Below are 55,210 nucleotides of genomic sequence, written 5' to 3'. Positions count from 1 at the left end.
GGCGGGACCGCTGAAGATTTTCACTTCATTCCCTATTCTCCCCGAAGGGCACCTGTTACGGTTATTCAATTATTCTTTCATTTAGCTTACCGCAAAAGCGCGTTTTTGCAAACACAACCAGAGAAGCAATTTATGACTTCCTCATAATAAGCTGACGCAGTTTCAAATTTTCTCCGAAGTGAAGGATGCCTTTCGGATAGACTTTTGCTGCAAAATAACCGAATGCAAAGGTGGTGATCACCAGCAAGCCGATGGATAGAGCGATTTCCCCAAATGATGCAGCGTCTTTCATGATCAGAATAATCATATTGAATGGTGAGGTAAACGGAAATGTTGCCATGAACTTGGATAGCGTTGATGCAGGGTCATCCATGACAAAAAGGATTCCCGAGAAAGCACTGACCATCAAGAGAATAGAAATTGGCATCGTCGTTCCGTTCAGTTCTTCAGGACGGCTGACCATGGAACCGAACACCGCATATAGAGAAGCATATAATAAATACCCCAATAAAAAGAAGATGAAGAAGTACACGCAATGCTCGGCTGTCAGCGCCGATAGATTCAAGTCAAAATTCCCTAAACTTTGTGCGGGTTCCACAAGCCCTGATTTCAAGTACAACGCAACAGATCCAAAGAAAGCGGCGAACTGCATGAGGCTTGCTAAAGCGATTCCGAATATTTTACCGAAAATCATCGCCAGCGGGTTTACTTTTGTCACCATTACTTCCATGACCCGTGAAGCTTTTTCTGAGGCGACGCCGGTTGCAATCGTTGTGCCATACATCATAACTGCCATCAAAATGAACATCAGCATCAAGTAAATCACAAACACCGATACTTCATTCTCTGAAGTGAATTGTCCTTTTTCCATGGCAACCGGAACGAACAAGGACTGTTGATCCGCTTCCGACATACCGTTGCTATCGGCAATTCTTTGCGTATTCTTCGCCTGAAGATACTGGGACAGAGACGAATTTAAAGCGACGTCATTCGATTTGGAAAAATAGGTCACAGAATAATTGCTGGCATTGTCATCAATTAGGTATAAGCCAGCAATTTTTCCTTCCTGCGCTTCTTTTTTCAAAGATTCTATCTGCTGTTGTGCCCCTTCTTTCCACTCCCAATCGGTCAATTGCTTTTCCAGTTCCGAGACAGTTATATCGGCGGCATTGGATACAACCACCATTTCTTCTTTCGGATCCGCAAAATTCTCCAAGATGCTGGGCAATGAAATGGCGAATATGGAAATCAGAATCAACGCAAACGTTGTCGTAAGGTAGGACTTCGAAGTCACTCTTTCCCGAAAAGATTGTTTAAAGACCAGATAAAAATTTCTCAATCTCAATCCCCTGCCTTTTCAATAAAGATTTGGTTTAATGATGGATCGGCGATGCCGATTTTCCGAATCGGAACCAAGCTTTTTATTTTTTCGATGAGGTATAACCCTTGATCCATGGTTTTTACCTGTAATTGATATTCTTTCCCCTTTTTTATAAACTCAGTTTGCAAGCCCATCAAATATTCTTCCAGGGGCTGGGTAGATTCGATATTTACATACTTAAATCCGTATTGGGTCTTGATATCCGAGATGGATCCTGAAAGCACGACCTCGCCTTGCTTCATCAAATAGACCCGATCGCAAAATGATTCAACGCTCTCCATTCGATGGCTTGAGAAGATTAAGGTTTTTTTCTCTTGAATCAGACTTTCTATCACCTGCTCCAACATTTGGGCATTAACAGGATCAAGTCCGCTGAAAGGTTCATCCAAAATAATCAAATCCGGATCATGCATAAGCGCAGCGATCAATTGAATTTTTTGCTGGTTTCCTTTCGATAAATCTCCTGTGTCTTTTTTGATATACTGGCTTATTTCCAATCGTTCAATCCATTTCATCGCCTCCTGCTTTGCAGCACGCTTGCTCATGCCTTCCAATTGGCCAAAATAAACCAGTTGGTCCATCATGTTCATCTTCGGATAAAGCCCTCTTTCCTCAGGCAAATAGCCCAGTTTGACTTCTTTCCGTGAGAATGACTTTCCTCCCCATTCGATGCTTCCGCTTTCCTGCTGCAATAACCCGAGAATCATCCGGATCGTCGTCGTTTTTCCTGCGCCGTTTCGTCCCAGCAGTCCCACGGCTTCGCCTTGGCTTACTGATAAAGACAAGTTCTTTACTGCATGATACGGTCCGAAATGCTTGTTCACATCGTTTATTGTCAGGTTCATCATCTATCTTCCTCTCTTTAGAAAAATGTTTTATACACTACGACTACCAGTACACCCGCAATCGCTAAGAGTCCATATTGCAATAGCTTGTTCATGAAATCATCTCCTTAGTCTGTAATCCATTGAATGGCTGTTTCTTTTGAATCCAGTTGTTTGCTTTCGCGGACAATTGTTAATTCTCCGTGCAGAAGAACCGCCTTTTCGTAGCTTTCAATCACTTGTTCTTCTTCGGCATTCTTTTCATACAAAAGGCCCAATCGAAATCTTTTTTCTTTTGCAAGCTCTGAACTGATTTCCCCTACTTTTTTAAAGTAATTGTGATCAAAATCCATCTCGAATCGACCCGACTGGCTAACCCCTTCTACAGCTTTATCATCGAGAATGACAATTTCAGGCTTTGGCAGACCCGATGCCTGGGAAAAAGCGCGGAAACAGATTTGGGCCAGTGTATTCAAGTGGATCAGCGGCTTGTTGTTCGATAAGTGCATGTCAGTTTCCGTGTCTGTGTAAATGGTAAATGGAAAGGCAATCTCCATTGCGCATCCTCCTTCCTTAAGTTTTTTTAGAATTTTGCTCATTGCGTCAGTTACTTAACAGTTTTCGGGTAAAAAAACCTGTTTAAATCCAAGATTTCATCAAGAATAAAAGAGCGAATTTTACCAATTTTTTTCAACCAGTCTCCCGCCTTATGATGGATATAAGAAAAAAATATCCAACAAAAAGGAGATTATCATTCATGAAAAAATTACTCGTTTCCCTTACACTTTTTGCTTCTCTTGTCACAGCCACTGATTCTGCATCTGCTTTTCAAGCCTCTGATGCACCGCAAACCGAGTCGCCTAAAGTTGCCATCAAAGTAGATGTGAAGGAGATTATCGGGTTATTCGACCGAGAACCTGAAGGTTACTAATATCTCTATTGATCAGAAGTCATTCAGTTTAATTGCTGAATGACTTCTTTTATTTAAAATGCTTTTTGATAAATGGGATCCAATACACCTTTCACTTTATCCTGTTCGTAAAAATGTTCTAAATAGGCACTAGAAGCTCCTTCAACTCCCATCATTTCCTTTTCCGAAAGTTCAGCTGCATGATAATTGGTTTTTGATGCACTTTCTTTTTTGGGCAAAAAGCCAAAGAATTTTTTTCTCATCTTGGTCCCTCCTTTTATTTTTTCTTCTGGCCGATTAATTGGAGTGAATCATGCGCATTCACAATTCCAGCTCCAAACTTTTTGGAGTCTCCCTTCACCGCGCCTTTTTCCAGGATTTTTTCAACTTCACGTACTTTGGGCTTTTTCCCATGTACTTCTTCGTATTCCGCAATTACCAGGGCGGCGGTTGCGGACACTTTAGGCGCCGCCAAGCTCGTACCTGTCATGAATTCATAACCTTTTTCAAACCCGGCGTACTGGCTAGTCACTGACTGCGCCAGATTAGTCGGATAGGTGGTGAGGGTCATATGCCTCACATCATAAAGTCCCTGATCCGCAAGAGGCCCGTAGTCCCCCCCTGGTGCTCCGATTGAGACGTTCTTTCCATAATTGGAGTAGAAAGTTAAAGCATTCTCTTTGTTTGTTGCAGCTACTGTATAGGCATGGCCTAATCCTCCAGGCATATGGAGCTGGGCATCTTTCGAGAAGCCACGGGCAACTGCCAATTTTTTCGCATTAAAAATATCAAATCCTGCATTTTCTGTACCGGAAGAAGCGACTACGAAGCTGTTTTCTTTTTCTGCATATTTCAATGCCCGTTTATAAGCTTCATACACAGCTTTTTCCTCCTTGTTTTTCAAGGACTTATAAACGCCTAAACTTAAGTTGATGACATCCATGTCGTCGTTCGCTGCGGCTACGATCGCTTCGATGACATCGCTGGAATCGGCATTTCCGGTGTGGAACACTTTATAAGGCACGATTCCGATGTCCGGGGCAATTCCTTTTATATGGCCGTTGGCAGCAATCGATCCGGCCACCATCGTGCCATGTCCCATGTAATCCTGCGTATCTGCCACTCCCTCAATAAAAGAGCGGCCTTTCGACACAATATTGGCTTTTAAATCCGGATGATTGAAATCCAGGCCGCTATCTACAATTCCGATTTTCACGCTGTGATTTCCACTTTGCATGGCCCGGCTTGCCCCGTTTCGGGTGACTAAATCAATATCCCATAACCATTTCTGGTACGCGGAGCTTTCCCCGCCCTCCGGGTCCTGATTTGCGGAAGCTGCAGCTTGGCGGCTTACTAGCATCGGTGCCAATGGCGAAATCAGCGGCACGCCATCCGGTTGGACATCGCCGGCATTAACCGTCTGGTCTTCCCCTTTTTCTGCAACGAGTGATCCGTATTTACGCTGGACAAGTTCCACAATCTCCTCACTTTGGGCATGCCCGGAAGCTTGGACGGTCAGGGTGTCAATTTCGTTCATCAGTGCTACGGATGCCTTGGCGTCAACTTCCTGAATATCTTCGGCAACCGCGTCCAGATCAGTCCCTTCCTGAAACAAGTAAATCATGGAGGACTCCCTTTCTTCTGCTTGCCTGAATGGTGCAGAAGGTTCGGAAGCTTGTACAGCCGGCCCTAAGCAGCTCATGCTGACGGCTAAAGAAGCAATCACTAAAAAAGTTTTTGGTGCGTTACGCTGAACGTTCATTTTTCAACTCTCCTATCAAGGTTTGTGCTTTGCATAAATTGTAGTAATAGCCTTTGGCTTTTGTTAATTCTTCATGATTGCCGATTTCCACGATTTGCCCTTCATCCATCACGATGATTTTATCGGCGTTCTGGACTGTGCTTAATCGATGGGCAATAACAACACGCGTACACGACATATAGTTAAGCTCATTATCGATGATGCTTTCTGATAAGGTATCCAAGGCACTGGTCGCTTCATCGAGAACAAGAATAGGCGGATCTGCGACTAACCCCCGCGCGATCAATAACCGCTGCCTTTGCCCTCCGGAAAAGTTTGCGCCAAATTCAGAGACAGTGGTATCAAAGTTCAATGGAAGCTCCATAATCTCTTTATGGATATTGGCTTTTTTGGCAGCCTTGATGATGCTTTCCTTCTCAATGGCTGTTCTTTGGGCAGTGATATTTTCAGCTATCGTTTTATTGAAGAGCCGTGCTTCCTGGAATACGACTCCCATGGATTTGCGCAGCGCTGCGAGATTGATCATCGAACTCTCTCGCCCATCAAATTTGATTTTTCCCGCTGTAGGGGAATAGAGGCCCAAAAGCAGTTTGACGATCGTACTTTTTCCGGATCCGGAAGATCCAACGATAGCCACTTTCTCTCCAGCCGCTATTTTGAAAGACACATCCTTGATAGCCATTTCGCTGAAATGATTATGCCGGAAAAACACATTTTCAAATTCAATGTCTCCCTTGAACGCCAAATTTTGTATTTTCAATGCTTCGCTTTCCGGATCTGCGACTTCTGATTTTGCCTGCATGACATCATATAAGCGTTGGAGATACGAACCTAGGTAAGTCAACTCTCCGTAGCCGCTGCCAATAGAAATGATGGGTGTGATGAAAGCCATCGCCAAAGCATTAAATCCTAGTACAGTGCCTAAAGTCATTGAACCGCTCAAAATGGCGGAGCTGCTGTACCATAAAAGAAAAACCGGCAGGATGAATTGGACAGAGGAAGCGACCGTGTTGACCGACGACACCCAAATCGAGCGCTTTTCTGCAGTTTTCAATTGGTCATGGAAAAGTCCGTTCCATTCAGAGAACACTATATTCTCAAGCCCCATCACTTTAATATCGCTGATGCCATTGATGCTTTCCGATAAGATCCTTTGGACTTTTGATTGCGCTGATACATCTTGATCCGATAACTTTTTCGAAACTTTTGTGCTGGCCACCAGCAAGGTAAAGACGGTAATGCCAATCAGCAGCACTGTTGTGGTCATCCGGACAGAATAGTGGAACATGATGGCTAAATAAGTGAATACCAAAATGCCGTCTATCAGAAAGGAAATAACCTTTGTGGATAGGATTTGCCTAATGTATACATTGGAATTGGCCCGAAACAATAATTCACCGACCGAACGATTTTCGAAAAAATTGTACGGCAATGTCAATAACTTCCCGATGAACGTCTCCATCAATGATTGATCGATGGTCGTCTGAAGTTTAGCGACGAGAAAGCCTCTAAACCACGAAAGAATCTGGAAACTGATGAATAATACAAAGAGGCCAATTCCGATGGAACTCATCGCATTCCCATTCTTCGGTACGATGATATTGTCCGTTATCCAAGTGGTCATCCATGGCACCACCAGAGTGAAAAGCTGCAGCACCAAAGAGCCAAACAGGATCAGAAAAATCAATTTCGGCTTTCCGAGTGCAAACGATAAAAAGAATTTAATGTGCGAAGGCCCTTTGCTTTTCACAAATCGTTCCGTTGGAGTTAAACAAAGGACAAAGCCGGTAAATTTTTCATCAAACTCTTCGTGGCGGATTTTTCTTCTGCCCAAAGCCGGATCCACAACCACAATATGCTTTTTAGAAATGGATTCCAACACAACATAATGCTTGTTTTCCCAATGGATGATGGCCGGGAGTGCCATGTCTTTAAAAGCCTCTTTTTCCACTTTAAACCCTTTTACATTCATGTCGTAATGCTTTCCGATGAGCATCAACTGATACAGCGATGTCCCTCCTTTGGGCACCCCGAAGCTTTCCCGCAATTCGGCCAATGAAACGTATTTCCCATGGAAGGCAAATACCATAGCCAAGCTCGCCAGTCCACACTCACTGTGTTCCATTTGCTCAATGAAGGGTACTTTACTAGCCATACAACCCTCCCCTTTCTAAATTCGGACTTCCCTATAATGATCTGTTGCGTAAAACGGAATGGGGGCAGCGTGTTCCATCGAACGCTCTTCCTGGGAGTGCAGCCAACCGAAATGATACACACCGATCCCGATTTCCACTCGGGACGTAATCTCCCACTTTTCTTTAATATTAAAAATCAATTCCCCTACTCTTCTTCGGCTGATGAATAACAGAGTTGCTATTTCCACATCTTTTTTCCCTTTAGCGACTAAGACAGCAACTTCACGTTCTCTGGTGCTTAATTTCCTGACCACCATACGTTTTATCCCTCCATTAGTAACTTAATTTTTTTGTTAAGTTAACTATAAAGAATCGGGAAAGGTGAATAGAACAGGTAAAAAAACAGTAAGTAAGGCGTGAAAAAACGCCGTCTAACCCTGCTCCTTTTAACCAAATTCCCTTTATATGGTTTTTATGAAGAATCAATAATAAAAAGCAGTTCAATCGATAAGGGCAATGGACGGATCCCCCTTGACTGAACTGCTTTTTCTATTCTTTCTGTACTAGTTAACCCAATAACAAGACGGACGGTACCTCTTTCGGATTCGATAACCTCAGCAACTGCAGGCCAACTCCGGCAAGGCCGGTAAATAAGCCGGGCTGGATAAACCCTTTCGGCCCGTCTACCTGATAAAAGCCGCGCGCTTCTTTTTGCAGCACACAATTATATCCTCTTTGTTTCGCTTCTTCTGACAAGCTGGAATCCTGGAAGTGCATGCCGGCTTGCAAGAATAGTTCCGTGTCTCCAAAGTTTCCGTGGCATAAAGAGTCCGAGCTCTTATAGCCGTGATTCCGAAGATTTTGGAGCGCTTGGTTTATCTCCGTCCCAACTGTGGAATTGGCGGTATAATCGGACATCATGATTCTGCTTAACCCAACCCCCATTGACCCATGGCACCAGTGATGGGCATATTGGCCTTCAGAGCGCCGGTTGTCTTTCCAAGCCCCTTTTTCACTATCAAACAGCGATTGATCAAAGCGCAAAGCTTTCTCTGCAACTTCTTGATACTTCTGGTCTTTTGTCAGATAGAATAGTCTGAAAAGACTTTGGGCAATGCCGCTTGTGCCATGTGAAAAGCCGCCTAAATAATTGCCGGATTCTCCTGATGCCCAAGCTGCTTGGCCAGGAGCCGGAGAATGGCGGTTTGCCAACAAATGCTCGCCATACAGTTCCGCTATTTCTAAATACTCGCGGTCACCTGTCCATTCAAAAGAATTCATCAATACGTGGCAAACCCCTGCAGCTCCGCCAAGGAAATCAAAAACTTCATCCTTTTGAACGTTCTGCTTTAGTTTTTGTTTGATTTCGTCGACTTTCCACTCATATTCATTGCTGCCGAAGTTTTTATGGAAATGCAAGATCGGATACAAAAGAGAAGCGGATCCAGTGAATGAAGAAACCAGTCCCTGGTTTTCAACCATCGGCGCAGCAGCTGATTGCAGCGTGGCTTCAGCAGCCAGTTTATAACGCTCATCCCCCGTTTCTTTCCATAAGTATTGGAAAAAGAGGGAAATGCCGCCCAGCCCATCGTAAAGGCCTTGCAAGGCAGGCGCTACCGACCAGGTTCCTTCGCTATTCGGCGACAAGCACAAGAGAGAAGCTTTGTCTTTCGCCTTTGAATAGCGGAGCTTGCTCAAAATTTCCTCTCCAATGGATTTCGCTTCATGCAAAAAAAGCAAATCAACATCACTCGGCACTTTTTCGTCGGCCCACTTTTCTTCTTGAACGTCCGCTTCCTCTTTTTTTGATCCGACAAGCGAGGTTCGGATCCATCCAAGCTGGGTTTGAAGTTCATCAAGGTCGTATTTCCGGATTCTGTCGACCACTATTTCATACCCGCTTTGGGCGAACACATTGTCAATTTTCACTCCAGTACTCGAATAAAGATCCCTTGAATCAGCCAGCGAGTTAAAGAACGGAATATCGCCTGCCATCAGATCCAAAATTTCATGGGGGATGATGCGCTTGTCATGATAAGGATAAAACCATAAACGATCGTACAGATTTTCCAAATACAGCGCATCTCTCATATAATCCGGGTGGCTGGATTCATTGAGAAAGTTGAAGTACTGCTGAGTAGCCCTCGCTACAACACGGATTTTCTCATTGCGAAATGATTCAATCGGCCCTTTGGAGTCCAGCAGTTCATCTTTATAATCGATAAAGAAATTAAAAATATTTTCAAATCCGATTAAAATGTCCTCCAAATACTCTTCTGCATCGACACCTTCCCCATTCAAAGTGGGAAGATTATTGGCGCCGCGGAAGCGTTCAGACTGCATGGAAAATTTCATATCATCGGTCATGGCATTTTCAAGCTTCAATACCTTAAAAGGCAGCTCTTGCTCTTTTCCGTTGAGCGCACTGAGATCAATCCCTTTTCCTTCCGCATTCTTAAACATGGCAATCGGAAGCAGCCCGGTGCCCACTACAGAATTGGCCTGTTCATACTTCAAGTCAACTTCAACGGAATCCGGGAAATCCAGTTTCGGGCTTTGGTGAAATAAAGTTTCATGATCAATAATATACGGCGTGTTGCCGCCTGCTATAATATTTTCCAAGTGGAAATCAGCGCCTTTGATCGAATGCATCATCCCCAAGAGAACACCGAATCGCTGGTAGTAATGCTTCACTTCCTGCTGCGTAAGACAGCTGCTGTATAATACGCATTCCTCCCAGCCATGTGTTCCAAAATCCAGAATTTTATAAGGAGACAATGTCGGGAATTCCGCTCTTTCTGCAATCCAATCCAATAAATCGTGGTATTTTAAGGAGATGGAAAGCCCTTTCGGTTTGTAGATGATTGTTTTTCCGTTTTTATACACAAATTTACCGACTGTCTTGCCTTTCTGATGGGTATCTCCCAGTCCAAATTCAATGGAATCCAGCTCGTCGTTGTCTAAACCGAACGCATTTGACATGGAATCGAAATCATCCATATATCTTGCTAAGGTAAGATTGATATTTTCAACAAAAAATTCACTCCGGAGAATAAGGATTCGGGTCAACACGGCATATTCCTCATAAAACTTCATCAATTCTGAAGGATTTAAAGCTTTTTCTCTGATGAACGACTGGAATCTTTCTTCTGCTGTCGAACCGTAAAGTTCATCTTTCAACTTGGAAACATGCATTTCCAAAACGATCGATCGGGACGCCTGAGTGATCAATTGGGTGCCAATGGCAAACATCAGCGTTTCTTTGATCTTTTCGATATTGGCAGGTTGGGTGCGCGAAAGCTCTTCCAATGCCAAATCAAGCCGATTGGAGATATAAGAAAGGAACGGGCGGATAAACAATCCCAAATCGAGTTGTTCTTTCATTTTTTCATTTTGCTCAGATAGATTCAACCCTTCTATCACAAGGTCTAAGTTCATCTCTGATTTTAAGAAGGCTGCCAGTTCTTGAAGTTGCTTTTCGTCCAGGTTCTTTTCACTAAGCGGCGTAATCATTTCCGCAAATTGTTGTTCAGAAAGGCCTGCCACAGCTAGTTTAGATTGAAAAATGGCATCCGAAGTCATGGAAAGGCGTTTTCTCCATTTATTAATAGCTGGAGCCGGATCAATTCCTTCCTCCTTTAAAAAACGGCTTCTCTCGTAACTAAACAGGGCATGGATGTAATCACTATGGTTTGTTCGGGTTGATACTTTCTCCATCTCTTCCACTCCTTTTCATGATAAATTTGAGAATGCATACGACTGGTCATAGACATTCTCAAATTCATTATTTTTAAAAAGTAATAGTGGAGGAATATCCTCCACTATTAAAAGTTGATCAGCAAAATTTGATTGAGAAAAGCAAGCCCGTCGCAAATGCTGCCACACAAGCTGGAGTAGTTTCAGGCGCTACGTCTGAGGCGCCCTGCACTTCTGCAAGCTCGTCCAACGTCAATTCGTTAAATGCTTTTCCAGATGGATGAGGCGTTACTTTTTCAACACCATCACGAATTTCAGGGTTTTTCCACGCATTGATAATTTGTTGTTTAGTCATTTTTAATTCCTCCAATTTTTTTAGTTTAGGTTAGATTAGCAATTTCTCATTGAAAAGATAATAGTTGCGCCAATAGATGCTGCGATGCACAATGGAGTTGTTTCTGCATTCACATCAGAAGCTCCTTGGATTCCAGCTAACTCATCGCTTGATAGCTCATTCATTGTTTTCCCTACCGGATTTTCAATTTCATGATTACGGATTTCAGGGTTTTTCAAAGCATTGATTTTTTCTTTTCTTGACATGGAAGTCATCTCCTCTTTTTGGTTGGTGTGGTCTTGCTACATTCATATTATTACGTACCTGAATTTTCTAACACTACGCAATATTGCAAAATATTGTATAATAAAAAATAAACAACTAAATTTGTAAATTTTTTTTCTTTACAATGATTGATTTTGTAAGCTGTCAAACAGAGAGAGAATGACATTAGATTGAAACGAAAAGGGTGAAGAAATGGAAATAGGAGAAAGAATACGCCAGGTCAGGATACATAAAGGAATGACTCAAACAGAGTTGATCAAAGGAATTTGTTCCAATACATACATAAGCAAAATCGAGAGCGGCAAAGCCAAGCCTTCCTACTCGTTCATCACGAAAATTGCCAAGGTACTGGAAGTGGACGCCGAGTTTCTGCTTGATATGAATATGAAGAATGTAGAGCCGGACGTCCACCGGATTTACGAAAGTTATATCAGTTTCAGAAAAATCAATTCCCAGGACCTCGCTTTATTAAAACTCCATTCGAAGGAAAACCATTCGAATTTCACTTTGATTAAAATCTACTATGTGTTGATCTCGTATTACACCGCAAATGATATGGAAGAAGCCCATCCCATAGTCGAACAAGCCAAGAACATTATTTCACCTGCCCAACCCACTTTCGAGAATGAAACTTCTTATTACTTCCATAGCCTTTACAAATATTTCAACACGAATAAGAATTATTCAGAAGCTTTGTTTTACGCGAATCTTCATCTTGAATCCTTACAACACGAAGAAACATCGTTGCGGGCAGCAAAAGCTTATTTGAACTTGGCTCAAGTCCGAACAAAAATGGATGAAGATTTAGAACTGGCAAGACTGTATACGAAAAAGGCCTTGCAAATCTTCAAAGACCAGGATTTTAAAGGGGGAATCGCAAATTCTTTGGCCCAATTAGCCATCCAATACCATCGAAACGATTTATATGATGACGCATTGAAGACTTTGGATGAACTTTTCCAGTTCTCGGAGGGGTTTAATAAAGATTATTATGCACCCATTTTGGCTTATAATTATGGACGCGTTTATCAAAAACAGAAGCAATTCGATCAAGCGGCCGCATACATGCTCCAGAGCATTGAATATGACATAAACGCAGATAAAGAAGAAGAAACCATTCATGCCCTTGAAGTTCTAAGTGATATCAGCATTCAAAGAAAGAATTGGGAAGAAGCTGATGACTATTTAAAGAAAGGCTTTCGCCTGACCACTTTGTATAACCTGCCCAATTCCTATATTCAGCTTTTGCACTTGAGATCCCAAATCTACAAAGCACGCTTTGATTTTCCTTCCTATGAGAAAGAACTGCAGCAGGCGGTTCAGTTGGCACAAAAAGGCAAGTATTCATTGCTGGCCAAAGAAATCAGTACCGAACTAGCAGAACATTATAACGAAGTTCGCGCTTATAAGATGGCCGCTAAGTATTATCAAATTGCGCTTTTATGCTGATTAACAAGAAGGAACTCGCCACGGAGTTCTTTTTTTGTCAGCCGGTATGGAAACTCAGACTCTTTGCGGGGTGGATTGGAAATTCCGAGAACATTTTAACTGGTATCTTTTTATAGAAAACGAAACTTTATCCGAAACAAATCGGTATAGTACATACAGGCCATTTTTCTTCAGGAGGTGATTATGATGGAAATGCTTATTCCACTGGTTGGAATGATATTGCTCTTGATTCTGGGTATTGCGCTGCTGCAAGGAAAAGGGGCTTGGCTAATCGCCGGGTACAATACACTTTCAGATGAGGAAAAGGCAAAATACGACGAAAAGGCTTTATGCAAAGCGACCGGAAAAATGATGTTCGGTATTACGTTTTCCACGGTTTTCATCTTTTTAGGGGAGTTATTCCAAGTGGAAGGGCTCATCATTGCCGGGGTTGTCTTGATGGTCGTCATCATCTTGGTTGGCATCATTTATATCAATACAGGCAATCGTTACTTGAAAAAAGAAGAATAGAACACCGGGAAAACCCTAAAGAAATGAGTGAGGAAAATGAAAATCAGTCGCCCCTATTTTTATTTACTGTCATTTATAGGCGTGTTTTCTATTCTCATGGCCTTCGATTATTTTAAAATTGGTTCATTCGAATGGTTGGATAACTTTATGCAATCGCTGCTCATCACTATTTTCTATTTTATTTTCACAGACAAATCGCGAAGAAAAACTTCTAAAAAAACCTCCCAGTCTGATTAAGATTGGGAGGTTTTGATGAAAACTTGTTAGTCTAATATTTTTTTAAAAATTAGTTTTTTCCTTGATGATCCATCTTACCAATAAAATGGCTGAAAGAATGATGACAGACCAATTATGATTAAAATGATCATTAATAAAGAAACTCTTATTTTCTGATTTCGTCATCGTAGGTACTAATTACTGTTTAACTGACTTCTTTAAAGAAATTCAAATCCATAAAATTGGAGGCATAAACCATGATCAGTTTTTTGAAGGATTTGACCGGTGCCCTTATAGACAATTCGAGATTAAGCCTCTACTTTTTAGCTGGAGTAGTAATTGTGACTGTTTTTATGTTTCTCCTCAAGTGGTTCATTGAGTGGATACTTGTTCCTCTTTTAACTTAGTCTCAATTCTTCGCAGTGGAGGTGATGCGCTTGAACGCGGTTCTCATTCTATACTTTTGCAAAATCAGAATACCTGATACGGAATCTGTTCATCAACAGCTCTTCCAATTCAGATAAATATTGGTCTACTGCCCCCAGCAATACATTAAGAGAGACAGTATCTTTGTGTTCAAACTCCTGCCAAATGGAAAAGAGTTGCCACTCGTCTTCGCCTTTCTTGATGAAGGCTAAAATGGGGCCTTCTCTTTCATCATGTTCCATCGTGAAATACTCAAAACGCTGTGCCGCTCCCGGATCTCTTGTCCTCCACGTTTTCAAACTGATTCCCAGCTCGAGAAGCGCCAGAGATGGCTCGTGAAAGAAGCATGACTCCTCAAGCATAATCTTTAATTCTCCCTGAACATCGGTCAAAAGTTTTCCGTTCTTTTGACGAACCAGCTTCTTATCTAAGGTTAAGATTGGGTCCAACGCAAAATGCATTGCTAAACTTTTCATGTACTTACTCCCTTCTGATTTTCCCTAGAGAAAAGCCTTCGAATAAACGTCCCCCATGGGGCTCCAACACTTCATCAACGAGTTGGATAATCTTTTGCTTGTCTTCGTTCTTATAAAATTCGTCAAAAGCTTCGACAAATTGATTGGTAAACTCAACATCGTAGTATCTTAATGACCGTATGATCCATTTAGAAGTACCAACCCATCGTTTGTTAATTCTCAATACAAATTCACTTACTGATTCTGCCAGGCTACTGGCTATAAAAATCGCCTCTGCTCGATTAGTGCACCCAATGAAGTCATCCAATGCATCCGTAATAAAATAGCGCTTTGTATTTATTAGTTCTGTTGACCATTCTTTAGGCCCTTTATCCAGCAATTCTTTAGCTTCCTCTTTAATCGGACCAATGACTCCCTCATCTTTTAAAATTATGCCTTCTGCTACCATTCTCGGCATTGAAGGCTGAGCTCTCTCATAATCACTGAAAAAATATTCTTTATAAGAAGTTAAATTATGTACAAATGCTTCGATTCTCCATCCAAAAGCGACCATTGATTCCCTATAAGAAGTATGAAATTGTTTATCGAATACAACAATATCAAGATCAGATGTTTCCGTTGCTTCCCCTCGAATAACACTGCCAGCCAATAAAGCTCCTTCACAATGCGGAAAATACTTGTTTACAAAGAGCCTTGCTGCTTCAACTGGGTTTAACTTGTTTCCATCTCCCACTATCCCATTCACCTCTTCCTATTGAATTTAATTTCCATCTTCCAAGTCCCACTGCCTAATCATTCCTCACCTAAACACCTGGTCAATCTCATCTCTGTCATAATCCAATATCCAATCGTTATGCGTATTGTAAATATGGCGAATGTCTTCCTTTGATGCCGCCACCAAGTCACAGCCCCTGTCATCATATACATGGAAAATGGTTTTATTTTTAAGGCTGATAAAGAAAACATCATGATGGATAGCCGGCTTGTATCCCATATCGGTATTACAGATTGCTTTTAACAAAGGCATGTACCTGAGGTCCGACACTTTGCATTTCAGGACAAATCGATGGGTCCGGTAATTTCCATCTTCATCGTCTTCCGGAATGATATAAGGCAGTGTCAGGTGCTTCAATTTGTTCAAAGCCGATTGATTTTTTGTGTACTTGGAGAAAATATTCAGTTTGCGTCTTAAGCTCGTGTTCTTCCCGAAATCATGTACGTTTACGACCAGAAAAATTTCATCCTCTTGAAGATGCAGGGAATTGAACAGCGTGATAGCCCTGTGGTAAACACCTTTAAGATATGCACTGTTCGGGGAACACTCGCCCCGTTTGTAATCCACCCCTAATTCGAAGCGGATGCCAACATCCCAGTTGTAAAACAAAGGTGGCGTGAGTTCTAAATCCGGAAAATTCTCTTGCATAAAATCTGTAAATTCCACTTGTTCACCTCATTCTTTTCATTAAACAACCGAAGCCGCTTTTTTCTTCTTGCCGCATCTTTCACATGTGTAGACGTACATGGCCGGCACTTCGCTATCTCGTTGGCCCCGTTTGTACTTATGCAAACCAATCCGGCACAACAAACTGCTTTCCTTGTTGGTGGCCAGCAAAGAAAAAATCAGGCCAATCACACCGGCAGCTATCAGAATGGAAGGCGCGTTATAAAGATTGAAGGTTTGATCGACTTTCGCCAACAACAGCACTGCGCCAAATAAAATAAAAAACGAGAAAATAATTTTCAATTTCGCCGACAAAGTATGGCCTCCTTAAACTTCTAAGCTCGATATACCCGGTTTCCATCGCTTTGCAGAACACAGCAAAACTAATCAACTGAAACCGAAATCCGGAAAAACTATTTCCAGTCAATTGGAAACTTTTTAGGAATCCATCCGTATTCTCCAGTAATACCATTTCGGAAATATAAAATAAGGAGGGATGTCCGATGAGGAAAATTTTTTTAGTGGGATTAGCAGCCTTGTTATTGGCCGGTTGTTCATTTGAAGTGCGTGATGCAGATCCGGAGCAAGAAGACGGATTCACGATTGATCTCAAAGACAATAAAGATGAGAAACAAGAAGAGGAAGAATAACCAAGCTGCAGAGAAGGGTCTTTCCTTCTCTGCTTTTTCAGGTATACGACCAATCGATCTCTTTACTTTTTATCGTAGCAGCCTTCGCAGATAAACTGGCCTTCATTCTTTAAATACGCTTTAACTTCCGTAAAGCCTTTTCTTTTCGGGTAGCGCATTTTGATGAAGACCACTTCATCCCCTTCAATTTCCTTGCCGCATACAGAGCATTTTGGACTTTCATTGAACATCGTCGTCACCTCCCATAGATTTCGGCCGCAAGTTTCCGTTACACTAATTAAAGCCGGTGCATTCTGACCGCCATTTTTTGTTTTAAGGAGTTGTGTATGTGTGAGTGAACTGTTGTTGTCAAAAAAATTCATCCCCGTCTATTTCATTACAGGGATTTTAGCTGTTGTATTGTTTCGTGCGATAGGTTCTTCATGGCCTGAAGTTTTCATGTCGACGTTTCTATGCTTTACAATGGGCATCATTTCTTTAGTGCGAAACTTCACTACGGGGAAAGAGGCGAATTAAATCCGCTTTGGAGGTGCATCACAGTTTAATCGATGCGTCTCCTTTCGGTCTTTCTTAGCCCATTAACCGCGATGGCCGAAGCTAGCGTGACCGTAACCAGCAAAAAGGGAAGCTGCAGCAAGAATTGCGCATGGTCAGCCAACGGATTGCTGTAGACATAGATACCGATTCCGATGCTCACTAAAGATGCAGACAGCCCCAGAATCACCAAAAACCATTTCAAAACTTTCCTATTCACCTTGCATCACCTCGACATTTTTCTTTTCACCAAGTTAAAAATAAAAACAACCGCGATGAAAAATAATACGGTGTAAATGATATCTCCTACGTTAAGCAATTTATTTCCCCCTCTCGTCTATTGCTCCCAGCTTATGTATCTTCTAAAAAACGTAATGCGACACAATGAACCCCATTGTGTCCACCAAAATCGGCAGCCACAGCCAATCAACCAGGTTGTTTTCAAACTCTTTTTCTTGCCCGGTTTTCTCAAAAAAATAATTGGCTCCAATCAATAGTAGAGAAACGATGAACAATGTGAAAATAGAGAGCGAATCCATGAAATGCAGTAAGAAAATAACGGATGACCAAAGTACATATCGTGTGCTCGTATGAGCGAAAAGTGCCACGGCGAACACCTCCTTCTTCTACTTACGGTTGAATTCACATTAAGTTGCAGTCAGGCTTTGATTTTTCTGATTTTCACATTTGCGCAATGGATGATGATCGTTGTCCGGGAAAACAACAGAATCTCATGCTGGAGTTTTCTTTTGCTTAAGGGAAGAAGTTCATCATAGCCCCATTCATCGAGACCTCGTCTCCCGCCAAAAGCGATTTTATGAGGTGCATTGCCGTATACATTTCGGGTAATATCATAATCCATAAAGAACTTCCGGACATGGGTCCAATGAATTTCATAAATTCCTCCACTGTAATGCTCAATCACCATCTTGATGGATGTCGGATCTTTCATCTCTCCATTTTCCTGATTCACGATATCAATCGAAACAACCTTGCCGTCATGAAATGAATCATTCTTCAAAAAGGCCGCTGTTTCTTGATTGAATCTGCTCAGAATTTTTTCTCTCTGTTCTGCATAACCCACTAAATCCCAGTGGTCTTCGTTCACCAGATATTTCATCCGCTTCTTCCTTTCAATATTATTTCAAACAATCATACCAAAAATATCCATAAACGTATTTTTTGATTTTCTTCTGTTCTACCCTTTTTAAAAAGAAGCAGCGTACAGCCGCTGCCTCACCTTCCTTAACCCAGTAATTCTTTTTTCACTTTCAGATAAGCAGAATTAATTGTTGCATATTCTTTTTTGTTTTCATCAATCAACTGTTGCTGGAACGATTTTAAGTCTGTGGATTTGCCTTCTGATATTCTTTGCATAACGCATACCCTGAATTGTTCTTCGTAAAAAGCACTTGATTGTGACGACATATTTTATTCCTCCTCTTTCTTTTTACATAACCCAAATAAAAAAGGCCATTTCTGTTTTCCAGAAATAGCCTTCCACTTTTTATGCATAAGAAAAAAACGTTAAAATCTCAATAAACGTCAGATTCGCACAAAGCACCACCTATTTCCACGCAGGTATTTGGTGTGTACTGGAATAAGGCAGGTCTCCTGACTTTTCATCTACGCTCATCATGCCTTCCCATTTTCACAGTGGCTTGTTATGACTCGCTCCGAATTTACAGTTGCGGGACAGTGTTGGATTTTCACCAAGCTTCCCTTTTAAGCTTATTTGCATAAGCACCTATTCCTACACGTTATGTAATTAGTGTTACTATACCACAAAATCAATAACTCGCTTAAGTTCATAATTACGTAAATCAGTGAGGCAATGAATGATTTCAGTTCCCTCAACTTTTTTCTTCTATAGTAAAAGCACTTTGTCCTGTCTTGTCAATCTGCTGCCTCTGTCTATTATGATAATATAAGCTTTACGGAATATTCCGATCCAGCGAGGTGTGGAAAAGCGATGAACATAGTCGAAAAGCTATATACAGTCATAATTCTATCTGCTGCGGTGATCGGCATTGGCGCAGGGCGCATTGAGATGATTCAGGAAAACGCGGAGCATTTCATCGTTCCCTTACTGATGGTGATGCTTTATCTCACGTTCTTGCAAATCCCGCTCCAACAAGCGAAACAGGCTTTCGGCAATGCCAAATTCGCCTCTGCTTCATTGCTGATTAATTTTTTGTGGACACCGCTTTTTGCCTGGTTCCTGGCTTCGCTGTTTTTGGGAGACCAGCTAGCCCTGTACATCGGGTTTATTATGCTGATGGTGACACCCTGTACGGACTGGTATTTGGTCTTCACTGGAATCGCCAAGGGAAACGTGGCCTTGTCCACTGCCATTCTCCCGGTGAACCTGATCCTTCAGATTATCCTGCTGCCGCTTTATTTACTACTTTTCAGCGGAACAGCCGGTGCACTCGAACTTTCTTTTTTAATGGAGAACGTGGTTGCCGTATTGGCGCTTCCGTTATTGCTGGCCATCGCTACAAAAAGGCTTTTTAGAAACAATACCTGGCTGAATGCAAGCCTGACAGCTAAATTGAGTGCATTGCCTATGATTTTTCTAGCCCTTGCCATCACAGCGATGTTTGCTTCACAAGGCAGACTGCTGCTCGGCAATTTGGATTTATTGGCTCAGCTCCTTGTCCCTATCCTGCTGTTTTTTGTGGTGAATTTCATCATTGCGCAAAACGCCGCCAACCTGCTGAAGTTTTCCTATGAAGACAAAGCCAGTCTGAGACTTAATGTGTTGGCAAGAAATTCACCTATCGCGCTGGCGATTGCCATGACCGTTTTTCCCGACCAGCCGCTGATCGCATTGGCCTTGGTCATTGGCCCTTTGCTTGAGTTGCCGGTTCTCGCTGTTACTTCGCAGCTGTTGCTGGTTTTCCGAAAACGCAGCATTTCCTATAAATAAAAGCGGCTTTCACTTTTTTATCTCCACTCGTTTCCCTATGTTTTCTTTATTTGACGGGTAAGCTATTGCGATTTTTTGGAAGAAAATGTGTCTGAATTTCCATATCCACTTCTGAAATCACGCGAATAGTATTGAGTTCTTGCAGGAGTTTTTGTATAGTTGCAAAGTGACTCAACGGCTTTAGTGAAAGCATTTCTTCAATAGAAGGAAATGTCCGGGAAAGCCGGCAAGTTAAAATTACATATAGATAGAAGGAAACCGATTTATGAATTCTCATGTACAAGTAAAAAAACCGAAAACGATGGCAGCTATTCTGATGCTTGGCGCGTTTATCGGCCTGTTTGGTGAAACAGCGTTGAATATGGCGCTGACCAACATTATGGAAGACTACGCCATCAGTGCCGGAACTGCGCAATGGCTGACAACCGGCTATTTATTGGTGTTGGCGATCCTGGTTCCTTTATCCGCCTATTTGGTCCGCTGGTTTTCGACACGCCAGTTGGTTGTCGCCGCATTGGTCATTTCTTCACTCGGTGCTGCACTTGCCGCAGTGGCACCAAGCTTTGCCGTGCTGTTGACCGGCCGTCTGGTTCAAGCGATCGGCACAGGGATTTTCCTGCCGCTTATGTTCAGTGTCATCATGCTGATTTTCCCGATCCAAAAACGCGGGGCGGTGATGGGCATCGTCGGTCTGGTCATTACTGCCGGCCCTGCTCTCGGCCCTACGTTAAGCGGATTGATCATCAGTGCCAGCAGTTGGCATTACATCTTCTGGGTGATGGTGATCTTGAATGTGCTGTTGTTGATCAGCGCCTTGAACATCGAAAATGTCTCCGATATCTCCAAGCCGAAAATTGATGTCGGCTCGCTCCTGCTGTCGACGGTCGCTTTCGGGGGCCTCATCTATGCCTTATCGACATTGGCCGAAACGCCATTCACAAATCCGGCCGTCTGGGCACCGCTTCTGGCAGGCGTTGCAGCACTTGGGCTGTTCATCTTCCGCCAGCTGAAGATGCCGGAGCCGATGGTCGACTTGCGCGTCTTCAAGTACCCGATGTTCGCACTCGGCACAGTACTGATGGTCATCACTTTGTTCGTCATCCTTTCCGTGGCGATTCTGATTCCCATCTATCTGAAGAGCGTCCTTGCCTATACATCCATTGCCGCTGGCTTATTGATGCTTCCGGCGAACCTATTGAACATCATCATGGCACCGATTGTCGGCTCCAACTTTGACCGAGTGGGCGCCCGCATCTTTACACGCCTTGGGTTTTCCTTTATCACCGTGGGAGCCATTGTCTTCCTGCTGATTTTGTCCGCAACAACACCGGTATGGCAGGTCATTGGCGCTCTTTGCATCCTGTTCCTTGGGATTTCCATGACCATCATGCCGGCACAGACACATGCCATGAATCAATTGCCGCGGGAACTGTACGCAGACGGTTCAGCGGCGATGAACACACTGACGCAGGTCGCTGGAGCTGCAGGTACGGCAATCGCCATCACCTTGTTCACAGCCGGCCAAAAGAATTACATCGCGGAATTTGGCGCCGTCAACCCCGCTGAGTTTTTGGCATTCGGCACCCATCACGCGTTCTACGCGGTATTGATTGCTGCAGTTCTCGGCTTGATCGGTTCCCTGTTTATCAGAAACAACCGGGAAGTCGTTAAATAAAAGATGAAAACACACCAGTCCTTTGATAGGGCTGGTGTGTTTTTATGGAGTTTTTCAATTTATCCCACTTTAACGGTCAATGGGAAGATGAAGAAATAGCTTCTGATTAACTATATAAGTGGAACTAATGATTTATAGTAGCCGATATTCCGTAAAACAGCTACGCTTTCCAGCGGGCTCGCGCCCAATCCTCCTCGTCCGCTGCGCTCCCTGCGGTGTATCGGTCGTCTCGCTAAGCCGCAGGAGTCTCCGCTGTTTTGCTCCATATCTCAGATAGTACTGCAGAAACGGATAGCGTTTCCTTTTCTCAAAGAGCATATCCAGCGCCGGCGCGTCCACGGGCTAGGCGGAGCAATGAGACGAGTGCCCTTCTCGGCTCATTGCGGGAGCCATGCCCAGAGCGTCCGAAGCGGTGTATGAAATGATGATTCTTATGTTCAACTTATATAGCTCAAAAAAGTTTAAGAACACCGCCCAAATAAAAAAGCAGAACCAATCGAATGGCCTGCCGGATCTTCCTATTTTATAAAAATGATGGGAATCAGCTTGGCACCGCTTCCAATTGATCCACCCATTGAATGGTCAATAAATTCGGCAACATGGCCATTTCGCAGTCCAACTGAATGGTTTTTTTGCATTTGACCGTGGCTATACATTCAATCGTTGATGTCCAACTTTCGATCCGCACTTTATACGTGCCGACATTCGGCAGCGAATAATTGGGCAATAACCCGTCCTTCTGGCAATGCTTGGTTTGATAAAATGCCCCCAATAAACCAGGCAGTTCATTCAGTTTCCGTTCCGTTAAATGTTTCCGGATCAACGTGGAGCTGATTTTCTGTTCCTTCCACTTCAACTCTTCGACGACCGTTAATCCTGCCTGCTGGGAGTCTGCATAAACCGCCAATGTCTCGACCGTTCCTTTTGCTCTGGAACCGTACGTATAATCAAACCCGCAAACGATTTCCTCGGCGTTCAAGCCGGTGATGTAGTCCGACAGAAAATCATCCGGCTCCACTTTCGCCAGTTCCTTCGTGAATTCCACCACATAAAATATGTCCACACCAAGCTTTTCCAGCTTTTCAGCTTTTTGCTCCAACGGTTCCAGGTAAGCGACTTCCTTGTCTGGAAACAAGACCGATTTCGGATGAGGGAAAAAGGAGAGGACCGCCAAAGCCAAATCATGTGCGTCCGCTTTTTCCTTTGCCGTCTGGATGACTTTCTGATGCCCTAAATGGACACCGTCAAAATAGCCAAGAGCCATGGCTGAATCAGGTGCTGACTTCCTGATTTCCTGTAAGTTTTTCGCGTTCACATAGCGTATTTGCATGATGATCCTCTCCTTTTCTGTTATCTTGCCAGGTCTTGCGCGACCTCGTAAATCAAATCTTCTTGTCCGCCAACCGCTTTCAGCTTGCCGATTTGCTTCAGAATATCCCGTTCGTGGACACCGAATTGCTTGGCCGCTTTTTGGGCATGCAACAAGAAACTGGAATAGACGCCTGAATGTCCGAGAATCAAGCTGCCGCCAGTGATTTCCTGTGGCTGCTGCATGATGGGCGCAATGACGTTATTCGCCGTATCGATCAATTCGTACAAATCAATCCCGGTTTCATAGCCCATTTTTTCAAGTACGGCAACCATCACTTCGGTCTGTGTATTGCCCGCTCCTGCACCCAGTGCGCGCAGGCTGCCGTCAATGAAAGTCGCTCCCGCTTCAACTGCAGCAACCGTATTCGCCATAGCCATGGACAAGTTATTATGGGCATGGAATCCGATTTCACATTGAAGCGTTTGTTTCAATGCACAGATCCGCTCCGTCACATCTTTCGGCAACATGGCACCGGCTGAATCTGTGACGTAGACGATTTCCGCCCCATAGCTTTCGAATAACGATGCCTGTTTCACAATTTCCTCTACAGAAGCCATATGGCTCATCATCAAGAATCCGGCGGTTTTCAAGCCCAGTTCACGGCCCAGCTGGATATGCTGGGCCGCAACGTCCGCTTCGGTAACATGAGTCGCAACCCGTACCATCTTCGCGCCAGCCTTAACAGCAGCCTGCAAATCCCCTTTTGTGCCGATGCCCGGAATCAGCAGCACGGCAACTTCCGAAGTCGTGCATTCGCCCGCAGCCGCTTCGATGAGTTTGAGTTCATCGGTTGCGGACAAGCCGTATTGCAGCGAAGATCCGCCCAGCCCGTCACCGTGGGACACTTCAAAATAGCGGACTCCTGCTGCATTCATTCCTTTTGCTGCTTCGCGTACTTGGTCTGCTGTAAACGCGTGGCGGACCGAATGGCTTCCGTCACGCAACGATACATCCAAAATATTCACTGTCATGAGATGACCTCCTTCGCGCGTTGCAGATGGCGCGCCAGTTCATTGGCGACTTGCACCGCTGCAGCAGTCATGATATCCAAATTCCCTGCATAGGCCGGCAAGTAATCTGCAGCGCCTTCCACTTCCAGAAACACCGAAACTTTTTTGCCTTCGAATACGGTGTCGGCTTTCAACGAGTAGCCCGGTACGTACTTCTGGACGTCCTGCACCATTTCGAGAATGGAATCCCGAATCGCTTCTTCGTGTCCTTCTTCTGCCACCAGTGCATGCACTGTATCACGCATGATAATCGGCGGTTCAGCCGGATTCAGGATGATGATGGCTTTTCCTTTTTTCGCGCCGCCCACCACTTCAATGGCACGCGACGTCGTGACGGTAAATTCGTCGATGTTCGCCCGTGTTCCCGGACCGGCACTTTTACTTGAGATGGTTGCGACGATTTCTGCATAATCCACTGGTACGACACGTGAAATTGCATGGATCATCGGGATGGTCGCCTGCCCGCCGCAGGTCACCATGTTGACGTTGTTCTTTTCCAGATGCTCCGTTAAGTTTACCGGCGGAACCACAAACGGTCCGATCGCTGCAGGTGTTAGATCAATCACTCGTTTGCCTGCTCCTGTCAACAGCCTGCTGTTTTCCTCATGGGCATAGGCGCTTGTCGCATCAAACACAATGTCCACCAAGTCCAAGCGTTCCATTAAGCCACTGATGCCTGTCGCGATTGTTTCATAACCGCGGTCTTTGGCGCGCTTCAGGCCGTCAGATGCTGCATCGATGCCGATCATGACGCTCATTTCCAGTACATCGCTGCGCTCGATTTTATACATGAGATCCGTCCCGATATTACCGGAACCGATAATTCCTGCTTTTAGCTTGGTCATTTCATCATCACTTCTTTCGCAAAGTTCGTACTGACTTTTCCTAATACGCCAAAGTCAGCTTCAAACCGGTCTCCTGCTGTAAACGGCACGGCTTTCGATAAAGCGCCGGCGAGGACAAACATGCCCGGTTCAATCGAGATGCCGTATTCATCCAACGCCTGTGCCAACCAAACCACCGCGTTCAGTGGGTTGCCCAATACTGCAGCGCTTGTCGCTTCGTCCATCCATTCGCCGTTCTTAGTAACCGTCATGGGAATGGCTGTGATGTCTTCGATTTCAGCTAGCTTTGTCCGTTGGCTGCCAAGGATGGCACCTGCTGATGAACCGTTATCTGCCACGGTGTCTTCGAATTTGATTTTCCAGTCCGCAATGCGGCTATCGATGATTTCAACGGCAGGTACCACATAATCAACTGCATCGATGACGTCTTCGACTGTTGCGCCTGCTCCGGACAATGCCTTTTTAAAAACAAAAGCAATTTCAAATTCCACTTTCGGCTGAAGGAACGAGTCAGCTGCAATCGCTTCCTCTTCTCCGTAAATCATCGTGTTCAATATAAAGCCGTAATCAGGTGTATGGACATTCAACATGTCCTGCATCGCCTTGCTGGTCAATCCGATCTTCAAGCCTTTGACCGTTGCTCCATTTTTCACTTTTTCCTTAATTCCTGCAAGCTGGACATGATACGCTTGTTGAGCGGAAATTTCTTTATAGGTAGTTGTCAGCGGCGCGATTGGCGCTTTCGTGTGTTCCGCTTCCAATAGTTGCTGTGCGGCCTCTTGAATATTCATGCGTCTCCCCCTACTTCACAGTTTCAAATTGAGCTAACTCGCGGTATTTCCCAGCGAAGAACAAGAGCGGGCTCTTATCTTCAAGCTTCAAATCCAGAACCTTGCCAATCAATAGCGTATGGTCTCCTTCAATATGGGAAGAGACCACTTCACATGCGATCTGCGCCAACGCGCCATCTAAAACCGGGAGGCCTTCCAATGAATCAAACAGGACCGGCTCTTCTCCAGGTCTGCCGGAGAAATGGCGGGAATATTGTTCCTGGTCTTCACTCAGAATGTTGACAGCGAATTTTTTTGAAGCGCTTACTTTTTCTAAAAACTTTGCTTTATGTCCAATTGAAATCACTACCAGCTTCGGATCCAGCGATACGGACATAAACCCGTTGGCTGTCATTCCATGCGGTACGCCTTCATTTTCAGTCGTCAACACCGTGACCCCTGTTGCGAATTTCCCCATTGCATCTCTGAATAAACGATCATCCATGCTAATTCCTCCATTCATTTTTCGAATAATTCAATCATAAAGCAGTCGTTTTAAAATTATCATGTTGGTTTTTATTGAAAATTCTGATAGAAACCATAAAAACAACAGGCTGTTGATTTTCATTTTTACTAGAAAGATTTTTTAAAGAAAATCAGATTTACCAACCCTTCTTCGAGTGAAGAAGGAGATTTTCCGGAATGAAATTTCATTTTATTTTTCAAAGTCCTAAAACCAATTCTGTGTTCTTCGATAATTTTTCCCCTTGTAAAACTATTTCTTTTCACATAGAATTCATTTCAACGGCAAGACACCTCTTCCTTTTTATTCCATTATGTTGTTTGCTTGTCAGGCAGGAAGCAGGGTGCCGCCGAACTGAAGAAACTTTTAAAAAAGTATGTGAAAGGAGGAAGTTATTCTACTAAAATTTCGCAAGCGCTTACATTTCTTTTTTTCCAGGGTGGATGGGGAATAATCGAAAATCAAAAGGGGGATTTATATGCACATGCGTTGGATGGTATTGGTGTTTCTTTTCTTACTCGCTGTTTTGAATTACACGGATAAATCAGTTTTGGGGTTAGCAGCAGAACCGATCATGTCCGAACTCGGGTTGTCCTATGATGAGTTTGGCCTGGTCGGAAGCAGCTTCTTCGCTGCATATGCTGTCGGAAGTATTGTGCTGGGCACACTGACATATCGGTTTAACTCAAAATACCTATTGATGATGATTGCTGTTGGTTGGACAGTTTCATTGGCAAGTGCCTATTTTGTTGAAACACTGGCCCATCTAATTCTATTGCGGGTTGTCTTAGGTTTCTTCGAAGGTTCTACGCTCGGGTTATCCATTGTGCATTTGGCGCGCTGGTTCACCAGTTCACAACGCGGGTTCGCTGTTGCCATCATGACTTCCGGTACTACTGTCGGAACCTACTTGGCAGCACCAGCCTTGGTGGCAGGCATCACCACTGTCGGATGGCGCCACACGTTTGCTTTGCTGGGGGTAGCAAGTTTACTATGGGCGATCGCTTTCTTCTTTATGAAAGAAGAGCCGGATGAGCCGCTGATTGAAGATGTAAAATCCTTGGCTTCCAATAAAAATGTACCGTTTAAGGATATTGTAAAAGTATTTATTAACCCATATGTGCTTTCAATTGTCGTCGTCGGATTCGTTTCGATGTGGATCACTACCTGGGTGCTTACATGGGCTCCTACTTACTTAATCCAAATTGCGGGTCTTGAACCCACGCGTATGAGCTTGATTTTCGCTGGAATGGGGATTGTCGGAACAGTATTCGCCATCTGCATCGGTAAATTCACTGATGGATTGTTCAAGCGAAAGAAAAGCCTTATCAAATCCTATGACCGTGTATTGATCACTGTATTGGTTATTGGCTCCCTATCTTTCGCCATGACCACTCTTGTCGCTTCACCAATTTTGGCTTGCGTGTTCCTGGGAATCGGTTTAATTATGAATACCAGCCTATTGCCTTTGAACACGACGATTAAATCACTGGTCATTCCGAAAAACCTGGTCGGCAGTGTTACAGGGATTTCCTTGTCGATTGCCAGTATGGCAGGCATCATCGGACCATGGGCTACTGGTTACTTGATCACACTTGCAGGCGATGACATCCGTGCCGGCTTCAATTCAGGAGTAGTGGTCATCGTTAGCTTATACGTCGTCTCGGCTACCGTGCTGCTGTTGACACGCAAGTTGAAGATTACAGCTACTGAAAAAGAAGACGCGCTCCGTGCTGCTGAAGACGAAGAAGAAAGAATGAAAGTCGCTGTCGAGCAATAAAAGAACGCGTAGCAACAGAATCCGATTGATTAGGCCCATATAAAAACGGCCAACCTACTCGAAATGAGCAGGTTGGCCGTTTTTTGTTGCTGTTACAGTTTACTTCATTGCCCGATCGCTATTTTGAAAATTCCTCGAAGCTCAGGCTATTCGTCAGAATCAGCACTTGGATGACCAATAAAATATAGGCAGCGGTTGAAGCGTTCTTCAGTGAAATCTGCATCTGTTCTTCAATCTGCTTGATGCGGTACTGGACGCCGCCGATTGATAGCGCCAGTTCATCCGTCGTTTCCTTTAGGCGTTGGCTGTTCAGCAGGTAGACGTAGAGCGTGTGCAGCAATTCCTTTTTGCGCGGATCATCGAAGTTGTACAAGTCTTTCAAGGTTTTTTTCGCCATTTCCTGCAATTGGTCAATGCTCATGTTTTTGACGATGTCGCCGATCATTCCAAGCTCCTCGTAATCCGTCAGCAATTTTTCATTCGGAAAACGTTGGGCCACACGCGCTTCTTTCAGCGAGTGCTCAAAATCCTTAAAGTTGCTGAATGTTCCGCTGATCCCAAGCGAATATTCATAATTGCCGTTATGCTTCTCCATCTTCTGAAAAATTTTCGTGACTTTCTTTTTCCACTCCTGTTTGTCGCTATTGTGTGAGTTAAGGAGAGCAATCTCTTCTCCCAGCACTGCAAAAATACAAGGCAAGTCCCATTCTCTGGCCACTTTCGCCAATTGCGTCATCTGGTCATGGACATCGATCATTTCATTGGTTTTCTTTTTCTTTTTGATATGGATGATGCCTGTAGAAAACGGCGGCTGAAACTTGAACGGCAAGAATTTATAGTAGGATTCAATGTATTTGATGTTCCGGTTATGGATCAACCGTTCCAACAGCGAGCTGCGCATCCGCTGCTGCTCTTCGAATTGGGCTTCTTCATACAGAATGCATAACGCGACGACCGTCGATATGCGCCCTAAAAACAGGTGGTCGTTTTCATCCATCTGCTTCCCGTCAAAGTAAAAGAAAGAACAAGTGGCGTAATCTTTTTTATTGATCAGAACAGGCGCTGTCAATTTCCAATACTTTTCGCCTTCGTAATGCGAAACATTGTGTTTATCGCTGATATGCGATAATTTTGCCGTTGTGTTTTTAATGAGCAGTTCCTGCTCTTCCGTAAATCCAATTTGGCTCAACGGATTGCCGTGGATGTCTTCGATCAGGATGGGAATGTTCAATAGCTCATAAGCTGTCTCCACAATTTCATCCATCGAATGCTTTTCTGTCACTTTTTGTGTCAACTGTCCCTGGAACAATGAGATTTTCTCCAGCATTTGCTTATGGTGGACAAGCGCGTCATAGGTCATTTCAAGCTCGGACAAGATATTGTCGTTTTGGTAAAGGTGGATCAAGTCCCCTTTTTCCTCAAGCCAATCACGCTCCAAACGGACTTCGAACTCGCAGGCCGAATCCCCTTTTGCGACACATTTATGCTCTACGGCAATAATCGACTCGCCAAACTCATAAGTCAACGCACCGCTCGCAAAACCGCATAGCATATGGCATACGCATTCATCCGCCAAGCCCGAATTCTTCAAATGCAATTGCGCTTCGAAAGATTCCACCCATTGGCCCCATGTATCCTTGCACTCTATAGTGCCGTCCGGATGGCGCACAATCTCCCCCATAAAAATGACATCTTTTACATGCCCCAAACGGGAATGCCTTTTGCCGACCGTTTTCTCCGTCTGCTGGTTTTGGAGATTCTTTTTGGCTGACTCAAGCCCGAATTCCTTGCCCAGCCGAAACAAGAAGCCTTTTGTTTTATAGGAACCGATATTATTAAACAAGTTATTCTTTAAAGTATGAAAGGCATTTGCTGACATTAAGATGTTTTGCGTCTCGTTGGAATCAAATAGAACCTCATTCATCACAATCCACTCCTTTGATTTCTATTCCTAATCTTACAAGAATAAAATTACTTTTCAATATTTTTTAAAGATTAAATCAATTTATTCAATAAAAATCACTATGATATTGAAATTTTCTAACAGTTATACTCAAAACAGAAATTACAACAGCTACCCAGACCACAAGGAGGTATAACAATGACAATTTTTGAAGGATTCCATAATAGCTATGTATTGGCAAACGGTGTACGCACCCATTATTCATGGGCCGGAACAGAAGGACCCGCTGTCATCCTGCTTCACGGTGCAGGACCCGGCGCTTGCGGTGCGGCAGGATGGCGCCATATGCTGCCGGCATTGGCTGAAGCGGGCTTCCGCGCATACGCAGTAGACCAATTATCGATGGGCTTCACAGATGCACGCCCTCACGCTTGGCCAGTAAACGGCCATCAGAGCTTAGTGGATCATGTCCATGATTTCATCGAAGCCTTATGCCTGGATGAAGTTTCATTGATCGGCAACTCCCAAGGTGCTTACGTGGCAGCCAAATATGCCATCGACCATCCTGAAAAAGTAGACAAAGTCGTTTACATCGGCAGCAACACCATTTACCAGGCGATGCAGGAAGTTCCCGAAAGAAAGATGCGTTCATTCCTTGACGTCATCGGCTATGACTATACAGAAGAATCATTGCGCAAGTTCATGTACCGCAACTCCACGGACGAAGTATCGATTCCAGAAGAATTGATCCAGCTTCGCCACCGCGCTGCAACCAGCCCGGGCATTAAAGAATCCAACGAGGCATTCGCTGCCTATCTGGAGAAAATGAACGAACAGCCAAAATTATGGGATCGTTATTGCATCAAAGACTCTTTGCCGAAACTAAAAATTCCAGGCATCTTCATCTGGGGCAACCAGGACGCAGTGGCGCCTGTCGAAACCGGATACAAACTTGAAAAACTATTGCCGAACATTGAATTCAAGTATATCGATAATTGCGGCCACCAGGCACAAACGGACCAGCCGGAAATCGTCAATAACCTTGTTACGGAATTCCTGGCAGCAGAAAAAAACCAAGCAGTTGCAGCACAATAAATGATTCTTGAAAGGAATGATCACATGGTTACATTAGGTGAAAATAAAGTGCTTTATGAAGAGATTATGCAAAAAGCAAAACGAATCGGTGAAGCAGCGGAATTGGAAGCGATTGAAGCAGACCATAATTCGACCATTTCCCCGCGCATCGCAGATCTGATTCGCCAAGAAGAAATTCACCGTTTGATCTTGCCGAAAGAATTCGGCCATCCGCAGCTGGACTGGCACACATTCGTTGATATGGTAAGCACAGTCGGCTATCACAACTTATCCGCTTCCTGGCTGACGTTCTTCTTCTCTGCGCACAACGCTTGGGTTTGCTATTATCCAAAGCACATCCGCGATGAAGTCATTAACCAAGGCGGCTTTGTAGCTGACGTCTTTGCTCCAATCGGCCAAGTGGAACCGACCGAAGGCGGCTATATCGTTTCAGGCAAATACAATTTTGTAAGCGGTATCAACTATTCCGATTGGGTCGGAGTTGGCGCCATGATGAAATTTGAAGACAACGACAAGCCTGAACGTGTCGGCATCCTCTTCAAAGTTTCTGACCTGGAAGTCGTGAAAACGTGGGATTCCTTGGGCCTCCGCGGATCAGGAAGCAATACGTTGATCATCGATAATGTTTTTGTGAAGCCGGATGCCATTTTGCGCTTCAGCAAAATCATCGAAAAGAGCCAGCCGCCATATGAAGAGTTCGATCAGGACTATTTGTATTACAACACACCGTTCTACCCTGGCTTCTATGTAGGATTTGCGGCAATGGCCATTGGCGGTGCAGAACGTGTGGTATCCGAATTCGAAAAACACACAGCAGGCCGCGTACGCTTCTCTGGTGTAAACGAAAAGGAATCGCCCACAAGCCAGCGTGTCCTGTCGGAGCTCAAGCTTGATCTGATTTCAGCCAAAGGCTTGATGGCTGAATACATCAACATGATGGAAACCGATAAAGACGGTGCTTACGAAGGGGCAAAATACAAAGCAATCCGCGCTAAAATCATCGATACGTGCATACAGATTTCCGTGAAAGCCTTGCTTACATTAGGCGGCCACGCCTTATTGAAAGGCCATCCGGTGGAAATGTTCACCCGTGATTTGATGGCGATCGGAACACATATCACTTCTCTATACGAAGATGGGATTTTAGGCTACGGCAGACACCTATTCGGTGTGGACACCAAAATCCAAGGGTAAAACTGGCATAAAATGCGGAAGAGTAAGATGCTGTTCGCATTTTACATAGCAATTCAAATAAAAAATAAAACTATGGGGTGAAATTAAATGGAAAAATTTCTTTATGCACCTGAAATCGCAAAACTTGGACATGTAGCTTTAGTATCGGAAGACCTTGAAAAATCTTTGGTATTCTTCCGTGATACCATCGGCCTGGAAGTGACAGAAGTTGTAGACGGTGTCCATTACCTGCGCGCCTGGGGCGATTTTGAACATCACACCCTGTCCATTGCACAAGGGGAAACTTCGTACATCGACCACATCGGCTGGCGCACCAAACGCCCTGAGGACGTAGCGACTTTCGCCCGACTATTGGAAGACGCCGGCACGGATATCCGCTGGGTACAAGCTGGCGAAGAAGTTGCACAAGGCGAAGCCGTACGTTTTGAATTGCCGAGCGGCCACCGCTTCGAGCTTTACTACGATATGGACAAAACACCAGGGGACGAATCACGGAAATCCGTGCTTAAAAACCAAACGTATAAATCATGGGCAAAAGGTGTATCTCCACGCCGCATCGACCATGTAAACTTGCAGACTTCCCAAGACAATACAGAGATAGTAAACTATTTAAAAGAAGCACTGGGCTTTAAACTTCGGGAGTATTTCGTCAACCCGGACGATATCCCTGTTGCAAGCTGGTTATCAGTAACAAACTTGGTGCATGACGTCGCCATCATGTCGACACCACGTTCAAAAGCGCCGAACGAGATGCACCATATCGCTTACTGGCTCGACAACTCACAGGATTTGCTGCGTGCAGCCGACATCTTGTGCGAAGCTGAAGTGCCATTCGTCGGTCCTGGTAAACATGGTATTTCTCAAGCGATGTACATTTATGTAAAAGATCCAGGAAGCGGACTGCGCCTGGAGATCTTCACGAACAGCTACCTGATCTTCGAACCGGACTGGGAGCCGATCAAATGGACATACGAAGAATACCTGAAAAACGGTTCTTCTTATTGGGGCGATCGCCGACGCGACGACGTCGACCGTGAAGCACAAGTGAAAGAACTAGCAAAATCATAATTGCCAACCACCAGCATTCATGAGAATGGGCGCTGGTGGTTTCTTAAATACTCAATGCAGATTGGAGAAAGGGGTGTTACGTTTGATCGCGATGTTAAGAGTATTGGCCTTGTCACTGATCGGCGGTTATCTCTTCAGCCTGCTGCACATCCCGATTCCATGGATGCTTGGTCCGATTGTTGTCGTCATGTTGACCCAATTCGTTTATAAAGGGCCGCTCAAATGGTCTGGAAAAATGCGCGACCTGGGCGTCGTCATGGTCGGAACGGTCATTGGTGTACAATTTAATATCAGTTTGTTCGGCATGATGGGCTCGATCTTGTTTTACATGATCGTTTTGAACATCATCTTAATCGGCGGCGCCATCGGCATTGCCTATTTGACAGGAAAATGGGCGAAGATTCCGCTGAGGGCTGCTGTACTGGCCGCCATCCCCGGAGGTTTGGGCCAGATCATCGTCTTTGCCGAAGAAGAAAAAGTAAAGGAAATTGGCATCATTTCTTATTTCCAGGTCATTCGGCTATTACTGGTCGTCGTATTCGTTCCATTTATCGTCGCTGGTCAGGTCATGAGCAAGCCGCCTTCGGATGCGAAGCTGACGATCAGTCTGGTGCTGCTCATTGCACTTGCGTGGGGCTGTTCTCACCTGATGAAGCGCATCCAGTTGCCGGTCGCCTTTTTCATCACACCCATTATTCTCTTGATTGCGCTCCAGCTTACAACCCCCATCGCCATGCCTCCCGTACCGGGCATCGTTATGGTCGTCGCACAGCTGCTCATCGGCGCCCATATTGGGTTGATGCTCAAGCCCGATATGGTCAAGCTGCCCATGCGCGTCCTGTTGGGCGGTATCTTCAGTGCACTGGCATTGATCGCGCTGACGTTCGGTTCAAGTTTCCTCATGTCCTTTGCGCTGGAGACGACATTCGCGACAAGTTTCCTGAGCACCGCTCCAGGCGGCTTGGATCAGATGGTACTGCTTGCTGATGCGGTAAAAGCAGATGTCTCACTGATTTCGATGTTCCAAACCTTCAGGCTGCTGTTCATCTTCATCATCATTATGCCGCTGATGAAAGTGTTCTACCGCTGGTGGGATAAGAAAGAAACTGTCTATAATTCGGAAGGCCATGTAATAAAATCATAAAAACAAGTAAAGACTCCGGTGGCTGAAATGAGGCCGTTGGAGTCTTTTTGTTTTGCAGTTTGTATTATAGTAGAAACTCAATTTAATTCGTTCTGTTCAATAGCCTAATTTCAATAAATCATACTGGATAGTCAAAGCCAGTGCTGTTGCAATCACCACCATCTCGCCAATCGTCAAGATCGCCTGCTTTGGACCATCCGAGTATTTCCATTCGAAAAATGCCCTAATACTATAGTCTAGTGCCATGAGCAGCACAAGTGGAATGAGATAAAAGATGATGGAATACTCTTTGAAAATAACCAGATATGAAATGGCAATCAGTACGATCGTCGACAGAATTCTGACAAACCAATCGACTTTTTGATGGTTTTTGTTGACATGATTATAAGAAAACCATTCCTTTTTTAGTTTCTCAATCTTAAAGATTTTTCTTAATGTAAATTTTACTACTGCCATTATGGCGAATAAAATCACCAGAGACAAGCAAACTTTCAACCAAAACATTGCCGTTCCTCCCCTGACCCTCTTTCAACTAAAGAAGAGTTGGTAGATGGTATAGCCTGCAATCAAAAGAACAATCAACAGCGCCATGCCTTTCCAGCCCATATCGCCTGCGATGTCGGTCACGTTGCCATTTCCTGCTCCACCGTCCACTCCATCACGCAAAGATCCTCCGGGATTGTTTTTCAGTTCTTTCTGCCGGTCACGTTCCCTGTTTTCTTTTGCTGTCCTTTTTGAATCCATCTGCCTCCCCCTCCTCAATTTACTAATAATTCAATTTATGTATAAAGCTATTATGACATAGATTTTAGTTATTACTTTTATTTTCTCGAAAAAGGGGAATGGATTGATAGATGAAACGTCTGATTGAACGGAGGAACTGTCTGTGAATGTAAATCTCTTATTGTCTATCGTCATGGTGGGAGTCGGAGTGGCTTTTTTGGCTTTGATGTTCCTGCTTCCAGGTGAAGTCACAATCGGCGCCTTTATTGCTTCCTTGGCCATTGCCGCATTCTTTTATATGCTCCATAAGAAACAAAAGAACAAAGTCCGCAGCCAACGTATCTAGCAACAGCAAAAACACCGCAGAAAATTTTCTGCGGTGTTTTTTATGAATCTATTTTTCGGGAGATCTTTACTGATCGCTGACCGGAATGTTTTCAAATAACGGACTTACCGGTTTCTCGTTATGAACGTGCTCGATCGCTTCCGCCAATAAAGGAGCGACGGAAAGGATTTTAATTTTCGGCGTGCGTTTTTCTTCAGGAATATGGATGGTATTGGTGACCACCAATTCCGTCAGAGCCGACTCTTCAATCCGTTGAACTGCCTGTCCGGATAAGACGGCGTGCGTACAGCAGGCATAAATGGCTTTCGCGCCATTTTCAGCGAGCACGTTGGCAGCCAATGAGATGGTCGTTGCCGTATCAATGATGTCCACAATGATGATGACGTTTTTGCCTTTGATGTCGCCGACAATATTGATCATTTCAGGTTCATCCGGCTGCATCCGGCGTTTGTCGATAAAGCCAATCGGCACATCCAGGTAATTCGCCAGTTTACGGGCTCTTCCCAAACCTCCGTTATCCGGCGCCACAACAATGGCATCTTCCAAGCCCTTGTCAGCGAAATGCTTCGACAAGACCGTTCCGCCCAATAACTGGTCAACCGGCATATCGAAGAAGCCCTGAAGTTGGGGTGCATGCAGATCCATGGTGATGACGTGGGTCGCCCCAGCCGTCTCCAGCATATTCGCTACCAGTTTGGCCGTAATCGGTTCGCGTGAACTCGCTTTGCGGTCCTGGCGTGCATAGCCGTAATACGGAATAACCACGTTGATGGCTTCCGCAGACGCCCGTTTCAGCGCATCGATCATGATCAAAAGTTCCATCACGTGTTCGTTTCCAGGCTGCGATGTCGACTGGACCAGATAGACTTCTGCCCCCCGGACACTTTCTTCTATGTTGATCTGGACTTCCCCATCGCTAAAGCGGGTAATGGAGCTTTTACCCATTTCGCAGCCAAGCAAGTCTGCGATTTCCTGTGCCAATTCCGGGTTTGAATTCAAAGTGAACAGCTTAAAGTTTTTTCGTAATTGATAAGGCAATTTCGAATCCCCCTCCGTGAAGATTAGTTTGTGGAACCTGACAGCTTTCTGGCTCGCTTAAAGGCCACCTGACTGGCAGATGACCTTTAGTAGTTGGTTTTATGATACCTGTTTACGGGAGAATAGCCAATAGATTAAAGGTACTGTACATAAAAACGTTGAATTTATCTTTTAATTCAGTTCGTTTTTGCAGAAATTGCTTTCCTTTCGAAATAAACATGCAGGCGGTAATCCGCTATTTCCCGAGTCCATTTATACAAGAGTTCATTTTCTTCTATAGAAGGCTGCAGCTGGAACATAAAGATTCCTTCTTCAAAAGAAACAATACTATCTTTCGCACTCCCGCTCCACTTCGCCATCGGCATCTGCGCAATCAAGTCTGCCACTTTCTTTCGATCATATTTACGCAGTCGCTTACCCTGGACATCATTGAAGTCGATGTTCATACGGTATTCTTTTTCTGTTAAGTAGTTATGGAAAAAAGGTGCCGCTTCTTCCGTAGTTGTCGGTTCAAGCCATCTTTCTTCACCTTTTGACAGCATATAACTCAAAACAACCATCTTATAGCTTTTGTTCATTGCTGTTTTTTCGACCTCTATAAACCACGCTTTGAATTTCAGCCACACGTCTTGTTCGCTCTCCGTCAGTTCGTCTGCATAGGCAAGCAGACCAATGTAACTGCCAAATTCCTGTTTTACATTTTTAGAGTCGAGATTGGCGTGAAGGTGAAATTCCAGATATGTTGGGCGCCTGCCCATTTCTCTTTTCAAATCGCTATAAGCCATAACGAGCGCTTCTTTACGCGGCGCTCTTTTTCTGCGCATTTCCTCCAGCAAATCGATCACTTGCAGGTCCAAATTAAATCCGCATACTTCAGGCACAAGCGGACTTATTGTTTTACTTGATACTTTGCCCTCTTCTTTATTAAATACAGCCAGCTTCAAGTCCGCGTTTCGATAATTGCCGATAAAGTCGATAATGACACAATGCGACTTCCCTTCCGCAATTCGCAGGCCGCGGCCAATTTGCTGCGTATAAACAGATAAAGATTCTGTGGGCCGGATAAAAAGGAGCGTATCCACTTTCGGAATATCGACGCCTTCATTAAACAGGTCAACTGTGAAAATAATTTCAAGTTCTCCCGAATCCAACTTGGAACGGGCAGTTTTACGCTCGCTGGGGTGAGACTCACCATGGAGTGCAATCGAACGAACATCTTTTTGCTGAAAGAAATTGTTCATATATACCGCCTGCTTTACGGATGAACAAAAGACGATTGTTCTTGTCTGCTTGTAACCGTTCCACTCTTTAAAGATCTTTTCTGCAAATTCTTCACGCAACTGGACCTGTAGCAATTCCTGCTCGTCATAATGGGTGCCTCTCCACGGGATAGCCGAGTAATCCGTGTCATCATAGACACCGTAATAATTGAACGGTGCAAGCCACGCCCGTTCAATCGCATCCAGGAAGTGAATCGAGATCGCCACGTTTCCATCACACAAGGCATAAACATCTTTATTGTCCATGCGATCAGGCGTAGCCGTAATGCCCAATAAGAACTTGGGTTCAAAATGGCTCAACAGGCGGTCATAGGTCGGCGCTGCTGCATGATGAAACTCATCCACTACAATTAAATCAAAAGCATCTTTTTCAAATTGATCTAAATGATATTGGCTCCCCAGTGTATAGATAGAAGCAAAAATAAAATCCGCATCTGTTCCTTTTTCCGAAGCTTTATAAAAAGCACTCGATCTGTCCGGGTGCAGATGCTCGAATGACTGCTTCGCCTGAGAAAGGATTTCTTCCCGGTGTGCAACGAATAATACCCGCTTGAATTTTTCTGCAAAAAAAGCGGCTAAATAGGTTTTGCCTAAGCCCGTCGCCAGTACCACCATAGCCCGGCTGTAATCTTCAGCAAGTACATTATCCAGTGCTTCCAATGCTTCACGCTGTGCAGGCCTTGGAGAAATGGGCGCACTATAAAGCGTTTGTGCTTCTGCCACTTCAGGCTGCTGCGGCAGAGCCGGGCCGACCGTCATTTCGACTTCTTCCGCTTCGGACCATATCGGACTGATCGGGTGCTTAAGATTTGCCGCTTTATGTAATGACCGATATTCTGCAAGTGTCTCTGCATTTAAAGATACTGTCTGATCGGCATAAAAGTATTTCAGAAATTGGGTAACCGCTTCTTCAAAAACTTCTGCATCAACAGAAGTCGGGGCAATCAAGCTCCATTCCACCCCTGTCGTGAGCGCAGACGATGATAAATTCGAAGATCCGACAATCAGATGGGATGTGTCTATTCCACGGAACAGATAGGATTTCGGGTGAAAGGAAGCCCCTCCGCTTTTCCATATCCGAATTTCTGCAGAAGGCAGTTTTTCCAGGAGCAACTGCAGGGCATCCGGCTGCGTCACAAACAGATAATCGCCTACCAGTAGTTTAATCGGCACTCCTCTGTCCGCTGCTTTTCGAAGGAACGGTAAAATTTTTTCGACCCCTGACTTCATCGCAAACGCAGTGATCCATTGAATCTCAACCGCCTCTTTTGATAGCCTCTCCAAATGCGAAACAAGTTGGGAAGTCACCAATTCCAGCTTAGTCATCTTCAACCTCAATCAAAAATATGCGTTTGTCAAAACCGCCACGCTTCTCGGCTTTTGCCTGGCGGATTTGCTCTAACTCTTCAATAGAAGAACCATGAATTTTCACAGCTGCATGAAGAAGTTCAAGAATATCGGCTAACTCTTCAACGGCTTCTTCGTTAGTTGCGGCTTCTTTATATTCCTCTAGTTCTTCGCCTAGTTTCTTTTTGACTTCGGTCTTATACTCGTCTTCTTCCAGAGTGCGAATTGAAAAATCTTTGCCGGTTTTTTCGATTATTTCAGGTATAGCATCGCGGACTAATTTATTATAGATGGGCATCGGTAGGCTCCTTTATGTAAATAGTTATTTAGATTATTTTAACATATAGGTTCTTTTCTTATCTTTGCTTGCTGTAGACAATAAACATACATTTTTTCCATAACAATTATTTAGATCGCTTTAATTTCCAACAAGTACATATTTAAATTTTGTGAAAAACTATATTGTATAGAAAAAGGCGTGTAGACGCTGGAAACTTAAATCCTCACAAAAACACCTGACTCAAAAAAGTCAGGTGTTTTCCGCTTTCTTCTTAATTAAGACGCCCCTTTAAACAATAACTTACTTATCCTGATTCGCCTCTTCCGTATCCCGCACGTTCTTCTGCACAGTAACGACGGCAAACAAACTCAAGACGAACGAGATGCCGTAAAAGCCTTTCTCACTCAAGGTGATGCTTCCCGCATTGAACAGGCCGATTGCCATCAGCGCTATCGCGGCAATCAGTGCAAACCAGCTGATGCCGAAATACAGGTTGGTGACCCGGATTCCTTCGTCGCGGTCGCGGACTGCTTTTTGAAGGGAGACTGCTGCGTAAAGCCCAAGAATTAGTAAAGTAATATAATAGCCTTTTTCGTTCAATTCCATCAGCGCATTGTACAGTCCGATCAAATACGCCGATACCCCGATCAGCAATGAGCCCCAAGCTGCGCCTTTGAACGCACCGGTCGGTTCCCCTAATCTGCGTTCTTCTTTCGGTTTTCTGCTGAACAAGTCTTCGTTTTCGCCCATCCGTCCCAACCCCTTTTCGCTTGTTTCATGATGCTTGCCTTTGTTGAATTCAATCTTCGATTGCTTGCCGTACAGAGAATTTATTCTGCTGGCTCAGTTTGAGTCCCGATTTTCATTCCAGGTGAATATCCCTCTCCCTATTCCAGTTTATCACAGCCAGACCTTTCAAACTGTAAATTTTCTGACACCTTCTCTTCTCTATAAAGACTCTATATGTCCGTGAGAACATCTGCTATTCAACCGTCAGCGAGAAAACATATGTAGCCGTCCCCTGCTCCCACTCCGCAATAATCTGATATACCATTTTCCCGTTAAACTCATCCAGCACGATGTCATCAAAAGGTCCTCTGGTAACGCCTTCTGAATCCCAGATTTGCACTTCATAGGTTTCCGGTTCTTTGTCGAAGTGGAGATCGATCATCGTTTCTTCATTTACTTTCGGCGCTTTCTGGTTCTCGGCCAACTCCAAAGGCGAAAGGGATTCCGCTTCGATTGTTGCCGATGCATTGTCCTTCTCGTCAAAGAAGCTCCAGCTATAGCCGCCCCGGATAGTCGGTTTCTCCCTTCCATCTACCGTTACGTCAAGGATTGGCAGTGCCTCTTCTATATCCTTTCTGTTTTCCATGACAGGATCAGCGGGTTTTGCCGCTTTTTCTTCTGAGCATGCTGCGAGTAGCAACAGGATGCCAACGGCCACAATTAACTGCTTGAATTTCATTTTCTTGCCCTCCCTTTGCATCCATTAGACCTTTCGCCGGATGAAAAGTTACAAAAACAAAAAACGCACCCATCCAGAGCCGGTTAGTGCTCAAGATCGGTGCGTTTTCTTATTCTTCTATTCCCATTGATTTCTTATAGCCTTCCAAATACACTTTCTCGGACGGGCTGCTCATGTCCAGCGAACTCATGGCACGGTGCCAGTTCGGGTAGATCGGTACTGGACGGGCGACGGCTTCGATTTGGTCGTGTTCTTCCTGCGTCAGCTTGATGTCGAAAGAAGCGATGTTTTCCTCCAGCTGTTCTTCGTTGCGCGCAGCGATGACGATCGGCCCGACATTCGGACGGTCACGCACCCACGCATAAGCGATCTGCGGTACGGAAGCATTGTGGTTGGCTGCGACTTCTTCGAGTGCATCAATCACCTGATACAGCCGCTCCTGGTCCTGCACCCAAGGCTCCGGCCATCCGGCACCTTGGCGTGTGTTCTCGGCCGCTTGTTTGTTGCGCCCGATTTTACCGTTCAAGAGTCCTTCACCAAGCGGACTCCAAATCATCGAGCCGATGCCGAGCTCCTGGCCTGCCGGAAGCAGTTCGTATTCCGCTTCCCGTGCTTCCGGCGTGTAATAGATCTGTTGTGTAATCGGCGGGATATAGCCGCCTTGCTCTGCGACGGTGAACGTCCGGGCCAGTGCCCACCCGCTGTAATTGGATACGCCCCAATGGCGGATTTTTCCGGACTTCACAAGACTGGTCATCGTCTCGACAGTTTCTTCGACCGGTGTCTGCCCGTCCCAAAGGTGAACAAAATACAAATCAAGATAATCTGTTCCCAAACGTTTAAGCGTTTGGTCGATGGAACGAAGGATGTTGCTTCTTGAAGCTCCTCTTGCGTTAGGGTTGTCTTCCATATGGAAACCGGTTTTCGATGTCAGCAATACGTCTTCACGGCGCCCTTTGATGGCTGCACCCAAGACCCGTTCCGCATCCCCTTTCGAATAGAGATTCGCCGTATCGAACATATTGATGCCCGCTTCGAGTGACATGTCGACCATGCGGCGCGCCAGTTTGTCATCGATATTGCCGGCTGCTTCAAAACCGTTTGTTCCGCTGAAAGGGACTGTCCCGAGTATGTACTTCGGAACCCGCAACCCTGAATTTCCGAGATAGATGTATTCCATGATAGCCTCCTGATAACCTGTATTTTTTAAGTAAGACAGTCTTAAGTTACCCGTTGGCCTGCTTTGCAAAACAGCGGAATGGAATGGCACATCCCTTTCTTTAAATGGATTTATTGTTATGCTATACTGGCCTTATCAAACGACAGAAAGGCTGATGGGTGGACGATGCGTAACTAATCTTGTTTTAGCGGCTGAAATTACAGATTTCAACTCACGCGAAATAGGATTAGTCTGCCCACCTGCACCAACTGTCGAACCATCGTACCTTAATGGTTTATTAAGTTCGGGCACGATACGGCTAATCCTTCCAAATTTATTTGGGAGGATTTTTTGATTCTCCCTCTCCTGAAGGGATTGATTGGATGAAAGAACTGCTGAAACTGCACAATGTACGGTATGAAATAAAAGAGATGGTGATTTTTGAAGAAGTGAATGCGAGTGTACAGCAAGGCGACGTGATCGGCATCATCGGCAAGAACGGTGCCGGCAAATCGACCTTGCTGCGGCTGATTGCCGGGGAATTGGCTCCATCAAGCGGCCAGTTGGACTGGCTTCAGCCAAACCTCGAAACCGTTTTTGTGGAACAGGAAACGGAAACCCACTCGTTCGGTGAGGTGTCCGCTTCCGAAACGGTTTTATTGCACAGGTGGCAGGTGCCGGAACACGACTTTTCCCTTCTCAGCGGCGGGGAAAAACTGAAAGTCCGGCTTTCTGCAGGCTTTGCACAGAATGCCCACTTATTGTTGCTGGACGAACCGACCAATCACCTCGATGGCGGCAGCATTGAGCTGCTGATGGACCAGATCCGCAAGTATCCTGGAACTCTCATTCTGGTGTCTCATAACCGGCATTTCCTGGACGCTGTCGCAACCAAGATCTGGTCCTTGGAAAACCGGAAGCTTATCGAGCACCGAGGCAATTACTCCAGCTATATGGAAGCGCGGCAGCAAAAGCGGCTGGCCCAACAGCGTGAATACGATCAGCAGCAGAAAATGGTCGGGCGCATCGAAGCGCAGATGGACGAGCTGACTTCCTGGTCGCACAAAGCGCATGCCGAATCGACCAAACAGGAAGGCTATAAAGAACATTACCGCCTGAAAGCGAAACGCATGGACAAGCAGGTCAAATCCAAGCAGAAACGGCTGGAAAAAGAGTTGGAGAAAATCAACGCTGAACCGCTCGAGCCGGAATACGAAGTCAACTTCTCTATGAAAGCCACCCATAAAACCGGCAAGCGGTTTCTGGAAGCGAAGGGGTTGTCGAAATCATTTGACGGGAAACTGTTGTTCGATCAAGTGGACTTCACCATTCTCCACGGTGAAAAAGTCGCCATTGAAGGCCCAAACGGCAGCGGCAAAACGACGTTGCTGAAAATTCTGCTGGGACAGGAAACCGCAGACGGCGAAGTCTGGATGTCCCCTTCGGCGAGTGTCGGCTACTTGACGCAGGAAGTGTTTGACTTGCCGCTCGAGAAAACACCGGCCGAACTGTTCTATAAGGAAACCTTCGAAGCGCGCGGAAAGGTCCAGAACCTCATGAAGCATCTCGGCTTCACGGTTGAGCAGTGGAACGAGCCCATCAGCGCCATGAGCATGGGCGAACGCATCAAATGCAAGCTGATGCTCTATATCCTGGAAGAGCGGGATGCGCTGATTCTGGATGAGCCGACCAACCACCTCGATTTGCCATCTCGCGAGCAGCTTGAGGAAACACTGTCCCACTATACAGGCACTTTGCTGGTTGTCTCCCATGACCAGGCTTTCCGCGAGAAAACCACCACCAGCAAATTGGTCATCGCGGATCACCGGATTGAGAAGCAGCTCGATGCTCCCGTTCCGGAGCGCGATGACACGGGCGAATTGCTGATGCGGCTTGAAACGGAGCGGCAGGAAGTGCTGGGAAAATTGAGTTTTATGGCAGCAAAAGATCCCCAGTACAGGGAGCTTGACCGGCGATTCAATGAATTGACGCAGGAAATCAAGAAACATCGTTAATGAATTTTAGTTTTGAAAAAGCTTTTCCAACTGGATTGGAAAAGCTTTTTTTATTTGTTGAGAGAGGTTTTTCTAAGATACCAGGACAAGTATTATTGACATCATGTTAATTATACTATACATTATGAATAGTATAGTTAACCAATACCAAATCGAAAGGACTCCATTATGCTTAAAAATCGTGTAAAAGAATTACGGGCACGCCACGGGTTTTCTCAGGTTGAATTGGCGAAACGTGTAGGCGTCACCCGTCAAACGATCGGCTTTATCGAAAAAGGCGGATTTTCGCCTTCTGTTGCATTGGCGCTTCGCCTGGCGGCTCATTTGGAGACAAAAGTGGATGATATCTTTTGGTTGGAAGAGGAGGAATTTGATGAATAACAACGATTTTCGTGTCCAATTCCCTTTATGGAATATCGCGTTATGGTTCATTTTCATGATTTGGACCTACGGGGTGATCTATGCCGTGGACCTTCTGCTGAACGGGCTGGAATCCCACAACTGGAACGTTGCCGCAATCACCGCTCTATTTGGCGGAACTTTCCTGATGCTCCTGCTCCTTGTTCTATATGCAGTGAAAATACATAAGCACAATAAACGGTACCCTCACCAGCAGATTGATGGGTTTTCCTTGTTTAAACCCGGTGAGTTTATCGATGACGATGAAATGCTTCAGCAAGTGACGCAAAATGCCACCCGAAAAGTCTATGTGTTCTATTGGCAATTCCTGCCCCTGCTCATTTTGCTGATGCTCTTTCCGTTCAACCGCTACGTGTTCATCGTCGCTTTATGCCTGGTGTTCATCATCCAGAACTTGCTGTATTACCTGGAAGTCCGCAAATACTTCTCAGTCGATACCGATTATTTGGACGACACGCCTAGGCCTAAAAAGCCGGTTCAGACGCAAAAGAATCTGCGGAAGACTGCTCCTTTGGTCGTTGTAGGTGTACTCGTTCTCGTAGCAGCGATTACCGCCACTGCCATTTTCCAAATGAAGAGCACCCATGAAGCCAACCTGGAGCAGGCAGAAAAATGCCTGGATAATGGCGGAACTGTTGTCAGTGAAGAAACCAATTGGTACGGACTCAATTCCGTGACCTGCACCCAAAACTAAAAATGGATTCAAAAAGCCCTTCCCTGCTTGTTGAGGGAAAGGGCTTTTTTCATGTCATGACTTATTTTGCACATTCGAAGCTGTACGTGCTTCCGAATTTCCACCATGCTTTTTTAGGAGCCGAGTTGATGCCGGCTGTATCCCCACTATCAAGGATCGGACGTCCGCCCGCTGCATAGCAAGTGTCCACTAAGTATTTCTTTTCCTGCCAGCTCATGTATTTACCGGTAAAGTAAATGGCTGCACCGCCTGCCAAAATGCCGGCTACTCCAATTCCTGCCCAAACAATCAATGGAATGGCCATTACTTGAACTTCGCCTTCGCCTGCTGCCTGTTCAGCCAAAGCAATCTGCTTTAACTCAAGAACGCGTTCTTCAGGAATCGCCGCTAATTGTCCGGCAATGCTTTTCAGTTCTTTTCCAGTAAACTTCTTGTACGCTTGGCGTGCTTTTTTCTCATCAATTTTCAAGCTGTTGTCGACATCAAAATAAATGCTGTTGCCTAATGCTTCTAATTTTTCCGCAGTCAGATCCGAAAGCTGTAATTCTGTTCCACCCGTAGATTGCGCAGATGCTCCTTGCACAAACGCAAAGTTCAAGCAGAATAAAGCAGTTAATGCGATCAACCATTTTTCCATTCTTTTTCTCATGTGTCATGCCCCCATTTTTTAGTTTTGCAGTCCCTCCTGAATATTTACTCGAAATAGAATGACTACGTAAAAAATGGTATCATAAAGTTTTTTCCATTTTATTGGTTTAATTGAAAATAGTACTTTTATTTCCAAAAATAATGATTTGGTCCTTTCGCTTTTGATGAGAGACTTCGAATCATCAATTGATTTGATTAGTAAGCGGCAGAAAAGCCTCTCTTAATCAATTTAAAAGAAAATACCCCTTTCATAATTCCTCCTCATTCTTCATTTCCAAACATCCATGTCTTCTTTTTTTCAAATATATGATGTTATGAATATTCTTTTAATTCGAAAGGAGAAAGAAATTTTTGCCAATTCCTGTTGCGGAATCCGTTAAAACTCTCTAAGGTTAAGTTCAATAGACGTTTCTGAGAAGAGCTGCAGCATGGCTGGTCTGATGGAATTAATACTCATGCTTTTGCTGGCAGGAATCGTCGGCATTTTAATCGGCATCGGTTGGATGATTGTCGGGAGCGTCACGAAAAAGCCTCATTACGGTGGACGTGTCGCCGGCATTTCCGCTTTGGTTTTTCTAATGGGGATCGGTTTGTTATACACGCAATTGCAGGAGTTGGATAAAAGCGATATGGCAGAATCGGAACCGTTGTCCGCGAGTTCGACCATTGAAGAACAAGTGGCGGAGGCCCAAAAAATTCGCCAGGAACAATACAGAGCCGATGAACTGGTCAATACGCTCACTTTGATCAATTCATCCGAAGCAAGCCTTGCTGTTAAGCAATTGGCTCAAGAGGAATGGCCTGACAACCGACGGTTACAGGACGACTTTAGCGAAAAGCAAATGACCGCTTTGTCGGAGCTGTCAGCAATGGAAATCGATGCACCGCATAAAGAAACGCTGTTGAACAACGCCATCCAGGAAATGGTGCCGAGTTTCCGCAATATGCATTCCGAGTACATGGATCAACTTGCAGCTTATGAGGAAATAAACAATAGCCGTCTTCCGCCTCTCGAAAAACGATTGATTGAGATAGCTAAAGTAAATTACCCCGATAATTACATTTTGATTCGCCATGAATATAGGCGGCAGCTTCAAGCTTACCAATGGATTGAAGCCCAAACACTTGATACCGAAGCCAAGCAGCAGACAATGGCTGACGCCAAAGCTGAATGGAACGAAGATTATGCCATGGTCCGGTTTAGTTATGAAAAGCAGTTTCCTGAAACTGATGAATGAAACAAGAAAAAAGCCGTTCCTGGTGATTCTGGAACGGCTTTTACTATATAAAAGTTTGTGATTTGTCTTCGCTGGTGAGCTTCATGGTAAATGGATAGATAGCCAAAAACACAAGCAGCAGCCCCGCCGCACTCAACAAGACCTGCCATACATTGATGTCAAAAATCATACCGATCATGATGATGATGAAAGTGGGCAAAAAGCTGAAAAAACCCGTGAGGACTCTGGACTTCGGTACGATGTATTGGGGTTTTCCGCAATACGGACAAGTTACTTTATTGGTGAGTTTCAATGTTTTTGAGACAATCGTCTTCCATTGCCATTTCCGGCCGCAGTTTTCACAGTTTGGCATTGTTCCACTTCCTTTCATTCGGCAGATATCGTGTAAAGTATGCTCCGGCCGCCAACAGCAGGATTGTCAGGGACAGTGAGATGATTCCGCTAAAATCAAACCAGTATGCCAATAAGTTGATTGCGGCAATCAGGAAAAAGCAGATAGAAGTTCCGAGGGATTTCCATCCTGTAATAGATGCTTCTTTCCTTTTGGCGATGATCTTTTTAATGGAACATCCAAACATGATGAGCATTGCTAAGGTGAATATAGTTGGCCACATGATCGGCCACCTCCCTATTGTTCGATCTGTATCTAACTTTACGGTTCAGGATGATGGAAGTTTCGCCTTCCGAAGATTTCATTCGCTACAGCGTCCTAAATTCTGGACCCTTTTACCGTATGAGAAGTACAATGAGAAAGAACGTTGAGCAAAGGGGAGGAAATTTTTCTATGGCAAACGATAGATTTTTCACGTTCCACAATGGGGTGAAAATTCCAGATATCGGATTCGGCACTTGGCAGATTCCGAATGAAGAGGCATATGCGGCAGTGACGACTGCCCTTAAGAATGGCTATACACATATTGATACGGCTTTAGCTTATCAGAATGAAGAAAACGTCGGCAAAGCAATCCGGGATTTCGATATTTCCCGGGAAAATGTCTTCATCACCAGCAAGCTCCCGGCTCAAACCAAAGGCTATGATGTGACACTCGAAGCTTTTGAAGAAACCATTTCGAATCTCGGTGTAGAGTATCTGGATCTTTACTTGATCCATGCGCCTTGGCCATGGGATGAAATCGGCAAGGATTGTACGGAAAGCAATATCGAATCCTGGAAAGCGATGGAGAAGCTTTACAAAGACGGCAAGATCCGGGCAATCGGCGTCTCCAATTTTTCCGAAAGCGATATCCAGGCACTTCTGGATGCTTGCGACATTGTACCGATGGCCAATCAGATTCCATTCTATATCGGCCGCGATCAAGCGGGGCTGCTGCAATTCTGCAAACATCACAATATTATCGTCGAAGCTTACTCGCCACTCGCAACCGGACAGATTTTAGACAGTGCTGAAATCAAGGAGATGGCTGCTAAATATAGCGTGACGCCTGCTCAATTGTGCATTCGCTATTGCCTGGAACACGGGACATTGCCGCTTCCGAAATCGACTAATGAAGCACGAATCATTGAAAACAGCCAATTGGACTTCAGCATTTCTCCAGAAGATGTTGAGAAACTTGATGCCTTCGAAGATGTCCGTTCAAAATGAAAAAAACCGCCCAATGTGGCGGTTTTTTCATTTCATATTGGGAGGTTATTTGCTGGAAGCTGAAATTTTATCTTTTATTCCTTTATATGAGAGCGGTTTTTCCAGTTAATTGGATATACTTTCTAGAATCCCTTAAATACTTTCCATTCCAGACGAAATACTTTCCAAAACCGCTTCCTTACTTTCCAATACAGTCTAAATACTTTCCAAACGCCCAATTTCCTAGAAAAACCCAAATTCCCAACAGAAAAGACCCGAATGTAAACAGTTTGCCCCAGCAAACTGCCTGTGTCCGTGAGCAAAATCCGCTCACGGACGAAACACCCTTCTTTTTCTCGCAAAAAATGTGATCTAATTTCCAATCCACTCCGTTATGTCTGTAAGAATTAAAAAATGAGGAGTGGTTTAGATGAATTGGAAAAAAGTAATGGTACCTGTATTGGGAGCCGCACTTTTAGTGCCTGGCATGGGAACGGCGGCATTCGCGGATGAACTTCCGCCGACGGAAACGACGGGCGTGGAACTTCGCGCTACATTGGATTCTTTATTGTCGGAGCATTACGCGCTGGCTGTGGATTCGATGATGAAGATTTATGACGAAGACGAAGCGGCAGAAGCAGCGATGGCAGCACTTGATGCCAACACAGCAGATATGGAGCCGGTCATCGCTTCTGTTTATGGTGAAGAAGGCGGAGCCGCTTTTGTAGAGATTTTTGACAAGCACAATACAGGCACCGACGATTACGCCGCAGCTGTTAAAGCTGGCGACGAAGAGATGCAGGGGGAAGCGTTGGACGAAATCCAGTCATTCGTTGATGACATGGGTGCCTTCCTTGGCACAGCAACTGAAGGCAACCTGCCGGAAGACGGAGCGACTGAAGCGCTTCGCCAACACGAAGATTTTGTTCAGAACACGTTCGACCTTTACGCAGCCGGTGATTTTGAAGCCGCTTATACTTCTTACCTGGAAGGTTTCACACAAATCTTTGGAGCAGGAAGTGCCATCAGCGGAGCTATTTCCACTCAGTTTCCTGACCAGTTTTCCGATCCGAACACGCCAGCCGGTGATTTCCGTTCGACGGTGAACCGCATTGCGGCCGAGCATTTCGCCTTGGCGCAACTGAGCATGACCAAAGGCTATAACGGATCTGATGACTTTGATTTTGCCGATTGGGCACAAGATCAGAACACCGAGGAATTCCGTGCAGCACTTGCTTCTGTCTACGGTGAAGAAGCAAGCAATCAATTTGCCGAGCTGTGGAATAACGAACACATTTCCGTTCAAGGTGATTTGGCTACCGCTGCAGCAGCTGACGATCAAGCCGCTGTTGAAGAAGCTACTTCTACTTTGACCAGCACATTTGCGACTGACCTTGGCACCTTCCTGAACAGCGCAACTGAAGACCGCATGCCTTTGGATGAAACCATTGCCGGTGTACAGGCACATGAAACATCTGTTGTTGACACGTTCCAGCAATACGCAGCGGGAGATTACACAGCATCTTATGAAAGTTACCGCACAGGCTATGCTATCATGTTTGATATCGGCAAAGGATTGAGCGGCGCAGTGGTCGATCAATTCCCTGAGAACTTCGAGAACACCGCACCTGAAAAAATGCCGGCAACAGGGCTTGGCGGCACAGCTGGACAAACAAACACCATGGTTCTTTGGATTACATTGAGCCTGATGATTTTATTGGCAGCTGGCACAATCACTTATCGTCAAAGTAAAAACCAGCAATAATTGTTCAGGGAGGGCCAAGTTGGCTCTCTCTGTTCCTGATTGGGAAGGAGAGATCGCAGATGAAGCAGCTTATCACCATGGGAACAGCCATCGTTCTATGCCTGGTGCTGTTTATTATTTTAAAGCCTTTAGCCGCCAGTCCGACTGTTGAAGAACAAGCCGGAGCTGTCGAACCCGAAGAACAAAGTGAGAAAGCAGAAGCTGAGGATACAGCTTCCGGCAGTGACACAGATAAGATTGCGGAGTTTCCGATCTTTCCGGAACAGCGGGAAAAATTGGAGATGCTGCAGCGGGAACGCCAGCAAAGCATCAAAGGCATGGAACCTGCCCAGATTGAAGTTCCTTCCATCGGAGTGAGGGCAAAGATCGAAGCGACCGGTATTCTGGACAATGGCGAAATGGGTGTGCCGGAAGATGTCGATCAGGTCGGCTGGTTTGAACCTGGCTTTAAAGCCGGCGCCAAAGGCCATGCCGTGCTAGCAGGCCATGTCGACAGTTTGACGGGACCGGCTGTCTTTTATGAATTGAAAGATGTAAAAGTCGGAGAAACCGTAATTCTGACGGATCCGGATGGACGCGAGATGGTATTTGAGGTAAAAAACCTGACCAGCTATGAAACGGACGAAGCACCGATTGAAGAGATTTTCGGCAACTCGGACAAACGGATGATCAATCTTATTACGTGTACGGGTGATTTTAACCGCGACATCGGCTCCCATGAAGAGCGCCTGGTGGTGACCGCCGAGCTGGTTTCCGATTCAAGCCTTGAAACAACTCAGCCAGCACCTCCAGAAAACGTAGTAGCTACGGCGTTTAATGTTTCCTGGCATGCGGTGCGTGATGACGCCATTATCGGCTACCGCATCTATGAAGAAGATATCCAGACAGGCGAAATGAAGAAAATCGAAACTGTTTCCTTGTTCGACAGAAAGAAAGTCGAACTCAAAACGGATGAGGCCAAACGCTATTTCGTCACTTCGGTTGATGTCGATTTGAACGAGTCCGAAAAAGCGCAAGCCCAGGTAAAGTAAACAACCAAATAATTGAAAGAGCACCCCTGTCCGCATGGTTTTCATTAACCTGAAACGCGGACTGAGTGTGTTCTTTTTTTGATTTGATATTAAATGGAACTTCTTGGGACTCCATTCGTATTAAAGGTATGGATACTAAAAAAGGAGGACGCTGATGGAAAAGAGACAAAAGGACCCTATGCTCTCCTTTCTTATCGGATATGCAGGTTTCTTTCTTATCGGTTTGGGCGCACTTCGATTCCTAAAAATCCAGGACAGCCCAGGGTATATTTTGACTTTCGCAGGCCTTTGGTTGATGATTATTTTTCTTGGAAATATGGAAAAGAAGCTGATTGTTAAGAAAAAGAAAGCCTTTTTGATCAGTAAGCTGATCTTAAGTGCCATCTTCTTAGCTTTAGCGGGTTGGTTTTATTTTTAACCTATTCTTTAAAAGGGGGAATTGTGATGAATGGTTTGAAGTTATCTTTTAGAAAATCAATGCTTATACTGCTTCTGGCCTGCGTTTCTCTGGCTGTCGCCGGTTGTTCGCAAAGCGGGAAAGCCCAGCAGAACAATGTTGCTGATGAAAATAAAGAAGCGATTCAGGCGGTCATCGAGAAAGAGTTTAATGGCCCTGACAAAAAGTACAGAGAATTGTGGGAAGCCGCAATGGCTTTCCAGACAGATGACATGGATGAGGAAGAATATAACGCTTTCCAGGAAACGCCTGAATACAAGGAACTGCTGAATTACATGGAAGAAACGTATGCTCCTTATTTCACTGCGAATGCATACGAAACCTTCAGCAGAACGGGTGCTTTTGCGTATAGTTTTTCTGAAAAGGACTACACACTCAACACCGATGACCTTGAAATTACACAAAGCGAAAACGAACCTACGCTTTATAATTTCACTTTCGATGTCAACTATGAAAATGAGTCCGGCGAAACCGGTGTCTACAGTTTCGAAGGCAACTCCATTGTTCCGGAAAAAGGAAAGATCGGAAAAATCCAATTCGATGACCAGGATGGGTTGAATCAAGCCATACAGGAATAAAGGCTTCAATTCGACAACATTTTAAGACCGCCAATTCAGCTGCGAATTGGCGGTCTTATCGTTTTTTCTTCATGTATTTCGTTATACCAAACCAGCAGATTGACGCTTTTTCTCCACTTCTTTTTCGTGCCGGAGCAGCCATTCTTTGCGGGTCAGCGTACCGGCGTAGCCGGTCAGTTTGCCGTTCGACCCGATGATGCGGTGGCAAGGCACGACGATGGTCAGTTTGTTCTTGCTGTTGGCGTTCCCTACTGCCCTCACGGCTTTATCGCTGCCGATCGCTTTAGCGATTGCCCCGTAGGAGACGGTTTCCGCGTACGGCACGCTGGTCAAAGCCGACCAGACCTTCTGCTGGAATTCAGTGCCTGCAGAAGTGAAGGGAATGCTGAACTCTGTACGCTCTCCTTTAAAGTATTCTTCCAGCTGCCGCTGGCAATTTACGATGACCGCCGGGCTGTCCGGACCGATTGGATGTTCCACGTCGGTTTTTTCGCTGAACAGAATGGAGAGGATTGCTCTATCTGTTCCGGTGATTTCCACGATGCCGATCGGCGATTGGAATTCTGCACGATGTATTTGATTCATAATAAAGACCTCCATAGATAGAATGTGGCGTATGCCTGCCACCCTTCCCAATTTTTCGCGAGCTCCATGATTTCTGCCGGTGTCGGTTTTCGGTCGAGCTGCAATTGGGCTTTCAATGCATTGTGCAAACCAACATCCGCGAGCGGAAAGGCCGACTGGCTGTGCAGGCATTTCATCATGACGTAATTGGCTGACCAGGCGCCGATGCCCCGGATTTCCAGTAACACGCGTTCCATGTCCGGTTCCTGAAGCAAGCGCTGCTTCTGCAATCCGCCCCTCGCCATCGCTTGCGCAATCCCCAAAATATACTCGGATTTTCTGACGGTCAACTGCAAGGCACGCAAATCAGCGACGTTCAGCGAGGCGATTTTCTCGGCACTTGGAAATGTCCAATAACGCTCATTTTCATAAAACAGGGATTCCCCGAAATTTTCAACGAACCGTTTCTTCAATGTGTAAGCAAATGTCAGATTGATCTGCTGGCCCATTACTGCCCAGACCAGCGCTTCAAACAAGTCCGGTACGCCGATGACCCGCAAACCATAATGCTGCCGGACCACACTCTTCAACACTGGATCTGTTTCCGCAATGGCATAAAATCCCTGCAGGTCCGTCTGCAGATCGAACCAATCCTCGATATAGGCAGCAACCTCGTCTCTTTCCTGATAAGCCGGCACGCCAAGAGGAAATTCGATTCGCAAGGCACCGGCTGCCGGCACGATGCGAAACAACACAAGCTGTCCGCCGATTTTCAACAGTTTCGTGATCCCGCTGTCATCAAGCCGGTACAAATTCTCCTGCGACGACCTGCCGAGATGAACCAGGCATTCCTCAAAATTAAAATCCGCGGGCGTTGCAATCTCTGAATACTGTTCTTCGTGCACTCTCTTCATGAAGGAACAGCCTCGCTCAACTTGCGGAACTCGCTCGGTGAATGGGCTTTGCGTTTGCGGAAGATTTTATAGAAATTGGACGGGCTTTGGAATCCCGCTTCAAAACAGACGTCAAGGTTGGATAAACGGGTGTGTGTCAGCAGATGCGCTGCCTTGTCGATCCGGATTCTCTCCAGGCAGGCATGCGGCGTTTCCGCTGTTTCCTGCTTGAACACACGTTCCAGATAAGATGGACTTAGGCCGACATGAACTGCGATGTCCTGCAGGCTGATGCTTTCTTTATAACGGGCGGTCAGGTAAGCCATTACGTTGTGGACGAGTTCTTCATCCGGCGTATAGTCGGTTTCAGGCCGGCATCTTTTGCAGGCACGGAATCCTTTCGTTTCGGCTTCGGCCATAGTCGAATAAAACTCGACGTTGATCTTTTTAGGTTTCCGCGAGCGGCAGGAAGGCCGGCAATAGATTTTGGTCGTTTTAACAGCTGTATAAAAAAGGCCGTCATATCTCCGGTCGCAGGCAATGATTTTTTCCCACATTTCATCAAAAGTAAAATAAGCTCTTTCCATCTCTATCCCTCCTCCACTTGAACTGCCTATACGATGTCTTGTCCTTTCCTCTATTATATGCCGGTACGCGACTTTCTTCAGCTTTCGGCTTTTCCTTTTCTTCATTCTATAATGCTCAGTTGCCCTATGCCTCCTCAATCTTATCTTTATAGTCCGAAAAAAATTACAAGCGGAAGAATTTTATTTCCTGCCCCCATCTCTTATAATGGATAAGATGTCTATGAAAGAGGGATTATGCTCATGATACAAATTTTTTGGTACATATACGCTGCATTTTTGGCTACGTCCACAATCGGATTCTTCATTCACGGCGGCTATAAGAGCCCTATTTTCCTGATTGATTTGGCATTCTCCGTTATCGCCTGGGTCGGCCTGTTCGGTTTTGTAACCCATTACCAGATTTTCACGCCATTCGTCTGGCAAGTGGTTCTTGCAGCTGTGGTGTTGTGGGACTTATTGTTTTTCTTCTTTATCAAGGCTTATTTTACGGAAGCCGAACCGGAAGCCGGAAGTGCGTCCATGACCGTCATTTCGGGTGTAATGATGCTGGTTCTCCTTGGCCCTCTCTATTACGCTTTATTCCAATATGCATTTTAAAGGGTTGCTCCCTTTCATGCCAAAGACCGCTGTACTCCCATCCTACGGGGGAAACAGCGGTCTTTTTTTCAGCAGTCTTACTTTCCAGCCTCCTTTAGGTCCTCCACCGGATTATCCAGTTGTTCAAAACCGTCGATCCGGCAGCTCACGACGTCCCCTT

63 protein-coding genes and 2 riboswitches (2 of these 65 cut by a window edge) are annotated in these 55,210 nt (G+C 45.0%); of the genes, 23 read left to right on the top strand and 40 right to left on the bottom strand.

All coding sequences use genetic code 11. From position 1 onward, the window contains the following. Positions 1 to 71, bottom strand: a riboswitch (cobalamin riboswitch); it reaches 104 nt to the left of the window's first position. A 59-nt stretch (positions 72 to 130) separates the two neighbouring features. The 3 genes from QMA01_RS08890 to QMA01_RS08880 all read right to left on the bottom strand — a co-directional run bounded on the left by QMA01_RS08890 (position 131) and on the right by QMA01_RS08880 (position 2,762). After that, positions 131 to 1,339, bottom strand: coding sequence for an ABC transporter permease (locus QMA01_RS08890; protein ID WP_191714751.1), 1,209 nt, complete (start codon positions 1,337 to 1,339; stop codon positions 131 to 133). A 2-nt stretch (positions 1,340 to 1,341) separates the two neighbouring features. Next, positions 1,342 to 2,226, bottom strand: coding sequence for an ABC transporter ATP-binding protein (locus QMA01_RS08885; RefSeq protein WP_191715079.1), 885 nt, complete (start codon positions 2,224 to 2,226; stop codon positions 1,342 to 1,344). A 107-nt stretch (positions 2,227 to 2,333) separates the two neighbouring features. Continuing rightward, positions 2,334 to 2,762 (bottom strand): hypothetical protein, encoded by a 429-nt coding sequence (locus QMA01_RS08880; RefSeq protein WP_191714750.1) that lies wholly within the window; start codon positions 2,760 to 2,762, stop codon positions 2,334 to 2,336. Between the two features lie 200 nt (positions 2,763 to 2,962). Here QMA01_RS08880 and QMA01_RS08875 point away from each other — a divergent pair, with 200 nt between their 5' ends. Further along, the gene (locus tag QMA01_RS08875) at positions 2,963 to 3,136 is read left to right on the top strand and encodes a hypothetical protein (RefSeq protein ID WP_191714749.1); all 174 of its coding nucleotides are present in this window, start codon (positions 2,963 to 2,965) and stop codon (positions 3,134 to 3,136) included. A 53-nt stretch (positions 3,137 to 3,189) separates the two neighbouring features. On the opposite strand, the gene QMA01_RS08870 is transcribed toward QMA01_RS08875, so the two are convergent. From QMA01_RS08870 to QMA01_RS08840, 7 genes are all read right to left on the bottom strand, one after another. After that, the gene (locus tag QMA01_RS08870) at positions 3,190 to 3,378 is read right to left on the bottom strand and encodes a hypothetical protein (protein WP_191714748.1); all 189 of its coding nucleotides are present in this window, start codon (positions 3,376 to 3,378) and stop codon (positions 3,190 to 3,192) included. Positions 3,379 to 3,392: 14 nt separating this feature from the next. Then, positions 3,393 to 4,877: a S8 family serine peptidase gene (locus QMA01_RS08865; RefSeq protein ID WP_290183731.1), complete on the bottom strand. Its 1,485-nt coding sequence runs from the start codon at positions 4,875 to 4,877 to the stop codon at positions 3,393 to 3,395. Further along, positions 4,861 to 7,032, bottom strand: coding sequence for a peptidase domain-containing ABC transporter (locus QMA01_RS08860; RefSeq protein WP_290183730.1), 2,172 nt, complete (start codon positions 7,030 to 7,032; stop codon positions 4,861 to 4,863). The genes QMA01_RS08865 and QMA01_RS08860 overlap by 17 nt, the downstream gene beginning before the upstream one ends. Positions 7,033 to 7,047: 15 nt before the next feature. Continuing rightward, positions 7,048 to 7,329, bottom strand: coding sequence for a response regulator transcription factor (locus QMA01_RS08855; protein WP_225218420.1), 282 nt, complete (start codon positions 7,327 to 7,329; stop codon positions 7,048 to 7,050). Between the two features lie 250 nt (positions 7,330 to 7,579). Beyond that, the gene (locus QMA01_RS08850; protein WP_290183729.1) at positions 7,580 to 10,729 is read right to left on the bottom strand and encodes a type 2 lanthipeptide synthetase LanM family protein; all 3,150 of its coding nucleotides are present in this window, start codon (positions 10,727 to 10,729) and stop codon (positions 7,580 to 7,582) included. Between the two features lie 118 nt (positions 10,730 to 10,847). Continuing rightward, a complete protein-coding gene (locus QMA01_RS08845) occupies positions 10,848 to 11,063 on the bottom strand; it encodes a mersacidin family lantibiotic (RefSeq protein WP_191714745.1) in 216 nt (71 codons plus the stop codon). 35 nt (positions 11,064 to 11,098) lie between these two features. Further along, the gene (locus QMA01_RS08840) at positions 11,099 to 11,308 is read right to left on the bottom strand and encodes a mersacidin family lantibiotic (protein ID WP_225218419.1); all 210 of its coding nucleotides are present in this window, start codon (positions 11,306 to 11,308) and stop codon (positions 11,099 to 11,101) included. Between the two features lie 211 nt (positions 11,309 to 11,519). On the opposite strand from QMA01_RS08840, the gene QMA01_RS08835 reads away from it, so the two are divergent. Beyond that, on the top strand, positions 11,520 to 12,776 hold the full coding sequence (locus QMA01_RS08835) for a helix-turn-helix domain-containing protein (protein ID WP_290183728.1): 1,257 nt from the start codon (positions 11,520 to 11,522) through the stop codon (positions 12,774 to 12,776). A gap of 183 nt (positions 12,777 to 12,959) precedes the next feature. Continuing rightward, positions 12,960 to 13,286: a DUF3784 domain-containing protein gene (locus QMA01_RS08830; RefSeq protein WP_191714742.1), complete on the top strand. Its 327-nt coding sequence runs from the start codon at positions 12,960 to 12,962 to the stop codon at positions 13,284 to 13,286. 671 nt (positions 13,287 to 13,957) lie between these two features. Here the strand turns inward: QMA01_RS08830 and QMA01_RS08825 are convergent. The 4 genes from QMA01_RS08825 to QMA01_RS08810 all read right to left on the bottom strand — a co-directional run bounded on the left by QMA01_RS08825 (position 13,958) and on the right by QMA01_RS08810 (position 16,160). After that, positions 13,958 to 14,404, bottom strand: a complete 447-nt coding sequence (locus tag QMA01_RS08825) for a DUF7878 domain-containing protein (RefSeq protein ID WP_290183727.1) — start codon at positions 14,402 to 14,404, stop codon at positions 13,958 to 13,960. Between the two features lie 4 nt (positions 14,405 to 14,408). After that, a complete protein-coding gene (locus QMA01_RS08820) occupies positions 14,409 to 15,137 on the bottom strand; it encodes a nucleotidyltransferase domain-containing protein (protein WP_290214781.1) in 729 nt (242 codons plus the stop codon). Between the two features lie 66 nt (positions 15,138 to 15,203). Continuing rightward, positions 15,204 to 15,845: a DUF3885 domain-containing protein gene (locus QMA01_RS08815; RefSeq protein ID WP_290183726.1), complete on the bottom strand. Its 642-nt coding sequence runs from the start codon at positions 15,843 to 15,845 to the stop codon at positions 15,204 to 15,206. A gap of 21 nt (positions 15,846 to 15,866) precedes the next feature. Then, entirely contained in the window at positions 15,867 to 16,160 is a 294-nt protein-coding gene (locus tag QMA01_RS08810) for a hypothetical protein (protein WP_191714739.1), read from the bottom strand. A gap of 188 nt (positions 16,161 to 16,348) precedes the next feature. Here QMA01_RS08810 and QMA01_RS08805 point away from each other — a divergent pair, with 188 nt between their 5' ends. Continuing rightward, on the top strand, positions 16,349 to 16,495 hold the full coding sequence (locus tag QMA01_RS08805; protein ID WP_191714738.1) for a lipoprotein: 147 nt from the start codon (positions 16,349 to 16,351) through the stop codon (positions 16,493 to 16,495). A 62-nt stretch (positions 16,496 to 16,557) separates the two neighbouring features. Here the strand turns inward: QMA01_RS08805 and QMA01_RS08800 are convergent, their stop codons facing one another. Further along, entirely contained in the window at positions 16,558 to 16,725 is a 168-nt protein-coding gene (locus QMA01_RS08800; RefSeq protein ID WP_191714737.1) for a Fe3+ hydroxamate ABC transporter substrate-binding protein, read from the bottom strand. A 100-nt stretch (positions 16,726 to 16,825) separates the two neighbouring features. Between QMA01_RS08800 and QMA01_RS08795 the strand changes: the two genes are divergently transcribed. Next, positions 16,826 to 17,011: a hypothetical protein gene (locus QMA01_RS08795; protein ID WP_290214780.1), complete on the top strand. Its 186-nt coding sequence runs from the start codon at positions 16,826 to 16,828 to the stop codon at positions 17,009 to 17,011. A gap of 25 nt (positions 17,012 to 17,036) precedes the next feature. Here QMA01_RS08795 and QMA01_RS08790 read toward each other — a convergent pair whose 3' ends face one another. The 4 genes from QMA01_RS08790 to QMA01_RS08775 all read right to left on the bottom strand — a co-directional run bounded on the left by QMA01_RS08790 (position 17,037) and on the right by QMA01_RS08775 (position 18,457). Further along, complete coding sequence (locus tag QMA01_RS08790) at positions 17,037 to 17,249, bottom strand: hypothetical protein (protein WP_290214779.1); 213 nt, start codon at positions 17,247 to 17,249, stop codon at positions 17,037 to 17,039. 142 nt (positions 17,250 to 17,391) lie between these two features. Next, entirely contained in the window at positions 17,392 to 17,637 is a 246-nt protein-coding gene (locus QMA01_RS08785) for a hypothetical protein (RefSeq protein ID WP_290214778.1), read from the bottom strand. Positions 17,638 to 17,687: 50 nt separating this feature from the next. Beyond that, entirely contained in the window at positions 17,688 to 18,149 is a 462-nt protein-coding gene (locus QMA01_RS08780; RefSeq protein WP_290183724.1) for a hypothetical protein, read from the bottom strand. A 125-nt stretch (positions 18,150 to 18,274) separates the two neighbouring features. After that, positions 18,275 to 18,457 (bottom strand): hypothetical protein, encoded by a 183-nt coding sequence (locus QMA01_RS08775; protein WP_191714733.1) that lies wholly within the window; start codon positions 18,455 to 18,457, stop codon positions 18,275 to 18,277. A gap of 158 nt (positions 18,458 to 18,615) precedes the next feature. Next, positions 18,616 to 18,795: riboswitch (cobalamin riboswitch) on the bottom strand. A gap of 206 nt (positions 18,796 to 19,001) precedes the next feature. Here QMA01_RS08775 and QMA01_RS08770 point away from each other — a divergent pair. Beyond that, on the top strand, positions 19,002 to 19,961 hold the full coding sequence (locus QMA01_RS08770) for an arsenic resistance protein (protein ID WP_290214777.1): 960 nt from the start codon (positions 19,002 to 19,004) through the stop codon (positions 19,959 to 19,961). Between the two features lie 265 nt (positions 19,962 to 20,226). Then, positions 20,227 to 21,636 (top strand): DHA2 family efflux MFS transporter permease subunit, encoded by a 1,410-nt coding sequence (locus tag QMA01_RS08765; RefSeq protein ID WP_290214776.1) that lies wholly within the window; start codon positions 20,227 to 20,229, stop codon positions 21,634 to 21,636. 541 nt (positions 21,637 to 22,177) lie between these two features. On the opposite strand, the gene QMA01_RS08760 is transcribed toward QMA01_RS08765, so the two are convergent. From QMA01_RS08760 to QMA01_RS08740, 5 genes are read right to left on the bottom strand one after another with little or no spacing between them, the layout of a single operon-like run. Further along, the gene (locus QMA01_RS08760; protein ID WP_290214775.1) at positions 22,178 to 22,966 is read right to left on the bottom strand and encodes an FAD synthetase family protein; all 789 of its coding nucleotides are present in this window, start codon (positions 22,964 to 22,966) and stop codon (positions 22,178 to 22,180) included. Between the two features lie 20 nt (positions 22,967 to 22,986). Beyond that, positions 22,987 to 23,979: a 4-hydroxy-2-oxovalerate aldolase gene (dmpG, locus tag QMA01_RS08755; RefSeq protein ID WP_290183720.1), complete on the bottom strand. Its 993-nt coding sequence runs from the start codon at positions 23,977 to 23,979 to the stop codon at positions 22,987 to 22,989. Next, a complete protein-coding gene (locus QMA01_RS08750; protein ID WP_290214774.1) occupies positions 23,976 to 24,863 on the bottom strand; it encodes an acetaldehyde dehydrogenase (acetylating) in 888 nt (295 codons plus the stop codon). The genes dmpG and QMA01_RS08750 overlap by 4 nt, the downstream gene beginning before the upstream one ends. Next, positions 24,860 to 25,654 carry a 2-keto-4-pentenoate hydratase gene (locus tag QMA01_RS08745; RefSeq protein ID WP_290214773.1) on the bottom strand — a complete coding sequence of 265 codons (795 nt, stop codon included), beginning with the start codon at positions 25,652 to 25,654 and terminating at the stop codon, positions 24,860 to 24,862. The genes QMA01_RS08750 and QMA01_RS08745 overlap by 4 nt, the downstream gene beginning before the upstream one ends. Positions 25,655 to 25,664: 10 nt before the next feature. Then, on the bottom strand, positions 25,665 to 26,138 hold the full coding sequence (locus QMA01_RS08740) for a flavin reductase family protein (protein ID WP_290183717.1): 474 nt from the start codon (positions 26,136 to 26,138) through the stop codon (positions 25,665 to 25,667). A 496-nt stretch (positions 26,139 to 26,634) separates the two neighbouring features. On the opposite strand from QMA01_RS08740, the gene QMA01_RS08735 reads away from it, so the two are divergent. After that, positions 26,635 to 27,936 (top strand): MFS transporter, encoded by a 1,302-nt coding sequence (locus tag QMA01_RS08735; protein ID WP_290183716.1) that lies wholly within the window; start codon positions 26,635 to 26,637, stop codon positions 27,934 to 27,936. Positions 27,937 to 28,054: 118 nt separating this feature from the next. Here the strand turns inward: QMA01_RS08735 and QMA01_RS08730 are convergent, their stop codons facing one another. Then, positions 28,055 to 29,860: a V4R domain-containing protein gene (locus QMA01_RS08730; protein ID WP_290183715.1), complete on the bottom strand. Its 1,806-nt coding sequence runs from the start codon at positions 29,858 to 29,860 to the stop codon at positions 28,055 to 28,057. 177 nt (positions 29,861 to 30,037) lie between these two features. On the opposite strand from QMA01_RS08730, the gene QMA01_RS08725 reads away from it, so the two are divergent. The 4 genes from QMA01_RS08725 (at position 30,038) to QMA01_RS08710 (ending at position 34,340) form a co-directional block, all read left to right on the top strand. Then, complete coding sequence (locus QMA01_RS08725) at positions 30,038 to 30,934, top strand: alpha/beta fold hydrolase (protein ID WP_290183714.1); 897 nt, start codon at positions 30,038 to 30,040, stop codon at positions 30,932 to 30,934. 24 nt (positions 30,935 to 30,958) lie between these two features. After that, entirely contained in the window at positions 30,959 to 32,128 is a 1,170-nt protein-coding gene (locus QMA01_RS08720) for an acyl-CoA dehydrogenase family protein (protein ID WP_290214772.1), read from the top strand. 87 nt (positions 32,129 to 32,215) lie between these two features. Then, positions 32,216 to 33,196 (top strand): VOC family protein, encoded by a 981-nt coding sequence (locus tag QMA01_RS08715; protein ID WP_290183712.1) that lies wholly within the window; start codon positions 32,216 to 32,218, stop codon positions 33,194 to 33,196. A 91-nt stretch (positions 33,197 to 33,287) separates the two neighbouring features. Then, positions 33,288 to 34,340 carry an AbrB family transcriptional regulator gene (locus QMA01_RS08710; protein WP_290214986.1) on the top strand — a complete coding sequence of 351 codons (1,053 nt, stop codon included), beginning with the start codon at positions 33,288 to 33,290 and terminating at the stop codon, positions 34,338 to 34,340. A 96-nt stretch (positions 34,341 to 34,436) separates the two neighbouring features. On the opposite strand, the gene QMA01_RS08705 is transcribed toward QMA01_RS08710, so the two are convergent. Both QMA01_RS08705 and QMA01_RS08700 read right to left on the bottom strand, forming a co-directional pair. After that, positions 34,437 to 34,844 carry a DUF4181 domain-containing protein gene (locus QMA01_RS08705; RefSeq protein WP_290214771.1) on the bottom strand — a complete coding sequence of 136 codons (408 nt, stop codon included), beginning with the start codon at positions 34,842 to 34,844 and terminating at the stop codon, positions 34,437 to 34,439. A 24-nt stretch (positions 34,845 to 34,868) separates the two neighbouring features. Further along, positions 34,869 to 35,084, bottom strand: a complete 216-nt coding sequence (locus tag QMA01_RS08700) for a DUF6366 family protein (RefSeq protein ID WP_290214770.1) — start codon at positions 35,082 to 35,084, stop codon at positions 34,869 to 34,871. Positions 35,085 to 35,226: 142 nt separating this feature from the next. On the opposite strand from QMA01_RS08700, the gene QMA01_RS08695 reads away from it, so the two are divergent. Beyond that, positions 35,227 to 35,409 carry a hypothetical protein gene (locus QMA01_RS08695; RefSeq protein ID WP_290214769.1) on the top strand — a complete coding sequence of 61 codons (183 nt, stop codon included), beginning with the start codon at positions 35,227 to 35,229 and terminating at the stop codon, positions 35,407 to 35,409. Positions 35,410 to 35,475: 66 nt separating this feature from the next. On the opposite strand, the gene QMA01_RS08690 is transcribed toward QMA01_RS08695, so the two are convergent. From QMA01_RS08690 to QMA01_RS08665, 6 genes are all read right to left on the bottom strand, one after another. Further along, positions 35,476 to 36,447 (bottom strand): ribose-phosphate diphosphokinase, encoded by a 972-nt coding sequence (locus QMA01_RS08690; RefSeq protein ID WP_203340226.1) that lies wholly within the window; start codon positions 36,445 to 36,447, stop codon positions 35,476 to 35,478. A gap of 176 nt (positions 36,448 to 36,623) precedes the next feature. Continuing rightward, entirely contained in the window at positions 36,624 to 39,053 is a 2,430-nt protein-coding gene (locus QMA01_RS08685; protein ID WP_290214768.1) for a DEAD/DEAH box helicase family protein, read from the bottom strand. Next, positions 39,046 to 39,372: a nucleoside triphosphate pyrophosphohydrolase gene (locus QMA01_RS08680; RefSeq protein WP_290183706.1), complete on the bottom strand. Its 327-nt coding sequence runs from the start codon at positions 39,370 to 39,372 to the stop codon at positions 39,046 to 39,048. Before QMA01_RS08680 ends, QMA01_RS08685 begins: the two co-directional genes overlap by 8 nt. Before the next feature lie 282 nt (positions 39,373 to 39,654). Continuing rightward, positions 39,655 to 40,104, bottom strand: coding sequence for an inner membrane protein YiaA (yiaA, locus tag QMA01_RS08675; RefSeq protein ID WP_191714714.1), 450 nt, complete (start codon positions 40,102 to 40,104; stop codon positions 39,655 to 39,657). Positions 40,105 to 40,336: 232 nt separating this feature from the next. Further along, on the bottom strand, positions 40,337 to 40,822 hold the full coding sequence (locus QMA01_RS08670) for a hypothetical protein (protein WP_290214767.1): 486 nt from the start codon (positions 40,820 to 40,822) through the stop codon (positions 40,337 to 40,339). Positions 40,823 to 40,931: 109 nt separating this feature from the next. Then, positions 40,932 to 42,002, bottom strand: coding sequence for an aldo/keto reductase (locus QMA01_RS08665; protein ID WP_290214766.1), 1,071 nt, complete (start codon positions 42,000 to 42,002; stop codon positions 40,932 to 40,934). A gap of 362 nt (positions 42,003 to 42,364) precedes the next feature. Here QMA01_RS08665 and abc-f point away from each other — a divergent pair, with 362 nt between their 5' ends. From abc-f to QMA01_RS08650, 3 genes are all read left to right on the top strand, one after another. Next, positions 42,365 to 43,996 carry a ribosomal protection-like ABC-F family protein gene (gene abc-f / locus QMA01_RS08660; RefSeq protein WP_290214765.1) on the top strand — a complete coding sequence of 544 codons (1,632 nt, stop codon included), beginning with the start codon at positions 42,365 to 42,367 and terminating at the stop codon, positions 43,994 to 43,996. Between the two features lie 168 nt (positions 43,997 to 44,164). Next, complete coding sequence (locus QMA01_RS08655; RefSeq protein ID WP_290214764.1) at positions 44,165 to 44,377, top strand: helix-turn-helix transcriptional regulator; 213 nt, start codon at positions 44,165 to 44,167, stop codon at positions 44,375 to 44,377. After that, positions 44,370 to 45,110, top strand: a complete 741-nt coding sequence (locus QMA01_RS08650; protein ID WP_290214763.1) for a hypothetical protein — start codon at positions 44,370 to 44,372, stop codon at positions 45,108 to 45,110. The genes QMA01_RS08655 and QMA01_RS08650 overlap by 8 nt, the downstream gene beginning before the upstream one ends. A 61-nt stretch (positions 45,111 to 45,171) precedes the next feature. Here QMA01_RS08650 and QMA01_RS08645 read toward each other — a convergent pair whose 3' ends face one another. Continuing rightward, entirely contained in the window at positions 45,172 to 45,759 is a 588-nt protein-coding gene (locus QMA01_RS08645; RefSeq protein ID WP_290214762.1) for a hypothetical protein, read from the bottom strand. Between the two features lie 427 nt (positions 45,760 to 46,186). Between QMA01_RS08645 and QMA01_RS08640 the strand changes: the two genes are divergently transcribed. After that, positions 46,187 to 46,996 (top strand): hypothetical protein, encoded by an 810-nt coding sequence (locus QMA01_RS08640; protein ID WP_290214761.1) that lies wholly within the window; start codon positions 46,187 to 46,189, stop codon positions 46,994 to 46,996. A 43-nt stretch (positions 46,997 to 47,039) separates the two neighbouring features. Here the strand turns inward: QMA01_RS08640 and QMA01_RS08635 are convergent, their stop codons facing one another. Together QMA01_RS08635 and QMA01_RS08630 are read right to left on the bottom strand one after the other, a co-directional pair. Then, on the bottom strand, positions 47,040 to 47,348 hold the full coding sequence (locus QMA01_RS08635) for a TIGR04104 family putative zinc finger protein (RefSeq protein WP_290214760.1): 309 nt from the start codon (positions 47,346 to 47,348) through the stop codon (positions 47,040 to 47,042). After that, positions 47,335 to 47,610: a hypothetical protein gene (locus tag QMA01_RS08630; protein WP_290214759.1), complete on the bottom strand. Its 276-nt coding sequence runs from the start codon at positions 47,608 to 47,610 to the stop codon at positions 47,335 to 47,337. Before QMA01_RS08630 ends, QMA01_RS08635 begins: the two co-directional genes overlap by 14 nt. 170 nt (positions 47,611 to 47,780) lie before the next feature. Here QMA01_RS08630 and QMA01_RS08625 point away from each other — a divergent pair, with 170 nt between their 5' ends. The 5 genes from QMA01_RS08625 to QMA01_RS08605 all read left to right on the top strand — a co-directional run bounded on the left by QMA01_RS08625 (position 47,781) and on the right by QMA01_RS08605 (position 52,409). Continuing rightward, the gene (locus QMA01_RS08625) at positions 47,781 to 48,599 is read left to right on the top strand and encodes an aldo/keto reductase (protein ID WP_290214758.1); all 819 of its coding nucleotides are present in this window, start codon (positions 47,781 to 47,783) and stop codon (positions 48,597 to 48,599) included. A 409-nt stretch (positions 48,600 to 49,008) separates the two neighbouring features. After that, complete coding sequence (locus tag QMA01_RS08620) at positions 49,009 to 50,343, top strand: hypothetical protein (protein ID WP_290183695.1); 1,335 nt, start codon at positions 49,009 to 49,011, stop codon at positions 50,341 to 50,343. Positions 50,344 to 50,402: 59 nt separating this feature from the next. Then, entirely contained in the window at positions 50,403 to 51,374 is a 972-nt protein-coding gene (locus tag QMA01_RS08615; protein ID WP_290214757.1) for a class F sortase, read from the top strand. A 154-nt stretch (positions 51,375 to 51,528) separates the two neighbouring features. After that, on the top strand, positions 51,529 to 51,792 hold the full coding sequence (locus tag QMA01_RS08610; protein ID WP_191714698.1) for a hypothetical protein: 264 nt from the start codon (positions 51,529 to 51,531) through the stop codon (positions 51,790 to 51,792). A gap of 26 nt (positions 51,793 to 51,818) precedes the next feature. Continuing rightward, positions 51,819 to 52,409, top strand: coding sequence for a hypothetical protein (locus QMA01_RS08605; protein ID WP_191714697.1), 591 nt, complete (start codon positions 51,819 to 51,821; stop codon positions 52,407 to 52,409). Positions 52,410 to 52,490: 81 nt separating this feature from the next. Here QMA01_RS08605 and QMA01_RS08600 read toward each other — a convergent pair whose 3' ends face one another. From QMA01_RS08600 to QMA01_RS08590, 3 genes are read right to left on the bottom strand one after another with little or no spacing between them, the layout of a single operon-like run. After that, entirely contained in the window at positions 52,491 to 52,994 is a 504-nt protein-coding gene (locus tag QMA01_RS08600) for a methylated-DNA--[protein]-cysteine S-methyltransferase (protein ID WP_191714696.1), read from the bottom strand. Then, positions 52,991 to 53,887: a DNA-3-methyladenine glycosylase family protein gene (locus QMA01_RS08595; RefSeq protein ID WP_290214756.1), complete on the bottom strand. Its 897-nt coding sequence runs from the start codon at positions 53,885 to 53,887 to the stop codon at positions 52,991 to 52,993. Before QMA01_RS08595 ends, QMA01_RS08600 begins: the two co-directional genes overlap by 4 nt. Further along, on the bottom strand, positions 53,884 to 54,453 hold the full coding sequence (locus tag QMA01_RS08590; protein ID WP_290183693.1) for a bifunctional transcriptional activator/DNA repair enzyme AdaA: 570 nt from the start codon (positions 54,451 to 54,453) through the stop codon (positions 53,884 to 53,886). Before QMA01_RS08590 ends, QMA01_RS08595 begins: the two co-directional genes overlap by 4 nt. A gap of 240 nt (positions 54,454 to 54,693) precedes the next feature. Here QMA01_RS08590 and QMA01_RS08585 point away from each other — a divergent pair, with 240 nt between their 5' ends. Beyond that, positions 54,694 to 55,050, top strand: coding sequence for a hypothetical protein (locus QMA01_RS08585; protein WP_290183692.1), 357 nt, complete (start codon positions 54,694 to 54,696; stop codon positions 55,048 to 55,050). 77 nt (positions 55,051 to 55,127) lie between these two features. Here QMA01_RS08585 and QMA01_RS08580 read toward each other — a convergent pair whose 3' ends face one another. Beyond that, on the bottom strand, positions 55,128 to 55,210 hold the 3' portion of the coding sequence (locus tag QMA01_RS08580) for a fumarylacetoacetate hydrolase family protein (protein ID WP_301611000.1). Its footprint extends 682 nt past the window's final position; the window shows 83 of its 765 coding nt (coding positions 683-765); its start codon lies beyond the right edge, outside the window — the gene reads right to left on this strand; its stop codon occupies positions 55,128 to 55,130.

The organism is Planococcus notacanthi, from assembly GCF_030407825.1.
Lineage (GTDB): Bacteria > Bacillota > Bacilli > Bacillales_A > Planococcaceae > Planococcus > Planococcus notacanthi.
Note: the sequence above shows the minus strand (reverse complement) of the source record. Positions and strands in the feature narration are given on the sequence as shown.

Excerpts from the sequence above, each read along its gene's own strand:
- QMA01_RS08625 (WP_290214758.1), top strand. The coding sequence starts at position 47,781 with ATGGCAAACGATAGATTTTTCACGTTCCACAATGGGGTGAAAATTCCA.
- QMA01_RS08855 (WP_225218420.1), bottom strand. The coding sequence starts at position 7,329 with ATGGTGGTCAGGAAATTAAGCACCAGAGAACGTGAAGTTGCTGTCTTA.
- QMA01_RS08710 (WP_290214986.1), top strand. The coding sequence starts at position 33,288 with ATGTTAAGAGTATTGGCCTTGTCACTGATCGGCGGTTATCTCTTCAGC.
- QMA01_RS08700 (WP_290214770.1), bottom strand. The coding sequence starts at position 35,084 with ATGGATTCAAAAAGGACAGCAAAAGAAAACAGGGAACGTGACCGGCAG.
- QMA01_RS08760 (WP_290214775.1), bottom strand. The coding sequence starts at position 22,966 with ATGCAAATACGCTATGTGAACGCGAAAAACTTACAGGAAATCAGGAAG.
- QMA01_RS08865 (WP_290183731.1), bottom strand. The coding sequence starts at position 4,877 with ATGAACGTTCAGCGTAACGCACCAAAAACTTTTTTAGTGATTGCTTCT.
- QMA01_RS08765 (WP_290214776.1), top strand. The coding sequence starts at position 20,227 with ATGAATTCTCATGTACAAGTAAAAAAACCGAAAACGATGGCAGCTATT.
- QMA01_RS08870 (WP_191714748.1), bottom strand. The coding sequence starts at position 3,378 with ATGAGAAAAAAATTCTTTGGCTTTTTGCCCAAAAAAGAAAGTGCATCA.
- QMA01_RS08780 (WP_290183724.1), bottom strand. The coding sequence starts at position 18,149 with ATGAAATATCTGGTGAACGAAGACCACTGGGATTTAGTGGGTTATGCA.
- QMA01_RS08705 (WP_290214771.1), bottom strand. The coding sequence starts at position 34,844 with ATGTTTTGGTTGAAAGTTTGCTTGTCTCTGGTGATTTTATTCGCCATA.
- QMA01_RS08875 (WP_191714749.1), top strand. The coding sequence starts at position 2,963 with ATGAAAAAATTACTCGTTTCCCTTACACTTTTTGCTTCTCTTGTCACA.
- dmpG (WP_290183720.1), bottom strand. The coding sequence starts at position 23,979 with ATGACAGTGAATATTTTGGATGTATCGTTGCGTGACGGAAGCCATTCG.
- QMA01_RS08725 (WP_290183714.1), top strand. The coding sequence starts at position 30,038 with ATGACAATTTTTGAAGGATTCCATAATAGCTATGTATTGGCAAACGGT.
- QMA01_RS08685 (WP_290214768.1), bottom strand. The coding sequence starts at position 39,053 with ATGACTAAGCTGGAATTGGTGACTTCCCAACTTGTTTCGCATTTGGAG.
- QMA01_RS08805 (WP_191714738.1), top strand. The coding sequence starts at position 16,349 with ATGAGGAAAATTTTTTTAGTGGGATTAGCAGCCTTGTTATTGGCCGGT.
- QMA01_RS08665 (WP_290214766.1), bottom strand. The coding sequence starts at position 42,002 with ATGGAATACATCTATCTCGGAAATTCAGGGTTGCGGGTTCCGAAGTAC.
- QMA01_RS08850 (WP_290183729.1), bottom strand. The coding sequence starts at position 10,729 with ATGGAGAAAGTATCAACCCGAACAAACCATAGTGATTACATCCATGCC.
- QMA01_RS08620 (WP_290183695.1), top strand. The coding sequence starts at position 49,009 with ATGAATTGGAAAAAAGTAATGGTACCTGTATTGGGAGCCGCACTTTTA.
- QMA01_RS08800 (WP_191714737.1), bottom strand. The coding sequence starts at position 16,725 with ATGTTCAATGAAAGTCCAAAATGCTCTGTATGCGGCAAGGAAATTGAA.
- QMA01_RS08825 (WP_290183727.1), bottom strand. The coding sequence starts at position 14,404 with ATGAAAAGTTTAGCAATGCATTTTGCGTTGGACCCAATCTTAACCTTA.
- QMA01_RS08645 (WP_290214762.1), bottom strand. The coding sequence starts at position 45,759 with ATGAGAAAAAGAATGGAAAAATGGTTGATCGCATTAACTGCTTTATTC.
- QMA01_RS08750 (WP_290214774.1), bottom strand. The coding sequence starts at position 24,863 with ATGACCAAGCTAAAAGCAGGAATTATCGGTTCCGGTAATATCGGGACG.
- QMA01_RS08880 (WP_191714750.1), bottom strand. The coding sequence starts at position 2,762 with ATGGAGATTGCCTTTCCATTTACCATTTACACAGACACGGAAACTGAC.
- QMA01_RS08585 (WP_290183692.1), top strand. The coding sequence starts at position 54,694 with ATGATACAAATTTTTTGGTACATATACGCTGCATTTTTGGCTACGTCC.
- QMA01_RS08775 (WP_191714733.1), bottom strand. The coding sequence starts at position 18,457 with ATGTCGTCACAATCAAGTGCTTTTTACGAAGAACAATTCAGGGTATGC.
- QMA01_RS08680 (WP_290183706.1), bottom strand. The coding sequence starts at position 39,372 with ATGCCCATCTATAATAAATTAGTCCGCGATGCTATACCTGAAATAATC.
- QMA01_RS08715 (WP_290183712.1), top strand. The coding sequence starts at position 32,216 with ATGGAAAAATTTCTTTATGCACCTGAAATCGCAAAACTTGGACATGTA.
- QMA01_RS08840 (WP_225218419.1), bottom strand. The coding sequence starts at position 11,308 with ATGTCAAGAAAAGAAAAAATCAATGCTTTGAAAAACCCTGAAATCCGT.
- QMA01_RS08830 (WP_191714742.1), top strand. The coding sequence starts at position 12,960 with ATGATGGAAATGCTTATTCCACTGGTTGGAATGATATTGCTCTTGATT.
- QMA01_RS08640 (WP_290214761.1), top strand. The coding sequence starts at position 46,187 with ATGGCTGGTCTGATGGAATTAATACTCATGCTTTTGCTGGCAGGAATC.
- QMA01_RS08655 (WP_290214764.1), top strand. The coding sequence starts at position 44,165 with ATGCTTAAAAATCGTGTAAAAGAATTACGGGCACGCCACGGGTTTTCT.
- QMA01_RS08630 (WP_290214759.1), bottom strand. The coding sequence starts at position 47,610 with ATGTGGCCAACTATATTCACCTTAGCAATGCTCATCATGTTTGGATGT.
- QMA01_RS08730 (WP_290183715.1), bottom strand. The coding sequence starts at position 29,860 with ATGAATGAGGTTCTATTTGATTCCAACGAGACGCAAAACATCTTAATG.
- QMA01_RS08740 (WP_290183717.1), bottom strand. The coding sequence starts at position 26,138 with ATGGATGATCGTTTATTCAGAGATGCAATGGGGAAATTCGCAACAGGG.
- QMA01_RS08735 (WP_290183716.1), top strand. The coding sequence starts at position 26,635 with ATGCACATGCGTTGGATGGTATTGGTGTTTCTTTTCTTACTCGCTGTT.
- abc-f (WP_290214765.1), top strand. The coding sequence starts at position 42,365 with ATGAAAGAACTGCTGAAACTGCACAATGTACGGTATGAAATAAAAGAG.
- QMA01_RS08885 (WP_191715079.1), bottom strand. The coding sequence starts at position 2,226 with ATGAACCTGACAATAAACGATGTGAACAAGCATTTCGGACCGTATCAT.
- QMA01_RS08590 (WP_290183693.1), bottom strand. The coding sequence starts at position 54,453 with ATGGAAAGAGCTTATTTTACTTTTGATGAAATGTGGGAAAAAATCATT.
- QMA01_RS08770 (WP_290214777.1), top strand. The coding sequence starts at position 19,002 with ATGAACATAGTCGAAAAGCTATATACAGTCATAATTCTATCTGCTGCG.
- QMA01_RS08860 (WP_290183730.1), bottom strand. The coding sequence starts at position 7,032 with ATGGCTAGTAAAGTACCCTTCATTGAGCAAATGGAACACAGTGAGTGT.
- QMA01_RS08600 (WP_191714696.1), bottom strand. The coding sequence starts at position 52,994 with ATGAATCAAATACATCGTGCAGAATTCCAATCGCCGATCGGCATCGTG.
- yiaA (WP_191714714.1), bottom strand. The coding sequence starts at position 40,104 with ATGGGCGAAAACGAAGACTTGTTCAGCAGAAAACCGAAAGAAGAACGC.
- QMA01_RS08845 (WP_191714745.1), bottom strand. The coding sequence starts at position 11,063 with ATGACTAAACAACAAATTATCAATGCGTGGAAAAACCCTGAAATTCGT.
- QMA01_RS08595 (WP_290214756.1), bottom strand. The coding sequence starts at position 53,887 with ATGAAGAGAGTGCACGAAGAACAGTATTCAGAGATTGCAACGCCCGCG.
- QMA01_RS08720 (WP_290214772.1), top strand. The coding sequence starts at position 30,959 with ATGGTTACATTAGGTGAAAATAAAGTGCTTTATGAAGAGATTATGCAA.
- QMA01_RS08615 (WP_290214757.1), top strand. The coding sequence starts at position 50,403 with ATGAAGCAGCTTATCACCATGGGAACAGCCATCGTTCTATGCCTGGTG.
- QMA01_RS08610 (WP_191714698.1), top strand. The coding sequence starts at position 51,529 with ATGGAAAAGAGACAAAAGGACCCTATGCTCTCCTTTCTTATCGGATAT.
- QMA01_RS08745 (WP_290214773.1), bottom strand. The coding sequence starts at position 25,654 with ATGAATATTCAAGAGGCCGCACAGCAACTATTGGAAGCGGAACACACG.
- QMA01_RS08670 (WP_290214767.1), bottom strand. The coding sequence starts at position 40,822 with ATGAAATTCAAGCAGTTAATTGTGGCCGTTGGCATCCTGTTGCTACTC.
- QMA01_RS08635 (WP_290214760.1), bottom strand. The coding sequence starts at position 47,348 with ATGCCAAACTGTGAAAACTGCGGCCGGAAATGGCAATGGAAGACGATT.
- QMA01_RS08835 (WP_290183728.1), top strand. The coding sequence starts at position 11,520 with ATGGAAATAGGAGAAAGAATACGCCAGGTCAGGATACATAAAGGAATG.
- QMA01_RS08605 (WP_191714697.1), top strand. The coding sequence starts at position 51,819 with ATGAATGGTTTGAAGTTATCTTTTAGAAAATCAATGCTTATACTGCTT.
- QMA01_RS08650 (WP_290214763.1), top strand. The coding sequence starts at position 44,370 with ATGAATAACAACGATTTTCGTGTCCAATTCCCTTTATGGAATATCGCG.